Annotated in this window: 49 protein-coding genes, 1 tRNA gene, 1 pseudogene and 1 riboswitch; of the genes and pseudogenes, 37 read left to right on the top strand and 14 right to left on the bottom strand. The window is 61.0% G+C overall.

All coding sequences use genetic code 11. The features are described 5' to 3' along the window. Positions 1-220: 220 nt before the first annotated feature. Positions 221-1024, bottom strand: a complete 804-nt coding sequence (locus JMA46_RS11855; protein ID WP_207345547.1) for an IclR family transcriptional regulator C-terminal domain-containing protein — start codon at positions 1022-1024, stop codon at positions 221-223. A gap of 122 nt (positions 1025-1146) precedes the next feature. On the opposite strand from JMA46_RS11855, the gene JMA46_RS11860 reads away from it, so the two are divergent. The 4 genes and pseudogenes from JMA46_RS11860 (at position 1147) to JMA46_RS11875 (ending at position 4571) form a co-directional block, all read left to right on the top strand. Beyond that, positions 1147-2058 (top strand): ABC transporter substrate-binding protein, encoded by a 912-nt coding sequence (locus JMA46_RS11860; protein ID WP_207345548.1) that lies wholly within the window; start codon positions 1147-1149, stop codon positions 2056-2058. Beyond that, positions 2055-2939, top strand: coding sequence for an amino acid ABC transporter permease (locus tag JMA46_RS11865; protein WP_207345549.1), 885 nt, complete (start codon positions 2055-2057; stop codon positions 2937-2939). The genes JMA46_RS11860 and JMA46_RS11865 overlap by 4 nt, the downstream gene beginning before the upstream one ends. Positions 2940-2941: 2 nt before the next feature. Next, a pseudogene (locus JMA46_RS11870) lies at positions 2942-3709 on the top strand (amino acid ABC transporter ATP-binding protein). Between the two features lie 25 nt (positions 3710-3734). Continuing rightward, a complete protein-coding gene (locus JMA46_RS11875; protein ID WP_207345550.1) occupies positions 3735-4571 on the top strand; it encodes an MBL fold metallo-hydrolase in 837 nt (278 codons plus the stop codon). Positions 4572-5104: 533 nt separating this feature from the next. Here the strand turns inward: JMA46_RS11875 and JMA46_RS11880 are convergent. After that, the gene (locus JMA46_RS11880) at positions 5105-5923 is read right to left on the bottom strand and encodes a DUF1684 domain-containing protein (protein ID WP_207345551.1); all 819 of its coding nucleotides are present in this window, start codon (positions 5921-5923) and stop codon (positions 5105-5107) included. A 101-nt stretch (positions 5924-6024) separates the two neighbouring features. Between JMA46_RS11880 and JMA46_RS11885 the strand changes: the two genes are divergently transcribed. From JMA46_RS11885 to JMA46_RS11985, 21 genes are all read left to right on the top strand, one after another. Beyond that, positions 6025-6576 (top strand): SRPBCC domain-containing protein, encoded by a 552-nt coding sequence (locus tag JMA46_RS11885; RefSeq protein WP_207345552.1) that lies wholly within the window; start codon positions 6025-6027, stop codon positions 6574-6576. A 149-nt stretch (positions 6577-6725) separates the two neighbouring features. Next, positions 6726-9533, top strand: a complete 2808-nt coding sequence (gene ppc / locus JMA46_RS11890; RefSeq protein ID WP_207345596.1) for a phosphoenolpyruvate carboxylase — start codon at positions 6726-6728, stop codon at positions 9531-9533. Positions 9534-9590: 57 nt separating this feature from the next. Then, positions 9591-9896 carry a hypothetical protein gene (locus JMA46_RS11895; RefSeq protein ID WP_207345554.1) on the top strand — a complete coding sequence of 102 codons (306 nt, stop codon included), beginning with the start codon at positions 9591-9593 and terminating at the stop codon, positions 9894-9896. Between the two features lie 264 nt (positions 9897-10160). Then, positions 10161-11159, top strand: a complete 999-nt coding sequence (locus tag JMA46_RS11900) for a ribokinase (protein ID WP_207345555.1) — start codon at positions 10161-10163, stop codon at positions 11157-11159. Beyond that, complete coding sequence (locus JMA46_RS11905; RefSeq protein WP_207345557.1) at positions 11159-12199, top strand: LacI family DNA-binding transcriptional regulator; 1041 nt, start codon at positions 11159-11161, stop codon at positions 12197-12199. The genes JMA46_RS11900 and JMA46_RS11905 overlap by 1 nt, the downstream gene beginning before the upstream one ends. A 219-nt stretch (positions 12200-12418) precedes the next feature. Next, the gene (locus JMA46_RS11910) at positions 12419-13363 is read left to right on the top strand and encodes a nucleoside hydrolase (RefSeq protein WP_207345559.1); all 945 of its coding nucleotides are present in this window, start codon (positions 12419-12421) and stop codon (positions 13361-13363) included. A gap of 146 nt (positions 13364-13509) precedes the next feature. Continuing rightward, positions 13510-14742: an amidohydrolase family protein gene (locus JMA46_RS11915; protein WP_207345561.1), complete on the top strand. Its 1233-nt coding sequence runs from the start codon at positions 13510-13512 to the stop codon at positions 14740-14742. Positions 14743-14786: 44 nt separating this feature from the next. Further along, entirely contained in the window at positions 14787-16373 is a 1587-nt protein-coding gene (locus JMA46_RS11920) for an ABC transporter substrate-binding protein (RefSeq protein ID WP_207345562.1), read from the top strand. Positions 16374-16403: 30 nt separating this feature from the next. Beyond that, positions 16404-17462 carry an ABC transporter permease gene (locus JMA46_RS11925; protein ID WP_207345563.1) on the top strand — a complete coding sequence of 353 codons (1059 nt, stop codon included), beginning with the start codon at positions 16404-16406 and terminating at the stop codon, positions 17460-17462. After that, entirely contained in the window at positions 17459-18256 is a 798-nt protein-coding gene (locus JMA46_RS11930) for an ABC transporter permease (protein WP_207345565.1), read from the top strand. The genes JMA46_RS11925 and JMA46_RS11930 overlap by 4 nt, the downstream gene beginning before the upstream one ends. After that, on the top strand, positions 18253-20004 hold the full coding sequence (locus tag JMA46_RS11935) for an ABC transporter ATP-binding protein (protein WP_207345567.1): 1752 nt from the start codon (positions 18253-18255) through the stop codon (positions 20002-20004). Before JMA46_RS11930 ends, JMA46_RS11935 begins: the two co-directional genes overlap by 4 nt. Continuing rightward, positions 20001-20408, top strand: coding sequence for a RidA family protein (locus JMA46_RS11940; RefSeq protein WP_207345568.1), 408 nt, complete (start codon positions 20001-20003; stop codon positions 20406-20408). The genes JMA46_RS11935 and JMA46_RS11940 overlap by 4 nt, the downstream gene beginning before the upstream one ends. Positions 20409-20598: 190 nt before the next feature. Continuing rightward, positions 20599-21093 carry an Asp23/Gls24 family envelope stress response protein gene (locus tag JMA46_RS11945; RefSeq protein WP_210768726.1) on the top strand — a complete coding sequence of 165 codons (495 nt, stop codon included), beginning with the start codon at positions 20599-20601 and terminating at the stop codon, positions 21091-21093. After that, on the top strand, positions 21090-21281 hold the full coding sequence (locus JMA46_RS11950; protein WP_207345571.1) for a DUF2273 domain-containing protein: 192 nt from the start codon (positions 21090-21092) through the stop codon (positions 21279-21281). The genes JMA46_RS11945 and JMA46_RS11950 overlap by 4 nt, the downstream gene beginning before the upstream one ends. After that, on the top strand, positions 21278-21679 hold the full coding sequence (locus JMA46_RS11955) for a hypothetical protein (protein ID WP_207345572.1): 402 nt from the start codon (positions 21278-21280) through the stop codon (positions 21677-21679). Before JMA46_RS11950 ends, JMA46_RS11955 begins: the two co-directional genes overlap by 4 nt. Beyond that, positions 21676-22272 carry a hypothetical protein gene (locus JMA46_RS11960; protein ID WP_207345574.1) on the top strand — a complete coding sequence of 199 codons (597 nt, stop codon included), beginning with the start codon at positions 21676-21678 and terminating at the stop codon, positions 22270-22272. The genes JMA46_RS11955 and JMA46_RS11960 overlap by 4 nt, the downstream gene beginning before the upstream one ends. Next, positions 22269-22880 carry a hypothetical protein gene (locus tag JMA46_RS11965; protein WP_207345575.1) on the top strand — a complete coding sequence of 204 codons (612 nt, stop codon included), beginning with the start codon at positions 22269-22271 and terminating at the stop codon, positions 22878-22880. The genes JMA46_RS11960 and JMA46_RS11965 overlap by 4 nt, the downstream gene beginning before the upstream one ends. Before the next feature lie 73 nt (positions 22881-22953). Continuing rightward, on the top strand, positions 22954-23211 hold the full coding sequence (locus JMA46_RS11970) for a GlsB/YeaQ/YmgE family stress response membrane protein (protein ID WP_207345576.1): 258 nt from the start codon (positions 22954-22956) through the stop codon (positions 23209-23211). Between the two features lie 106 nt (positions 23212-23317). After that, a complete protein-coding gene (locus JMA46_RS11975; RefSeq protein ID WP_348770145.1) occupies positions 23318-23887 on the top strand; it encodes a sigma-70 family RNA polymerase sigma factor in 570 nt (189 codons plus the stop codon). Continuing rightward, positions 23884-24474 carry an Asp23/Gls24 family envelope stress response protein gene (locus tag JMA46_RS11980; protein ID WP_207345577.1) on the top strand — a complete coding sequence of 197 codons (591 nt, stop codon included), beginning with the start codon at positions 23884-23886 and terminating at the stop codon, positions 24472-24474. The genes JMA46_RS11975 and JMA46_RS11980 overlap by 4 nt, the downstream gene beginning before the upstream one ends. Next, a complete protein-coding gene (locus JMA46_RS11985; protein ID WP_207345578.1) occupies positions 24471-24839 on the top strand; it encodes a hypothetical protein in 369 nt (122 codons plus the stop codon). The genes JMA46_RS11980 and JMA46_RS11985 overlap by 4 nt, the downstream gene beginning before the upstream one ends. Before the next feature lie 93 nt (positions 24840-24932). Here JMA46_RS11985 and JMA46_RS11990 read toward each other — a convergent pair whose 3' ends face one another. After that, positions 24933-25859 (bottom strand): pseudouridine synthase, encoded by a 927-nt coding sequence (locus tag JMA46_RS11990; RefSeq protein WP_207345598.1) that lies wholly within the window; start codon positions 25857-25859, stop codon positions 24933-24935. A gap of 217 nt (positions 25860-26076) precedes the next feature. On the opposite strand from JMA46_RS11990, the gene JMA46_RS11995 reads away from it, so the two are divergent. Beyond that, complete coding sequence (locus tag JMA46_RS11995; RefSeq protein ID WP_207345579.1) at positions 26077-27249, top strand: MFS transporter; 1173 nt, start codon at positions 26077-26079, stop codon at positions 27247-27249. A 19-nt stretch (positions 27250-27268) separates the two neighbouring features. Here JMA46_RS11995 and JMA46_RS12000 read toward each other — a convergent pair whose 3' ends face one another. After that, positions 27269-28081 (bottom strand): Fpg/Nei family DNA glycosylase, encoded by an 813-nt coding sequence (locus tag JMA46_RS12000; RefSeq protein ID WP_207345580.1) that lies wholly within the window; start codon positions 28079-28081, stop codon positions 27269-27271. After that, entirely contained in the window at positions 28074-32894 is a 4821-nt protein-coding gene (locus tag JMA46_RS12005) for a crosslink repair DNA glycosylase YcaQ family protein (RefSeq protein WP_207345599.1), read from the bottom strand. Before JMA46_RS12005 ends, JMA46_RS12000 begins: the two co-directional genes overlap by 8 nt. Before the next feature lie 294 nt (positions 32895-33188). Between JMA46_RS12005 and JMA46_RS12010 the strand changes: the two genes are divergently transcribed. Then, positions 33189-33737, top strand: coding sequence for a hypothetical protein (locus tag JMA46_RS12010; RefSeq protein ID WP_207345581.1), 549 nt, complete (start codon positions 33189-33191; stop codon positions 33735-33737). Here JMA46_RS12010 and JMA46_RS12015 read toward each other — a convergent pair. From JMA46_RS12015 to JMA46_RS12035, 5 genes are all read right to left on the bottom strand, one after another. Continuing rightward, entirely contained in the window at positions 33734-34471 is a 738-nt protein-coding gene (locus JMA46_RS12015; protein WP_207345582.1) for a DUF4232 domain-containing protein, read from the bottom strand. The genes JMA46_RS12010 and JMA46_RS12015 overlap by 4 nt on opposite strands. Before the next feature lie 177 nt (positions 34472-34648). Further along, a complete protein-coding gene (locus JMA46_RS12020) occupies positions 34649-35356 on the bottom strand; it encodes a YcnI family protein (RefSeq protein WP_207345583.1) in 708 nt (235 codons plus the stop codon). 64 nt (positions 35357-35420) lie between these two features. Then, a complete protein-coding gene (locus tag JMA46_RS12025; RefSeq protein WP_207345584.1) occupies positions 35421-36068 on the bottom strand; it encodes a hypothetical protein in 648 nt (215 codons plus the stop codon). A gap of 28 nt (positions 36069-36096) precedes the next feature. After that, entirely contained in the window at positions 36097-37710 is a 1614-nt protein-coding gene (locus JMA46_RS12030) for a HAMP domain-containing sensor histidine kinase (protein ID WP_348770146.1), read from the bottom strand. Beyond that, positions 37701-38432, bottom strand: coding sequence for a response regulator transcription factor (locus JMA46_RS12035; RefSeq protein WP_207345585.1), 732 nt, complete (start codon positions 38430-38432; stop codon positions 37701-37703). Before JMA46_RS12035 ends, JMA46_RS12030 begins: the two co-directional genes overlap by 10 nt. Positions 38433-39160: 728 nt before the next feature. Here JMA46_RS12035 and JMA46_RS12040 point away from each other — a divergent pair. After that, positions 39161-39469: a prevent-host-death family protein gene (locus tag JMA46_RS12040; protein WP_207345586.1), complete on the top strand. Its 309-nt coding sequence runs from the start codon at positions 39161-39163 to the stop codon at positions 39467-39469. Further along, positions 39466-40032 (top strand): type II toxin-antitoxin system RelE/ParE family toxin, encoded by a 567-nt coding sequence (locus tag JMA46_RS12045; RefSeq protein ID WP_207345587.1) that lies wholly within the window; start codon positions 39466-39468, stop codon positions 40030-40032. The genes JMA46_RS12040 and JMA46_RS12045 overlap by 4 nt, the downstream gene beginning before the upstream one ends. An 80-nt stretch (positions 40033-40112) precedes the next feature. On the opposite strand, the gene JMA46_RS12050 is transcribed toward JMA46_RS12045, so the two are convergent. Beyond that, a tRNA-Ser gene (locus JMA46_RS12050) sits at positions 40113-40202 on the bottom strand. An 83-nt stretch (positions 40203-40285) separates the two neighbouring features. Between JMA46_RS12050 and JMA46_RS12055 the strand changes: the two genes are divergently transcribed. Both JMA46_RS12055 and JMA46_RS12060 read left to right on the top strand, forming a co-directional pair. Further along, positions 40286-41530 (top strand): crosslink repair DNA glycosylase YcaQ family protein, encoded by a 1245-nt coding sequence (locus tag JMA46_RS12055; RefSeq protein WP_247647263.1) that lies wholly within the window; start codon positions 40286-40288, stop codon positions 41528-41530. After that, positions 41518-41985 (top strand): hypothetical protein, encoded by a 468-nt coding sequence (locus tag JMA46_RS12060; RefSeq protein ID WP_207345589.1) that lies wholly within the window; start codon positions 41518-41520, stop codon positions 41983-41985. Before JMA46_RS12055 ends, JMA46_RS12060 begins: the two co-directional genes overlap by 13 nt. On the opposite strand, the gene tadA is transcribed toward JMA46_RS12060, so the two are convergent. Next, positions 41982-42467 carry a tRNA adenosine(34) deaminase TadA gene (gene tadA, locus JMA46_RS12065; RefSeq protein ID WP_348770147.1) on the bottom strand — a complete coding sequence of 162 codons (486 nt, stop codon included), beginning with the start codon at positions 42465-42467 and terminating at the stop codon, positions 41982-41984. The two genes, JMA46_RS12060 and tadA, sit on opposite strands and share 4 nt — an antisense overlap. 22 nt (positions 42468-42489) lie before the next feature. Between tadA and upp the strand changes: the two genes are divergently transcribed. Next, positions 42490-43128, top strand: a complete 639-nt coding sequence (upp, locus tag JMA46_RS12070; RefSeq protein WP_207345590.1) for a uracil phosphoribosyltransferase — start codon at positions 42490-42492, stop codon at positions 43126-43128. A 109-nt stretch (positions 43129-43237) separates the two neighbouring features. Here the strand turns inward: upp and JMA46_RS12075 are convergent, their stop codons facing one another. Continuing rightward, complete coding sequence (locus JMA46_RS12075; protein ID WP_207345591.1) at positions 43238-43987, bottom strand: hypothetical protein; 750 nt, start codon at positions 43985-43987, stop codon at positions 43238-43240. Between the two features lie 4 nt (positions 43988-43991). Further along, positions 43992-44177: riboswitch (cyclic di-AMP (ydaO/yuaA leader) on the bottom strand. 203 nt (positions 44178-44380) lie between these two features. Between JMA46_RS12075 and JMA46_RS12080 the strand changes: the two genes are divergently transcribed. The 3 genes from JMA46_RS12080 (at position 44381) to JMA46_RS12090 (ending at position 47564) form a co-directional block, all read left to right on the top strand. Then, complete coding sequence (locus JMA46_RS12080) at positions 44381-44875, top strand: MarR family transcriptional regulator (RefSeq protein ID WP_207345592.1); 495 nt, start codon at positions 44381-44383, stop codon at positions 44873-44875. Between the two features lie 9 nt (positions 44876-44884). Continuing rightward, positions 44885-46150, top strand: a complete 1266-nt coding sequence (locus JMA46_RS12085) for an MFS transporter (protein ID WP_207345602.1) — start codon at positions 44885-44887, stop codon at positions 46148-46150. A 571-nt stretch (positions 46151-46721) separates the two neighbouring features. Then, positions 46722-47564: a winged helix-turn-helix domain-containing protein gene (locus JMA46_RS12090; RefSeq protein ID WP_207345593.1), complete on the top strand. Its 843-nt coding sequence runs from the start codon at positions 46722-46724 to the stop codon at positions 47562-47564. Between the two features lie 9 nt (positions 47565-47573). On the opposite strand, the gene JMA46_RS12095 is transcribed toward JMA46_RS12090, so the two are convergent. Continuing rightward, positions 47574-49052, bottom strand: a complete 1479-nt coding sequence (locus JMA46_RS12095; protein WP_207345594.1) for an IS66 family transposase — start codon at positions 49050-49052, stop codon at positions 47574-47576. Between the two features lie 145 nt (positions 49053-49197). Here JMA46_RS12095 and JMA46_RS12100 point away from each other — a divergent pair, with 145 nt between their 5' ends. After that, positions 49198-49491, top strand: coding sequence for a hypothetical protein (locus JMA46_RS12100; RefSeq protein ID WP_348770148.1), 294 nt, complete (start codon positions 49198-49200; stop codon positions 49489-49491). A gap of 191 nt (positions 49492-49682) precedes the next feature. Continuing rightward, on the top strand, positions 49683-50111 hold the full coding sequence (locus tag JMA46_RS12105; protein ID WP_207345595.1) for an OsmC family peroxiredoxin: 429 nt from the start codon (positions 49683-49685) through the stop codon (positions 50109-50111). Positions 50112-50217: the final 106 nt, after the last annotated feature.

Genomic DNA, 50217 nt, shown 5'->3' on the forward strand with positions numbered 1-50217 from the left:
GGCACTACTACTTTCCTATCATAAACTATATCGTATTTCGGGTGAGATTAAAAGGGTTTCACCAAAGAAAACACCGAGAATACGGGAAAGTTTTTTCCTCAAGCAACAGCTACGTCAGGAGGCCTGAACACCTGTCAATAAATTGAGAAAGGACTTCATTCTGACGGGTGAGAAGGCATCATGCCTGACGTCCATTTCGGGTAGACCCCAACTTGGGGGTTCAGGATACGTTCAGGGGCACCGGGCCAGCATCAGTGGTCTCCGGCTTTGCTGTTGCCCGTTTCATGGAGGCGACGGCCTCCATAAGCGGACCCTGGACCCGGGTGATGTACTCCTGGCGGGTTTCTCGGGCAGTGGGGGTCGGTGCGCTAAGAGCGGCTAGTTGTCCCTGAGGAAGCCTGAAGGCTATGGACATGGTGCGGATTCCGAGGGTGTGTTCCTCCTCGACCAGGGCATAGCCTTGGTCGGCGGCAAGCTGGATCTGTCCCAGGATGTCCTCGAGGCGTGTGAGTGTGTGGATGGTATGCCGCACAAGGTGGGTTTCTTCCAGGATTGTCCGTACTTCCTTGGCAGACAGTAATGAAAGCATGGCGCGTCCCATGGCTGTGCAGTATCCGGGCAGCTTTCGTCCGGGGACAATCTGAATGGACAGTTCGTGCTTGGATGTGATGTCTAGTACATTGACGACCTCGCTGCCTTCGAGCTGAGTTAGGGACGTGGTTTCGTTGAGCTGCTGTGTGAGTTCCATCAGGGTGGCTTGCGCCCGTAACGTTGAATCGTTTGCGCCGAAATAGGGGTTGGAGAGCTCCAGCAGTTTGGCCTGTGCAGAGAATCTGCCGTTCCGGTGAGCGAAATAGCCAAGTTGAGTCAGTGTGCTCAGGTAGCGCCGCGCCGCAGCGGGGGGCATATTCACCCGTTGGGCGACCTCCGACAGCGTCAGCGGGGATCCGTCGAATGACGAAATGACCGCCAATCCACGCTCGAAGGACTGGACATACTCATTTCGCTGATCTTCTGCACCCATTGTGCACCCCTTGGTTGTTGTCGAGTTGGTAGATCACCCCCTTGACGGGAGACCTGCGTCACGTTCATACTATTTCGAGTAGCGAATATCATTTTCGCACAACGAAAACGAAAGGTGAAGAGATGCGCCGAACTTTTTTTGCGGCCGCCACCGCACTTTCCTTGGGGCTGGCCGCGGCCGTGGCACTCAGCGGCTGCGTCGTCCTGCGCCCCGGGGTATCCGCCAACGCAACCGGTGCCGAACAAAAAGCTGCTTATACCCGGCTCGTCGAACTTCCCGCCGCGATCAAGGACAAGGGTGTCTTAGTGATCGGTTCGCAGCTGGCTTCGCCGCCGCTCATCTTTCAGGTCAACGCCTCCAACACCATAGAGGGCATCAACAAAGATATTGCCGATGAAGTGGGCAAGAGGCTTGGCGTGAAGATCGAGTGGACGCAGCTTCCCTTTGCCGGGCTGATCCCCGCAGTCCAGTCGGGAAAGGTCGACGCCGGCATGGACTTGATCGGCGACACCGAGCAGCGCCGCGCAGCAGTGGACTTCGCCAACTACATGAATCAAGCGACATCCCCACTGGTCCGCCGCGGAAACCCGCAGGGGATCCATTCCGTTGATGACCTGTGCGGGCTTTCAGTAGCCATCGTTCGCGGTGGTGCACAGCTGGAACTGGCCGAAGACACCAGCAAAAAGTGCGTTGCCGAGGACAAGAAACCGATCCAGATTGACCAGTACAGCGCCCCCGGCGATGCGCGACTTTCGGTCCAGGCCGGCCGCGATGCCGCGTTCCTGGGGAACACCCCCGTGATGCGTTACATCACGGAGCAAAAAGCCACAAAGTCCATCTTTGAAATGGGCGGTGAGACAACCTACCAACTGCAGCCCATCGGCATCATCACTGCAAAAGGCGACCCTGCGCTCCACGACTCGATCCAATCGGCACTGGACATGATGCAGACCGATGGCACCATTGCCAAGATCCTGAAGAAGTGGAACACCGAAGACCTCGCCTTGGCTGCACCAGTTAAGGAAAGCAAATGACAAACGCCGTGGATACACGACACAACACCGCGCTGGCCGGTGCACCGGATCGGGTGGCCGCAAAGCGCCACCCCTGGCGCATCGTCTTTGGCATCACCGCCACAGCCGTGGTTGTCTGGGGCGGGCTGGGCCTGTGGTTGAACCCGGCCTTGGACCACCAGACGATCTATAAGTATCTCACCGCAGACGCGATCCTCACCGGGGTAAAGAACACCATTGTCCTGGCCCTGATTTCCATGGTCATCGGCACCGCCGGCGGATTCTTGGTCGCTGTCATGCGGTTGTCCGCCAACCCAGTCCTGCGGGCCATAGGTTTCGGCTACGTGGCATTGATCCGGAGCATCCCGCTGCTGGTGTTGATCCTGTTCATGGGCAACTTGGCACTGTTCTGGTCCAAGTTGGATATTGTGAACCCGTTTAACCAGAACGAAATTTGGGTCACGTGGGACATGAACAACCTCGTCACCCCGTTCATCGCATCGATCTTGGCATTGGCCATCAACGAGGCTGCCTACATGGGCGAGGTGATCCGCTCCGGCCTGCGCTCCGTGGACCAGGGTCAACGCGAAGCAGCAACCGCATTGGGCCTGGGGCCTGCACATTCAATGTTCAAAGTGATTCTTCCCCAGGCCATGCGGGTGATTCTCCCGCCGGCCGGCAGCCAGTTCGTGACCATGATCAAGATGACCTCACTGGTTTCGGTCATCGCCGGCGGTGACTTGTTGACCGAAGCTCAGAACATTGCAGCCACCAACCTGCGAACACTCGAACTGCTGGTCATCGCCTCGGCCTGGTACCTCTTGATCACCGGAATTGCGACAGTCGGCCAATCCATCTTGGAACACCGCCTTGAGCGCGGCCAGCGAAAGGTATCGGTTTAACCATGACGCACTCAGCATTGCTGGAAATTTCTGAAGTCAACAAGTTCTACTCAAACCTTCACGTACTCAAGGGTGTCAGCCTGAAAGTGCCCGAAGGCACGGCGGCCTGCCTGCTCGGCCCCTCAGGCTCGGGCAAATCAACTTTGCTGCGCTGCATCAATCACCTCGAATCCATTGACGCCGGACGCATCACGATGTCCGGACAAACCCTCGCCTACGAAGAACGCGACGGGCAGATGCATGAGCGGCCGCGCGCCAAGATCGACAGGTAGCGCCAAGACATCGGCATGGTGTTCCAGCACTTCAACCTCTTCCCGCACTACACGGTGCTTCAAAACATCACGCTGGCCCCGACTTTGCTGAAGAAGTCGGGCAAGGCCAACGTCACCAAGCAGGCCATGGAATTGCTGGACAAGGTCGGTTTGGCCAACAAGCGCAACGCCTACCCCTCTGCGCTCTCAGGCGGGCAACAACAACGCGTTGCCATCGCCCGGGCACTAGCCATGAACCCGAAGGTCATGCTTTTCGATGAGCCGACCTCCGCGCTGGACCCCGAACTGGTGGGTGAAGTCCTGAAAGTCATGAAGGACCTGGCCCAAGGTGGCATGACGATGATCGTGGTCACCCACGAAATGGCCTTTGCGAGGGAAGTCGCCGACTCCGTGGTCGTCATGGACGCAGGAGTCATCATCGAAACCGGCTCCCCAGAGGACGTCTTTGACAACCCACAGCACGAACGTACCCGCGAATTCCTACGCCATGTGCGCTGATCCAGACAAAAGATAAGGACCAAGCATGAAAAGCCAACTCGTCTTACTGGGCACCGGCGGCGGACCCACACCGAAAGCCGAACGCAATGCAGCTTGCAACGCCATTGTGGTGGGGGATGCAACCTACATCATCGATGCCGGCAACGGAGTCGCACGGCAAATGGCCTTTGCCAAACTGCCGTTCGACTCGATCCGAGCAGTTGGAATCACCCACCACCATAGTGACCATAATGCCGATGCCGGAACGCTGCTTCATCTGGCCTGGTGCGCGAACCTACAGGGACCGGTGTCCACGTTCGGCCCGGCACCCTGGTCCAAGATCTGGGAATCCTTTCTGGCCTATTCAACCACCGATGTTCAGACCAGGATCATTGACGAAGGCAGGCCCGCGTTCGACACCATGATCACCGCGAAGGACGTGACCGAACCCGGCGTGGTATTTGAAGACGACCGTGTGCGGATCACGGCAGCTTGGGTGAACCATCCTCCGATTCCGGCCCTTGCCTACCGCGTTGACACCGAGGACCGCTCCTACGTGATCTCGGGAGACACGACACCTTGCGATTCGCTCGTTGAACTGGCCAAGGGCGCGGATGTGCTGGTCCACGAGGTCATGCACATCCCCAGTATCAATCCACTTCTACAGCGTTCCAACGGTCAACGGTTGCGCGAACACCTGATCAACTCACACACCTCCTCCACCGACGTGGGGGAGATAGCAGCACGGGCGGGAGTCGAGCAGCTGGTGCTCTCACACTTCGTGCCCGGCAGCCCTGCTGTCCCGGAGGGGACGTGGCTGGCCGATGCAAGGAAGGGCTTTGATGGGAAGATTGTGGCCGGCCAGGATCTGATGATCATCTGATGCAATAAAAGTGCAGGAGGACAGCCTTGATTCCAATGGAGAACCAAGGCCGTCTTGGCTGGTCGAGCAGATCCCTCTCGACCGGCCACCTGCCCCGCAGAACTACGGTGCTCCATCGGGCGTATCCAAGACGTGTCATGAATCTTCTCCTGTTGTTTCCCGGTGAGGACTATTTTTCCTTGATGTTGAGACTTTGCAGGGCATACAAGTCTCATGGATTCGGCAATTCACGATATGGATTGTCGGTGTGGGATTGTTGGCCCCTGGTTGTCCTAGTGGGCGATCGAACGCCAGCCTCGTGACAACGGCATCCAAAGGGACCGTGGTGGGCGAAGGCAGCACTGGCGGTGCATTCTGACAAGATTTCCCAGTAACGCAGCCAGAGCGCCAGCCTTACATCCGAGGCTACAAATCTGTCCCGGCAAGGAATCTTTCTCGCGACCATCTCACTGGAATCGTAAGCCGGACGTCGATACCAAACGATCCCAGTGCAACGCCAACCCGATATCAGCTCCACGCTTCAAGCGGGAACGCTATTTCCTCGGGTCGCGCTCGCCGGCTTCTACAACAACGGGCAGGGTGTTTCCGGCGACGGGTGCAGGGCACGTGCCAAAGTCGCTGAACGCGCTCGGGTAGTTGATGGCCCTGTTGAAATCCACCACCACCGTGCCGTCCGGGCGGGGCCTGGTCAATTCAAGCTTGCGCCAATGGGCGGTGCTGACATTGTTGCTGGCATCGGAGAAGGTAATGGTCAGCGAACCAAGGGCGCCTTCCTCGGCAGCCAGCGAATAGCTGGTTCCGTCCAGTTCAAAGGACACCTCGCCCACCAGCGTTGCAAGGCCCGGGACCTCGGGGTTGGCCGTTTTGATGATCTCGATGCGAGGCTCGGCGTACGGCACAAAATGTCCCGTCAGAACAAGCTTCGGGTTGTAGTCAAAAACCGGTACTCCCTTGAAAGAGGCAAGCATGGGAGCCTGCGAATCCCGGGTGCGGATCATGTAGCGGTTGGCGCGCATCCCCAGCTCGACGACCACCGAACCGCTGGCAACCCACATCAGGGACTGCTCATCGGCCAGCTCCACCGAGATGGCGCCCACCACCGGTTTGCCAGTCTTCACCAGCGTCAGGTGGTCCTCGGCACTCGCCGCAAGAACCGCCGTCGTGCCCTCAACACTCCACAGTCCCGGGACGCCCGCCAAGGCGGAAGACGTTGCGGGGAGCCACTGGAAGGACGTCAGGGAAAGCCAGCCGTGAGGATCGTCCAGCGAGCTGTTGCGGCCGGTGCGAAAACGTTCCCAGCGGGCGGTGAGGCGCTCGAGTTCTCCGGTGCTGATGTTCGTGCTGGTGCTCATGGTGCTCCTAGGAAACGTGGGCGGTCTGTCCACTGTAGGCACAACGGCCGCCGGCGGGCGCCTATTCCGACAGGTGCGCGCCTCGGTGAGAGAATGGGGCCATGGCAACAAACGCTCAGTTGAACAAGGACATGACCCGATTCCCGCTTGGCACGGCCACCGTGCTGGACGAAGAGCGGACGGAACTTGCGTTCACCCGCCACTACCCGGTGGCGCCGGACAAGCTGTGGGACATGCTCACCAACCCGGAAAAGACGCCGATGTGGTGGGCGAAGGTTCGCGGGCACGCCAAGACGGGCTCCTCCTTTGACTTGAAGTGGCTCAACGTCAAGGACGAAGGCCACGGCATTGAAACGGACTGGTGGTACGGGCGCGTCGTTGAAGCCGAAGAGCCGCGGCTGCTTGAATTCACCAACACCATGCACGGGCGGATCCGTATGGAGCTGGCGCTGGCGGGGGGAGGTACGGAACTGATCTTTCGCAATGTGCTCTCCGTGCCGGAGGAAGTGGTGCTGATGTCGCTGGCCGGATGGCACGTGCACTTGGATCATTTGCATGAAGCGCTGGACGGAAAAAGCGTCGACTGGCAGCACTGGTGGGATGACTTTCACCCATGCTGGCAGCAGGCGCACGCGCTGTATGAGGATGCCTGAGCACGTCATTATTTGAGACGGATTGGCACCGGCCAACCAACCCCACGTAGGATCCGAAAGGCCCTGTCCCGGGGCGCACCCGTATTCAACGTCGCATACGAGAACTCCAGAATCACAGACCGTAAGGACGATGACTCATGAGCTTGGACATGCAACCGAACCCCCAGGGCGCTGCCCATGACGCGGAACCGGACACCGATCTGCGCCGCGATGTGCGCCGCGTCAGTACCCTGTTGGGTGAATCGTTGGTGCGCCAGCACGGCCCCGAATTGCTGGCCATGGTGGAGCAGGTGCGCCTGCTGACCAAGGAATCCAAGGAAGCCGCCCGCGGGGAAACCGGCACCGGCCCGTGGAGCGCGAACGACGTCGCAGAGCAGGTCCGCGAAGTTCTCGCCTCCCTGCCGCTGGACCAGGCAACTGATTTGGTCCGCGCCTTCGCGTTCTATTTCCACCTGGCCAATGCCGCCGAGCAGGTGCACCGTGTGCGCAGCCTGCGCAGCCGCAGCGAACAGGACGGCTGGCTGGCCAAGGCCGTCGCCGAGATTGCCGAAAAGGCCGGCAAGGACGCACTGCAGGACGTTGTCAACGACCTCGACGTCCGCCCCATCTTCACCGCCCACCCCACCGAAGCCTCACGGCGCTCCGTGCTGGACAAGGTCCGCAAGCTCTCCGACATCCTTTCCACCGAGTCGGCCGAGGGCAGCACCGCCCGCGCCCGCCAGGACCGCAAGCTGGCGGAAATCATCGACCAGATGTGGCAGACCGATGAGCTCCGCAAAGTCCGCCCCACTCCCATGGACGAGGCCCGCAACGCCATCTACTACCTGCGTAACATCCTCACCGACGCCATGCCGGAGGTCCTGACCGAACTCAGCGAGCTACTTGCAGGCCACGGCGTGACCCTGCCTTCGGACGCGGCACCGCTGCGTTTTGGTTCCTGGATCGGTGGCGACCGCGACGGCAACCCCAACGTCACCTCCGACGTCACCCGTGAAGTGCTGGTGCTGCAGAATCAGCACGCCATCAAGATCGCCACGGTGCTGATCGACGAGCTGCTGAGCGTCCTCTCCAACTCCAGTTCCCTGTACGGCGCCGATGCCGCACTGACCGATTCCATCGCCGCGGACATGGCCAAGCTGCCGGGCCTTGACGCCCGCCTCCTCGAGCTGAACGCCGACGAGCCCTACCGCCTGAAGCTTGCCTGCATCAAGGCCAAGCTGGCTAACACCCAGCAGAGGGTCGCCGCCGACTCCCACCACGAGCACGGCTACGATTACGGCACCACCGCTGAGCTGCTGGATGACCTGCAGCTACTGGAAGATTCGCTGCGCAACAACTCCGCCACTTTGGTGGCCGACGGCGCCCTGGCGTCGGTGCGCCGCGCCATCGCCTCCTTCGGGCTGCACCTTGCCACCCTTGACATCCGCGAACACGCCGACTACCACCACGACGCCGTCGGCCAGCTCATTGACCGGGTGGGCGAGCTGGGCAAGCCCTACGCTGGGCTGGACCGCGCAGAGCGCATGGGCGTGCTCAGTGCCGAACTGGCCAGCCAACGTCCCCTGTCCGGCCACCCGATCAAGCTCGACGGCGCCGCCAACGGTACGTACGACGTCTTCCGTGTGGTGCGCCGCGCCTTGCGCACGTACGGCCCGGATGTCATCGAAACGTACATCATCTCCATGACGCGCGGCGCCGACGACGTGCTGGCGCCGGCCGTGCTGGCCCGCGAAGCAGGCCTGGTCCAGCTCACGGGGGAGAACCGCTACGCCAAGATCGGCTTTGCGCCGCTGCTGGAAACGGTTGATGAACTGCGCGCTTCGGCGGAAATCGTGGACCAGCTGCTCTCCGACCCGGCCTACCGCGAGCTGGTCCGCCTGCGCGGCGACGTGCAGGAAATCATGCTCGGCTACTCGGACTCCAACAAGGAATCCGGCGTGCTGACTTCGCAGTGGGAGATCCACAAAACCCAGCGCAAGCTTCGCGATGTGGCCATCAAGCACGGCGTGAACGTGCGCATGTTCCACGGCCGCGGCGGATCCGTGGGCCGCGGCGGCGGACCCACCTACGACGCCATCCTCGCCCAGCCCAACGGCGTCCTGGAAGGCGCCATCAAGTTCACCGAACAGGGCGAGGTCATCTCCGACAAATACTCCCTGCCGGAACTGGCCCGCGAAAACCTTGAACTCTCACTGGCCGCAGTCATGCAGGGCTCGGCGCTGCACCAGGCCCCGCGCCACTCCGAAGACGATCTGGGCCGCTTCGGCGACATCATGGAAATCATGTCCGACGCAGCCTTCGGCACCTACCGGACCTTGATTGACCACGAGGACCTGCCTGCCTACTTCCTGGCCTCCACCCCGGTGGAACAGCTGGGCAGCTTGAACATTGGTTCACGCCCGTCCAAGCGCCCCGATTCCGGCTCGGGGCTGGGCGGCCTGCGCGCCATCCCGTGGGTGTTCGGCTGGACGCAGTCGCGGCAGATCGTGCCCGGCTGGTTCGGCGTGGGCTCCGGCTTGAAGGCGGCTCGCGAGGCAGGCCGCGAAGCAAAGCTGAAGGAAATGCTGGAAAACTGGCACTTCTTCTCCTCCACCATTTCCAACGTGGAAATGACGATGGCCAAGACGGATATGGACATCGCCGCCCACTACGTGCGCACCCTGGTGCCGGAACCGCTGCACCACCTCTTCGCCACCATTCGTGCCGAATACGACCTCACGGTGGCCGAGCTGCAGCTGCTCACGGGCGAAACCGAGCTGCTGGACAACCAGCCGCTACTCAAGCGCTCGCTGAATGTCCGCGACCAGTACCTTGACCCGATTTCCTACCTCCAGGTTGAGTTGCTGCGCCGAGTCCGCGAAGCGGACATCACCAAGGCAGACGTGGACGAGCGGCTGCAACGGGCCATGCTGATCACCATCAACGGCGTGGCCGCCGGCCTGCGCAACACGGGATAGGCAACGCGTGAAGGTTGCCGGATCCCAGTTCCGGCAACCTTCATTTAGGCTGGGGGAATGCCTTCCTTCCGTGCCACCATCCAAATCACCGGGCTGCGTCCCGGCCACGCCCCCGAAGAAGTCATGGACATGGCCGTTTTCACCGTGGGTGCCGCCCACGTCGTGGAGGCCAACCAGCTCGATGTTGTGGCAGGCGTACCGCGAATCACGGTGCGCTTCATGGTTGAAGCCAGCGAGTACGACGCCGAGAACCAGCAGGCGCGCAACGCTGCGGCTTCCATGGCCCATGGTGTGAACACCGTGGCCGTCTCTGGCATGCTCCGCCTCTTCCGCCGGTCCGCCGGGAAGTGGCTTGTGCTCTAATGCGCACACACTCCCGCTGATCGAATCTGGTGCGGAAGTAAGGATCCCGCCAGCGACATCACAATGGCTCACCACCAATTCTGCCTGCAGGTACCGGTTCTGACAGCAACCATCCAAGGGCCTCATTGGCGCTATGACTCTTAGCAACATCCGTGTCTATGATTCCCTATCAACTAAATCTACGCGCGTAGATATGAGGCAGGACACGTCCGGACTACCGGATTTGCTGCATCGACTGGCGCAATCCGACCCAAGGAATACAGTTTGAAGTCCACTGATGACGCGATGTTGCCGACCGGCAGCGCAATCGTCTTGGGTTCGATCAACGTGGACACGTTCATTCATGTGGATTCTTTTCCGGAGCCCGGGGAAACGATTTTGGCCCGCAGCAGCGCGGCGGGTCTTGGCGGCAAAGGTGCCAACCAGGCCATGGCGGCCGCCCTATTGGGTGCGGAGGTACAGTTTCTTGCACAGATCGGTGAGGATATGGCCGGGGATTTCGCCCGGGAACAGCTGGATAGCTTTGGCGTCTCGCGGCAACTGCTGATGACATCGGACGATGATCCCACGGGTGCGGCGCACGTCACGGTAAATTCCCAAGGGGAAAATACCATCGCGGTTGTGCCCGGAGCCAACGCAAGGATCTGCATAACGGAACTCAGCCAGAAATTTTTGCAGGCCCTGGACCTGTCGCTGGCACCAATCACAGTAGGGCTTGCTCAGGGGGAGACGTCGGTCGAAGCTGTGGAGGCGTTTGCCCGGCAATGCCAAGCTCTGGGCATTCGTTTTGTCTTGAACCTCGCCCCGTTCATCGAGCTGAACAAGGAGGTGCTCGCACTAGCTGACCCTCTGATCATGAACGAAGGGGAAGCCCAGACTCTGTTGCGTAGCTTCACCGGCTGCGAGGCTCCACTCGAGGACCTGCCGTCTGCCCTCGCCGCTGCACAACTGGTGGCCGAAAAACTGGCCAAATCCGCAATCATAACTTTGGGAACGGCCGGGGCTGTTGCATCTGACGGCGCCGGCTCTTGGCATCAACCATCCCCTCTGCCTGAGCAAGTGGTTGACACCACTGGTGCAGGAGATGCCTTTGCCGGTGCTGCGGTGGCGTTGTTGTCGGGGGGTGCGTCTTTGCGTGATGCTGTGTGCGCTGGCGTAGCAGCTGGGTCCATCGCAGTCAGGCGAACCGGTACGGCGAGTTCATACCCCTGCGCAAAGCAACTTGCACTCCTGATGGCAACCGGCAAAATTTGGGCTCCTTGATGAGTAGAAGAAATTCAAGAAGTGTTACACGAGAGGATGTTGCCCGGGAAGCGGGTACTTCAGCTGCGGTTGTCAGCTATGTGGTCAACGGCGGGCCACGACCCGTGGCCGAGAGCACAAGAGCACGCGTTTTGGCAGCCATCGATCTAGTTGGCTACACACCCAACAGTATCGCCCAGGCACTCGCCTCTGGTGTCAGCGGGACCTATGGGTTGATTGTTCCGGACATCTCCAACCCGTTCTTCGCCGCTCTGGCGCACGAGTTGGCGGACGAGGTGTCCGCACACGGTAAGGTTCTTTTGCTTGGAGATTCTGCCGAAAGCAAGGAGCGTGAACAACTGTTGCTGCGCATGTTCCTTCGCCAACAGATTGATGGGGCCCTGTTCATCGGAGTGGACTCCGCGCCTGAGGTAGAAGGTGCCATCAACGCCAAAGTTCCGGTGGTTATGCTTGACCGCGCGGACCAACGCGGTGAAGTGTCGTCCGTGGCAGTTGACAACGTGGCCGGGGCCGAGGCCGCCACCAAGCACCTCATTGAACACGGTTACCAAAAAATCGGCATCATTGCCGGGCCTTCACATCTTTTCACGGCTAGAGACCGCCGTCGAGGCTGGGAAGCAGCCTTGGAAACTGCCAAACTGCAGGTCGACTTGCGCTGGTGCTTGGAGGCACCGTTTTCCCGCAGTGGGGGACTAGATGCAGGGAACCGGCTCTTTGGGGATGACGAGCTGCCTGAAGCAATTTTTGCGTCCAACGAGCAGCAAGCCCTGGGACTTCTGCTCGCCGCTGCCAGACACGGCATCCGTGTCCCACAAGAATTGGCCGTCATATCCTTTGACGGCACCGATGATTCGGAATACTCCCACCCCAGCATCTCCACGGTGGTACAGCCACTGAAAGACATTGCCCGTGCCGCCGTGGGACTTCTCAACCGCAATGTTCACGACGGCGTACTTCACACCACATGTGACTACTCGCTGAGACTGAGATCATCCTGCGGTGCACACAGCCAACAATCCACGTCAGTTCCTTATGATTAATGGCAGGCATTCCCAAGGCCCTTCTTCACGAAACTACAAGAAGAGCCCAAGGAAAATACGTGATGACTCAACGACAATTCATTGTCTTGAAGCACATTGATGTCATCTCTGGGACTAAGATGCGGGACAAGACGCTTTTCCCATGGCGAATTTCTTGCCCCGGATTACCACAACTTCAGCATGTACCAAGCCCCCAGCCTCATCAAGTAGGACACAACCATGACAACTCCGCTCATTCTTGACTGTGACACCGGCATCGACGACGCCCTTGCCATCTTGTACGGCGCTTACCACGGTGCAGACTTCAGGCTGTGCACCGTCACCCACGGCAATGTCCCGGTGGAACGCGGAACCCGCAACACCCTGACCTTGCTCGACGCCGTGGGGTTGACCGACGTCCCGGTACATCAGGGTGCCGCCCGGCCCTTCGCACAGGAACTGCACACCGCCGAGTTCGTGCACGGTGACGATGGGCTAGGCAATTCACATCTCCCTGAGTCGACCCGGCAGATTTCTGGCACACTCGCTGCTGCAGAAATAGTGGCACAAGCACGGTTGCACCCGGGTGAGCTTGTGCTGCTCGCGATTGGTCCGATGACCAATATTGGTCTGGCCCTGCTATTGGAACCGCAGCTACCCCAGCTGATTAAGCGTGTTGTGGTGATGGGTGGTGCCGTTGGCGTGGAGGGCAATATCAGCCCCACCGCTGAGGCGAACGTCTGGCACGACCCCGAGGCAGCCCAACTGGTAGTTGACGCTGAATGGGATGTTGTTTTCGTGGGCCTGGAGATCACGTTGGCCACCGTTCTTTCGTCGGAAGCGTTGGCCCGTATTGAAAACAGCACTGACAAACGAGCCAAATTCGCCTGGAAGATCATGGCGCATTACCTCGACTTCCATGAAAAGACCATGGGGGTGCGCACCTGTGTCCTGCATGATCCGCTGGCCATGGCGTTGGCATTGGATCCTGAGTTGGGCGGCTACCGGCTAGTGAATGCTTATGTGGAACTGGGCCAGGGGCCCAGCCGGGGTGCCCTTGTGGGGGACCTGCGTAAGACGCGTCCGGCGCCAACGGATGCTCGTACGAAGGGTGTCATCCGAATCGTCGAAAGCATCGATTCGGAGACGTTTCACGAAAAGTTTCTCGAGGCACTCGGCGCATAAAACAGCAAAGTCAATCCTGGTGACGTGCATGCACGACACCGCATCAGGCAAAATAAGAACATCAGAGTCATTGCACCAAGCACGTTCCACAACAGCCCACAACACTCTGTCCGGGCATCATCGCTCGGGCGCGGGACAGGAAAATCATGAGCCAGCACACACCCATGCAGCGCCTGAACGGCGTCACACTTTGGGATGGACAAACCTTCCGGGGCACCTCAACTATTAGCTGGGAAAATGACAGTATCGTTGAAATCAGCGAAGCTGACGTCGGAGTCAGCGATGGCGCTGACTCCGACGTCAGCAGTTACAGTGTCATCCCCGGACTCGTCGACACACATGTCCACTTAGGTGGATACGCCGGCGACGGCAAAGTGGACTGGATGTCGTGGCCGCTGGTCACGCCTTCGGAAGAGCGTACGCTGCACATCGCCGCCAACGCCCAAAGGGCAGCCCGCGCCGGTGTCACCACCCTGCGTGACCTGGCAGGTGACCGCCACCAGCTCGCCGTCAGCCGTGCATTCGAAGCAGGCATCATTGAGGGCCCGCGCCTGCTCGTACATGGCCAAGTCGGGATGACTGCAGGCCACGGCGACTTGTTCACACCCCCCCACTTCCCGCATCGCGACCCAGTGGCCGACAGCCCCGACGAATGTCGCAAACTGGTTCGTCAATGGGCACGCGCTGGAGCGCACGGTGTGAAGATCTATACCAGTGGTGGTGTGCTCTCCATGGGAGACAAGGTTGGCTGGCGCAACCAGACCAACGAAGAAATCAGCACCACCGTTGACGAGGCCCACGCATTGAGCATGCCGGTGGCAGCGCATACGCACTCCAGCGAAGGGGTGGACATTGCGCTGGCCCATGGAGTGGATTCCCTCGAACACGGAACAGGCATCACAAGCGAGCACTGGCCCGTGCTAGTGGAACGCAACATTCCCGTGGCGCCCACTTTGCTGATCAATGACGCAATTGCGGACGGACGCATCTTCATTTCCTCCGAAGCGCAGGAAAAAGCACAGGCTGTTGTTAAGGAACGGGACTTGAACTTTGAGGGTGCTGGTGCTGCCGGTGTCCGCTTCGTGCTGGGAACGGATGCCAATGGATCCATGGTTAAGTTCGGCGACCAGATGGAAGAGGTCCGTTTGATGGCGGAAAAATTCGAATGGACCGCTGAACGGGCTCTGGTCTCTGCCACGTCCGATGCCGCTGATGTCGTGGGCCTGAGTGACACAGTGGGCCGTCTGGAACCAGGGTTCGGCGCTGACTTCATTATCATCAATGGGCGCCCCTGGGAAGACATCTCTGACCTGCGCACTGAAAACATTGTGGCCGTCGTTTCCCGAGGCCGTGTTGTCTTTGGCAAACTGCCCCAGTAGCCTCTGCCAATTTATTAATGACTCACTCTAGACAAGGACCTTTCGTGAAAACTGCATCACTGAACGTATTGCGCACCGGGGCACTTGCCCTGACGGTGTTGCTGGCAGGCAGCGCCCTTGCCTCCTGCTCATCCGGGGGTTCCAACGCCGCCGGCGACAAAGTAATTTTCGCCCTTAAAGAGGATCCGGGATGTATGGATCCTCAGCAGGTTACGTTGACCACCGCGCTGAACGTCAGCCGCCAGCTAACTGATTCATTGCTGGATCAGGATCCCGCAACTGGTGCGCTCAAGCCTTGGCTGGCCAAGACATGGGAAGCCAACAACGACCTAACCCAGTTCACCTTCACACTGCGTGACGGTGTGACCTTCAGTGACGAAACACCGCTGAATGCGGACGTTGTCAAGGCTAACTTTGACGCTCTTTTCAAATTGGGCGCCAAAGCATCACTGGCTTCACAGTTACTGGCCGGATACACAGGAACCGATGTTGTCGACCCCACCACCATCAAAGTGAATTTCTCCGCCCCCAACGCACAGTTTCTTCAGGGAACCTCCACCACCACCCTCAGTATGCTCGGTAATGCCAGCACTAAAGCCACTCCAGAAGAACGGTGCCAGAGCATTGTCGGCTCAGGTCCGTTCACTCTTGATTCATATACGCAAAACGACTCTGTAGAGCTCAGCCGGCGCGCTGGCTACAACTGGGGTTCGGAGTTGCGCAAGCACACAGGTGAGGCGCTGGTGCAAAACATCAGCTTTCCCATCATTGCCGAAAACAGCGTCCGCACTGGAGGGCTAGCGTCGGGGGAGTTTGACGTCATACAGGATGTTCCCTATGCCGATGAGGCACGCTTCAAAACAGACGAATTTCATCTCTACGCTGCAGCCAATCCGGGAATCCCGAACTCGTTGTTTGTCAACACCACTAAAGGTGTGCTCGGGGACGCAGTGGTGCGCCAGGCTATGCAGATCGGTGTAAACCGGGACGAGATCAATACCCTGACAGGATCCACTAGCGGCAAGCCGCCGACCAGTGCTCTGACGTCCACCACCAATGGCTATGTCAGTCAAGCGGATGCGATGAAGTACAACCCGGATGCAGCCAAAGCAATGCTGGAATCCGACGGCTGGGCCATGGGTGCTGACGGGATTTATGCCAAGGGAGGTGCGAAGCTCAGTGCGACTGTGACCGCGTTCTATGCCCAGGATGTTCTGGAAGCTGCCCAGATCCAACTGAAAAAAATTGGCATTGACTTGAAGTTGAAGATGGTCACAGCCGGTGACTTCTTTGGTGCCGTGGCCAGCCACGATTATGAACTTCTCGGTGCGGGCCTGACCCGCACCGACCCCGACGTCCTGCGGGTGGCGCTGTCCAAAGAGTCCAGCTCAGCCTGGGGCGTTATGGACAACCCAGAACTGGAATCGATGCTCGAAGAGCAGTCCAGGACGGGCGACGCCGCTGCGCGTCAGGTAATAGTGGCTAAGATTCAGGCGCTGGTGATCAAGGAAGCCTACATTATTCCTACACTGGAAACGGTTCAGCTGCACGGATCCACCAACAAAGTCTCTGGCATTGTTTTTGATTCGGCTTCCCGAGTCAACTTGTATGACATGGCAATCGCCAAGTAGACCTACCAGTAAACCGCGTTAGGAAAAAACATGGATTCAGCAGGAGCGTCGTCCGCGCAACGCGCCCGTACCGCTTTGATATTTGTGGCACCGAAACTGCTCCAGTTTGTCTTCGTCATATGGGCAACTTATACGGTGACGTTCCTGCTGATCCACTTCTTGCCCGGAGACCCTGTACTTGCGGCACTCTCGCTCAAGGGCGGCGATGCCACCACCACGGACCCAGCAGCGTTGGAACGACTGCGCGTGCAGTACGGACTGGATGGCACACTTTGGGAGCAGTATTTCCGTCATCTGACCGGTGTGGTTACCGGTAATTTTGGTACTTCGATCTCCACCGGACAGCCTGTGTCCACCATGATTTCGCGGGTGATGCCACATAGTGCCGCCATTGCGGGTCTGGCGCTGGTCATTGGGATTCTGCTGGCCGTGGTTGTTACTTATCTGGCATTTTTGACTCGTTCCAATTGGCTTCGCCAGACCTTGATGCAGATTCCCCCGTTGGGTGTAGCCATCCCGGCATTCCTGACAGGACTGGTTTTTATTAGCGTTTTCTCCTTCGGACTGGGGTGGTTCCCCTCTTCAGGCACACGTCAGCCACTGAGCGTGGTGCTACCGGCGGTTACCTTGGCCCTGCCCGTCGGTGCTATCTTCTTCCAAGTATTCTCTGCTGCAGTTTTCGAAGCCGCCAATGGTGCCTACGTCTTTACGGCCGTTGCCAAGGGTCTGTCCCCACGGCGCATCTTCACCCGGCACGTGCTGCGCAACTCTTTATTGGCGTCCATCACGATCTTGGGGCTACAGATCGGATACCTGGCGGGGGGAACGGCCGTCGTGGAGACCGTCTTTTCCCGCGACGGTATTGGTCGTATGACGGTAAACGCCGTCCTTGGCCGTGATATCAACGTGATCCAAGGGGTGGTGATCGTAGTTGCGATCGTCTATTCATCGGTGAACCTGCTCGTGGATATTAGTTACGGTCTCATCGATCCTCGTATCCGTCCGTCACTTGCAACCCCTAAAACAAAGGGGTCGCCCACGGCGCCCGATGCTCCCGAGAATTCCGCACCTGTTAGGACAACAACATGAGATTGCTCAAGAAGCCAGGGCTCCTCGTGTCGGCCATTTTTCTATTGCTTGTCCTGCTGGCAGTGGCAGTACCATCACTATTCGCGACTCACAGTCCTCTGGAAGGCGTCGCTGCCGAAAAAATGCTGCCGCCCAGTGCGGAGCACTGGTTTGGCACCGACCATCTGGGACGTGACGTGTACTCGCGTGTCGTGTACGGAGCGAGATTGTCCGTTGCTGCAGCTGCACTTGCCGTTCTGATCGGGGTAAGCGTCGGTGCTGTCGTGGGCTTGGTGGCGGGAGCGGTTGGTGGAAAGATTGACTTTGCCATCATGCGAGTAGTGGACGTTTTTATTGCAGTTCCTGGTATTCTGCTGGCATTGATCGTCGTGGCCTCCCTAGGGTTTGGCCCATGGTCTGTCGCCGTAGGTGTGGCCCTTGGCGCGGCCGGATCATTTGCCCGCGTCATGCGATCTCAAGTGTTGCGAGTGCGCAATGAAGAGTACGTGGAGGCAGCTGGTGCACTTGGAGTCCGCCGCGGCACAATTCTTCTCTCCCACGTGCTGCCCAATGCCTCAAGACCTGTAATCTCCATGGCGGCCTTGGAACTGGGCACAGCGATACTCTCCGTTTCCGCATTGAGCTTCTTGGGCTTCGGCCCGCAGCCCCCCACCCCCGAGTGGGGCTCGCTCGTTGCCTCGGGCCGTGAATTTGTGGCTACCGCCCCGTGGCTCAGTATTTTGCCCGGCGTGGTGATAGTCGCCGTCGTCCTTGCCGTGAACCGTGTGGCCCAGCAATTAGGAGCAAGCAAATGACGCAGCGACCCCTAGACGCGCCCGCCGCTGGTGAATCCGTCGATGACATTCTCCAAGTCAGCGGACTGCAGGTTGAATATCACAGCGCAGGAGAGACGTTCCCCGCTGTGCGCGGAGTAAGCTTCAGCATTCCACGCGGAAAAATAGTCGCGATCGTGGGTGAATCGGGCTCAGGAAAAAGCACCATCTCTCAATCGCTCATCCGCAGGCTGTCCACGGGCGGGAGCATTACCTCCGGTTCCATCGTGTTCGATGGGATCAACCTAACTCAACTAAGCGAAAAGAAGCTTCGACGGATTCGCGGTGCCCGCATCGGCTTCGTGCCCCAAGACCCCAGCAACTCTCTCAACCCGCTCATGAAGATCGGCGAGCAGATTGCCGAATCCCTTCGGTTGCACGAGAAAAGCAGCGCGTCCGCAGCTGCAGTGAGAGCCGTGGAGATCCTGCGCGAAGTAGGCATTCCTGATGCGTCTGCTCGTGCTGGCCAGTACCCGCATCAACTCTCCGGCGGTATGCGACAACGCGTCCTGATCGGCATGGCCTGGGCCTGCAATCCCGATCTAGTCATCGCGGATGAACCCACGAGCGCCTTGGATGTAACAGTCCAACGGCAGGTTTTGGACCGCATGGAAAGACTTGCATCCGAGCGGGGCACCGCGGTGTTGCTTGTCACACACGACCTCGCCGTTGCGGCAGATCGTGCTGATGAAATCCTCGTGATGCAACAAGGTCTCATTGTGGAGCAGGGCCATGCAAAGGAGGTGCTCGAGAACCCCACCCACTCCTACACGCAGCGACTCGTCGCCGCTGCGCCAGGCTTAAACAGCGCCCGACTTCAGGCGCAGCTTTTACCTTTCGGCAGCAGCGGTCCCTTGGGGAGTTCCCTGTTTGCAGGACGTCCAATCTCAGTCGAAACCAGCTTTGAGGGCATTGAGAAAATACCGGTTCCAGGTCTGGCTCCGGTTTTGGAAGTGCGGAAGCTGGTCAAGACCTTCGCGCTGCGCACTCCCGGTGCGCCCGCCAGTGTTCTGACCGCCGTTAACAATGTCTCCTTTGCGGTGCAGCGAGGCCAGACACTCTCGATCGTTGGGGAGTCAGGTTCGGGCAAGACCACCACGGCTCGTATTGCCGCCCGCATTGCCAGCGCAGATTCCGGCACTGTTCTTTTCGACGGCGAAGATGTCACGACACTACAAGGGGAAAAACTTCGCCAGCTCAGACGACGTATACAGGTGGTGTATCAAAATCCGTTTGGGTCTCTTGATCCGCGCATGACGTTGGAACGCATCATTACCGAGCCGCTGCGCGCGTTTAAACTGGGGGACCGGAAACGACAGGCGGAGGCGGCCAAAGAATTGTTGGAATGCGTCCAACTTTCACCGGACTTGATCAACCGCCGCCCCGGGCAGCTCTCAGGTGGCCAGCGCCAGCGCGTCGCCATTGCGCGGGCACTCGCGCTGGGCCCGGAAATGATGGTGTTGGATGAGCCCGTCTCCGCCCTGGATGTTTCAGTCCAGGAACAGATCCTCCAGTTGCTAGTTAACCTCCAAGCGCAGTTCAACCTCAGCTACTTGTTCATCTCCCATGACCTCGGCGTGATCCGCCAAGTGTCGGATGAGATTGTGGTCATGCGTTTTGGCGATGTTATTGAAGCGGGGCCCGCAGCCCAGATCTTGAAGTCTCCGACCCAGGCGTACACGAGAGAACTGCTGGAATCCATTCCCGGACAACTTCAGGGCCAGTCGTGAACAAAGCAGCGGAGTTCCACAATGTCACGGCGTTGGGCACTCCCTATGGCGCCTACAGCCATCTGGCGGAAGTGAACGGAGTAGTTTATTCATCTGGGATAGGTCCCTTCGATGCCGCCACCGGCAGTATTCCTGACGGGATCGAGGCGCAAGCCGAAGCGGTGGTTGACAATCTGGAGCGAGGTTTGGCAGATGTGGGCCTGACCCTACGGGAGGTAGTCAAGGTGACGGTAATCATCGAGAACTTCGCCATGAATTTTCCGGCGGTCAATGAGGTTTACGCACGCCGGTTCCCACAGCCTTATCCTGTTCGCACCGTGCTGGGTGGAGCCCTGCCCGGCCCACTGGTGGCCATGGATATCACTGCCGTGCGCACACGGCCGATTCTGGGCCGGAGCACGTAGTCACTAGCGGCTAGCTCTGTAGTAGTTTCCGCCAAGAGCCGGTTATTTGCCTTCCCGCATTCAAATGTGATGTAGATCACATGAAAATCATCGTGACGAAGTTGCTTCCCACTGCGCCTTACCTTTGTAGGCGCCAACCGGCACCGAGCGTGAAGAAATAGCTACACGAAGACTTTCGGGAGTGATTACTTTGACAACTCAGCCTCAGAATAAGAATCAAACGGCCGCTAGCAACGCAGCCGTCAAGTCGGGTTCCACGGGCCGCGGCACCACCACAGTGGCCGACGGTGTGGTTGCCAAGGTGGCCGGTATTGCCGCCCAGGACATCCCTGGCGTCTTTGCCCTTGGAGGCGGAGCCGCCCGTGCCTTGGGGAGCATCCGCGAAGCCGTGGGCCAGAAGGACCTCACCCAGGGTGTCAGTGTTGAAGTGGGCCAGACCCAGGTGGCCGTTGACGTGACACTTGTGGTGGAATACCCGCACCCGCTGCAGAAGGTTGCCGATGCGGTTCGCGACGCCATCTACGCAGCTGTGGAAGACGTGGTGGGCATGGAGGTCACAGAGGTCAACGTATCCATCACCGACATTCACATTGCCTCGGACGACGCCGATGAGAAGCCCGCGCAGCAGCACAAGCGGATCGACCAGGAACCACTGCCCGGCCAGCGTGAAGCCCGTGTCTCATGAACGCCACTCTCACCGGAACGGCTGTAGGGGCCGTCTTGGCGATCTCGGCCTTGGCTTTCGGTTTCTGGGCGATGCTGTTGGTGGCCTTGTTCATGGCTGTGGGGGCCGTGGTGGGCAGGAGTATTGACGGCAGGCTCGATGTGCGCGGCGTGTTGGCAGCTTTCAGCGGCAAGCGCACCTCGTCATGAGTGCCAGCACGCTGGGGTTTGTCGGGGGAGTCGGCACCGCCAACCGCCACCACCTGCGTGCCGGGTACACCAGGATTTCCTCCGGAGCCATGCACCAGCTGGTGGCGGCAATCGCTGCCGAGGCCTTCAACGTGCCTTTGCGGGAGGTAAATGCCAAGTTGCATGACGAGAAGGGTCAAGTCAGCGTCTCGCTCGCCGTTCCACTGGTCCTGCCGCTGGACAACGTCGGGGAACGGTTTGGGAAAGGCGGTGGCACGGTGTTTGAGCTGGCCGACGCCGCCAAGGACGTGATGGCTGCTCGGATTCAGACGCTGGCGGGAACCAACGTTGGCCGCGTGAACGTCCGGTTGACCGGCATTCACGACGGAAAAAATGTATCTTCCAGGAGGGTCCAATGAGCAGTTTGCAGGCTACTGAACCGCGGTTGATCATGAGGATGAACCGCCGGGAAATACGGTCCAGCCGCGCAGGCTGGTCCATCCTTGCCGCCGCCGTGCTGCTATTGGCAGTACTGTGGCTGGCCGTAGAACTTGTTCTCTCGTTAACCGGTAACAGCGCACTGCTGCTCTCCCCGACGGAGTTGGCCCTAGGCACCGCTTCGCTGGGAACGGCAACCATTCCGGCTGCTCTCATGGCTGCTGGCGGGATTCTGGTCCTGGCTGGAATAGCAGTCCTGACACTTGCCATTCTGCCTGGACGCAAACCCCGGCACATCGTGGACAACGACCGGTTCGCCGTCGTGGTTGACGGTGAGGTGTTGGCGGCAGCTGTGTCAAGGACTGCCCGCACGGCTGCACAGTTGGCGCCTGAACAAGTTACCAGCAGTGTTGGACGGAAACGCATTGACGTGGTGGTCCGTCCGAGCTCCGGGCGCACAGTGGACAAGGAGTCCGTGAAGGACGCCGTGGAACGCGAAGTGTCCAGCTACGGTCTTCGCCAGCCCATGCCCGTGAATGTTTCCACCACCATGCACCAGGCGGTGGGATCATGAACGGCACCCACCGCGGACTGAACCGCACCCTTCTGGCCCTGATGGGACTTGTGCTCATCGGCGCCGGAGCCACCGCCGTGCTGGCCGGCTCCAACACGGCATTTGCCCGGAACTGGACCGCCACCGGAACCCAAGCTTGGGCCCGCATCCAAGAAAATCTTGCTGCGGCCCGGATTCCGGGAATGGACACCAGCTGGTGGACGTTGGCAGCCCTGGTGCTGCTGCTGCTCATTGCCATAATGCTGGTGACGTGGATTGCCTCCCAAGGCACAGGCCGCACTAACCAGCTGGCAGAGCAGACGGATGCAAAGGGAAGCACCTCTGTGGACGCTGCTGTGGCGGCCCAGATCATCGAAGCGTCGCTGGCAAGGAACACGCAGGTCCTATCAACTTCGGTTCAATCCTGGAAAACCCGCGGATCTGCTGGCGGTACGGGGCTCAAGATCATTGTTCAGGCCCGCAAGGGCGCCTCACCCGCCGAGGTGGGAACCGCCGTCGGCCATGCGGTGGACGGAATGGATGAACTGCTGGGCACCCAGCTGCCCGTGCTGGTCCGCATCAAGGCAGGCACGCGCACCAGATTTGCCCGTTCCGAACGCGTGGCCTGAGAAATCAAGCACGCTGTGTCTGACGTGGACTGCACCACCAAGTAATTAATCACTCGCGTAAAAGGAGAACACCATGGGTTTCTCAGCTTTCATTATTCTTGGCCTCATTGTTGGGGCAATCGTCAAGGCCGTCATGCCGGGCAAGGTTGGCGGAGGTTGGGTTACCAGCATCATCCTGGGCGTGGTGGGTGCCATTGTGGGCGGGTGGCTGGGAACGCTGATCTTCAACGTTGACTTGGGCTCGTTCTTCAACATCAAAACCTGGCTGCTGTCCATTGGCGGCGGTCTGGTTGTCGCAGCCGTCTACGGTGCCATTCGAGGCCGGAAATAAAAGCAAACCGCCACCCGGTAAGCGCCTGCCGCCTGCCGGGTGGCGGTGCCTGTAGGATCGCGCCCAAGCATGTGGAGCCAAGAAATTGACGAAAGGACGCCAGCGGGTGAAACGATTGCAGGACCTGCCCCACAAATTGGCCGACGCCCCTGACACGGTTTTGGCTGAGCGGGCCGGTGACGGGGACGTCGCAGCGTTTGAAACACTGGCTAGGAGGCATGCGCCTCTGATGCGTGCCTACGCAAGGCGTCTGGTCAGGTCCCCTGAGGAGGCCGACGACGTGGTGCAGGATGCGCTGATCACGGCATGGAAGGACATCGGCAGCCTGAGAGACGTGGCTGCGGTGAAGGCCTGGCTCATGCGGATTGTGGGCAACCGGGCCATTGACACGGGCCGGCGCAGAAAATCGCATGAGAACTTTGCGGATCAGCCGGATCAAGCAGATCACCAGGCGAGCCCCGAGGATGTGGCTGTTGCTGGATCCACGCGCACGGCATTGAACAGTGCCTTGGCCCGGCTGCCGGAGCAACAGCGAAGATGCTGGGTCCTGAAAGAATTTGGTGGCCAATCCTACGAGGAGATCGCCGAGGCGCTGGGCATCAGCGTGACCAGTGTGCGCGGCCGACTGGCACGGGCACGGACCAGACTTGTGACGGAAATGGAGGAATGGCGATGAACCCCACGCATGACTGCGGCCGGAGCATCGAGGACCTCAGCGACTATTTGGACACCGGCGCCAGCCCTGACGCGGAGCATATTGACTACTGCCCTCAGTGCCAGGCACGTCTTGCCGGGCTGCGGAGCCTCAGCGCGGCAGCAAGGGACTTGCTTGACGAGGACGTGGCAGCAACAGCCGACGACTCCGGCTGGCTTGATGGCATTTTGGCCAACCTCCGCTTGGAAACTAGTGCTGGGCGCTTGATTCCCCTGCGCGGACAAGGAATGGATGAGCTGACCGAAACGGAAGGAGCCGTCATTGCGCTGGTTCGTTCGGTAGGGGATGCGTTGGGCGGGGTGCTGATTGGACGCTGCCGACTGGAAGGTGAAATCGGCACCGCCAGTGCGCCGGTCGAAGTGAGAATCAATGTTTCCGCTCGTTATGGCTACCCGTTGCCCACGCTGGCGGAGGAATTGCGGACGGCAGTCTTCTCCGAGCTCTTGGTGCAGACCGAACTCAATGTGACTGCCGTCCATGTGGCATTCACCGACATGCGCCCACCATTTGATGATGAGCCTGATTCGCTCGGGGAGGGACGGCAATGAGCCTCGAAGACGAACTCCACCAGCTGGTACTGACGATGGAAGGCGTGTCCACCGTATATTCGGCGGATCCGTTGTGGATGAATGTACTCAAACAAGTCGGTGCGCTTCTAGGCCCGGAGGACGACGACGTGCCTACGACGTTTGTGGTGTGCTCAGAAGAGGGACGCCCCGCAAGCGGTGGCCCCGCAAGCGTTGACACCGGGCGCACCCTCACAACGGTGCGATTGCGGATCGGCACGAGCGGGGCCCAACCGGCGCCGGTGGTAGCGAAGCTGGTTGCAGAGGGGATCCGTGCCCATGTTTGTGCCCAGCGCCCCGACGCTGAGGTCAAGGCCGTCGTGGAGATCGCCGCGATAGGCCTGTGAACTTCCCCACGCCCTCCCTCACCTCGTTCCTCGGCCAGGGAACCCTCGGGCGCGGGGGCCCAAGGCCTCCCTCACCTCGTTCCTCGGCCAGTTCTAATGGTGGTTGGGGAACGCTGCGAGCTCCAGCTCGGAGAAGTAGCTGCGTTGCTCACCCGTGAGGGGGTCCTTGAAGGATATGCTGTGGGCCAGCAACTGCAGCGGCTTCGTGTAGTCATCCGGGGCCTGCTCATGCAAAACAGGGTAAAACGGGTCATTGAGAATCCCCATACCCTGTGAGGCCAGATGTACACGCAGCTGGTGGGTCTTGCCGGTGTGCGGCTGCAAGTTGTAGAGGCCAAGGGTTTCCCCGGATGCCTCGTCGACGCGGGTGTCCATGAGCTCAATGCGGGTCTCGGCATTCGGCTCACCTTCGATCTCCTCGGCCAGCAAGTAGGTGCGCGACTTGGTCATGCGGCTGCGCACCACGAGGGGGAAGTCCAGATCTTCGCGGACAGGTGCCACGGCGCGGTAGGTCTTCTCGATGCGCCGCTTTTCAAAGAGCAGCTGGTATTTTCCGCGGGTCTCCGGGTTGGCTGAGAACAGCAGCACACCCGCCGTCATGCGGTCCAGCCTGTGGATGGGAATCAGATCCGGTAAGTCAAGAAGCACCCGCAAACGGACCAGCGCGGATTCCTGCACATACATGCCGCCAGGGGTGGTCGGCAGGAAGTGCGGCTTGTCCACCACCACGAGGTCGTTGTCCTGGTGCAGGATGGAAAGTTCCACCGGCAACCGCTTTTCCACCGGAAGTTCGCGGTAGTACCAAATGAACAGGTGCTCACACAAAGGAGTTGTAGGGGTGACGATTTCCCCGCCGAGGGCCTTCACCTCGCCGCGTTCAAACCTGTCCACAATACCTGCAGGGTCAACGTGGCCGAACTTGTCCAGCACGTACTCCATGGCTGTTGCCCACGGGCCTTCTCCAGGTATGCGCATGCGGGTGGCATTGACGCCATTGCGCACGGGAAGGGGAGATTTCATCACCTTTCAAGGGTACCGAGGCTTGAGTGCAGTGCCGAACACAGCTGGTACTGGCTTAGCCAATGCCCCCAGACGTGGTGGCTCCGAAATGCTCCAAGTCGCAGACCTGACGTCACACCGACTGACAGGGGTAACCTCGGAAGTAGGCGGCCAGCCCCTGTGAAACACGTTTGCAGGTCTGCCGTGGCGGCCATATTCCCGTGGAACGGGGTGAGGCGTGAATAAGCGCGGTGTTGCCATGATGTCCTCCGCCCACATGGTCGATGACCTGTACCAGGGTGTGCTGCCAGCCATGCTGCCGTTCTTCGTCTCCGAACGCCACTACAGCTATGCCGCTGTGGCCGGGCTGACCTTGGCTGCGACCATGCTCTCATCTATTGTGCAACCAGCTTTTGGCGTCTGGACAGACCACAAACCACGGCGTTGGCTGGTGCCTTCCGGCATGCTGGTAGCTGCGCTTGGCGTGGCCGCGGCCGGCCTGTTTTCCAGTTACGCCGCAACGTGGCTGATGGTGGCCGTCTCCGGGCTGGGCATTGCCGCGTTCCACCCCTCTGCAGCCAGTGCTGCCCGCCGTGCGGCGGGTGACAGCAACCGCGGCATGAGTATCTTCGCACTGGGCGGTAATGTGGGTTTTGCCCTCGGCTCCCTGCTGGCGACGCCGGTGCTTCTGGCCTTTGGACTTCGTGGTACTGCCCTGCTGGTACTACCTGCAGTGGTCATGGTGGTGATCCTCATCAAGAAGATGGGTCCGGTGCTGGATGGTCCGGCGGGTGCGCCCAGATTTTCCTCCATGCCCCAGGGCAAGGACAATTGGCCGGAGTTTTTGAAACTGACATCCGTGGTGCTGGTCCGCTCCATCGTGTTCTTTGGTTTGAGCTCCTTCCTGGCTCTCTACTTCATCCACAATTTGGGTGCCACGGAGGTGATAGGCGGTGCCGCGCTGACCATTTTCCTTGCCTCAGGAGCCTGTGGAACACTCCTTGGCGGCTGGCTGGCCGACCGCTTCGGCCCCTTGATTTCCATCCGCTACGGCTTTGCAGTCTGCATCCCTGCCATGGTTGGGCTGGTCCTGGCGCCGGAGTGGCACATTGCACTGGTTCTTGTGGCGGTGACGGGCATCAGCATCTTCGTACCGTTCAGCGTTTTTGTCATTCTCGGCCAAAATTACCTGCCCAATAGGATTGGCACGGCGAGCGGGGTGACCGTGGGCCTGGCCGTCACCGTGGGTGGGCTTTTCAACCCCGTGCTTGGTGCCATTGCAGACGCCACGAGCCTGCACACCATGTTGGTGATGCTGATTGCGCTGCCTGTACTGGCGTTGTTCTTGTCCTTGTTCCTGCGCGCGCCTGCTGCTTCTCCGCCGTCGATCGCCGTGCCGACGGCCCACTAATACGCCGCTGGCGCAGCGCCTAAGATGCGGCTTGGCAGCGAGGACAAAAGTAGATATCACGAGCGGCCCGAACGGGGAACGCAGGGTCGGCCATGGTGGAGTGCCGGACCAGCGAACCGCAGCGCTTGCACGGTTTCCCGGCAAGACCGTAAACCCACATGGCCGCATCCCGCCGTGCCGGACCTCCGGTAGTGGAACGAGCGGACCTGTCCTTGTTGGCCTCCAGCAGCCGCTTTGCCAATTCGAGAATCCGAGGCAGATTCGGCACCTCGCCCACTGGGACAGCAGGATGAACGCCGCCTAGAAAGCACAGTTCGTTGCGGTAGATGTTGCCGATTCCAGCAAGGTTCCGCTGGTCCAGAAGCGCCAATCCGATCGCGCGCCCAGGATCTGCGAGTAGCCGGCGCTCTGCTTCAGCAGCGTCCCAGTCCGCACCCAGCAAGTCCGGCCCCAGATGTCCGACGGCGTTGCCCACCAACGCGGAGGGCAGGACTTCCAGCGTTCCCAGGGAGAAGCCAACGGCCGAAACCAGCTGGGTTTGCAGAATGACGCGTGCAGTGAATGCCGGCCGGCGCCAGCGGGCCTGCTGCCCGGTTCCGGACGCAGGGTAAATGTCCCAGTGGCCTTCCATGGACAGGTGCGAATGAATGATGCCCTCACCCACGTGCATGAGCAGGTGCTTGCCGCGAGACTGGACGGCTGTGACGGTTTCTCCACTGAAATCCAGCGTTGCAAATGCAGGCACCCGGAAGTCGGAAGCAGTCAGTACCTGCCCTTCAAGAACAGCCCGCAAATCCCGGGCCTGCCGCCAGACGGTGTCTCCCTCAGGCACGGATCCGCACTCCCCGCGGGGAACTGTACGCGCCGGATTCCATTAGCGCCCGGGCCAGCGGTGTCCCCAGCACGTCGGTGCCGTTCACTTTTTCAATGGCCATCTTGTCAATGGCCCCGCGCTTCACCACACGCACCAGTGCGGCGGCGGCCAAGGCAATCGCTGATTCGTCGTCGCTGAAGCACAGCAGTGTGCGGCCGCCGCGCTCCACATACAGGACCAGTGCGCCGTCGACCATCACCACCAGCGCACCGGCCTTCCGCCCCGGCCGGTGCCCGGAATCCAACGGCGGCCACGACAGAGCCGCCCCATAGGGGTTGGCGGGGTCGGTCGCGGCCAGCGCCAGGGCCTGCGGGGAGCGTGGGTTCAACGTGGCGTCCTCGCTGAACGTGCGCAGCCTGTCCACGGTGGCAGACACGGCAAATTGAGCCGCACCCAAGTGCTCAATGAAGTAGCCGCGCCGGCACTTGCCGCCTTCTTCGAGCCGGGCCAGGACCTTGTACATGAGCCCAAAGCCGCCGGGGACCCCAGCATTCATGACGGACCCGCGCGTCACCACCCCGTACCTGTCCAGGAACAGTTCAGCGAGGGCGTGGCTGCGCAACGTGGCAGTGGCTACGGCGGCAGCCCCCGCCCTGGCGTCCGCAACAGGCAGCAGACTCCACCGGCCCGCTCCCATCGGCGGAGCCCCGCGCTGCACCCCGGCGACCCGGCCCGGCAGCCTGCCATACCGCCCGGCACGCGCAGGACGCAGCCGCGACGGGGCAGCTTTTTGCTTGTGCGCCGTGTGCCCACCCGCCAGCAGTGCGCGGACGGGAGAAAAAGTGTCATTGCTGATCCGCCCGGCCCACAACAAATCCCACAACGCAGCAGTCAGCTCACTGTCGGATGACGCCAGATCGGGGCCCTCGGCCGTCATCTCGCGCAGCTGATGAAAGAAGTACGCGCCACCATGTGACAAGGCATTCAAAATGCTCTGTTGGAGCTCCCCGGCGGTGAAATCCGCCGCCGGGTTCAGCGTCAGCTCCGCGGAGTCGGCCACATGCAGGCTCAGCCAGCCGTCGTTCGAACCCAGCGACCCGGCTCCTGAAAGCAGCACCTCACCGCTGGCCGTGAGCTCGTCAAGCATGGCCGGGGAATAGTCGGCCACGCGCGCGGCCAGCACCAGTTGCTCCCACGCCGACGCCGGAATGGGCACACCCGCCAACTGGTCCACCACGCTGAGCACACCGTCCAAACCACGCAGGGGAGAAGCATTCGACGCCGCCGTGACACGCTGCCACGCGGGCAAGAACCGCCCAAAAGTTCGTGCGTCGACAGGTTCAACCTCGGCCCGCAACGCCGCCAGTGACCTGCTGCGCAATTGGCGCAGGACCTGAACGTCGCACCATTCGGAACCGCCCGCGGCTGCAGAACTGTTGGGTAGAAACTCCCCTTCCGCCACACGCCTGTCAGCGGCCAGCCGTGCCAATGCTGAATGCACGACGGCGACCCCCAGCCCCAGCCGTACAGCAGCTTCCGCGGCGGTGAAAGGGCCGTGGGTGCGGGCATAGCGGCCCACCAGGTCGCCCAGCGGATCCGCCACGGGCTCAATGAAGGCCAGTGGCACGCCCATGGGCAGCGGGATGCCGAGGGCGTCGCGCAGGCGTGCGGCGTCTTCAACAGCTGCATACCGTGGTTCGCCCGCCATGTTGACGTGCAGCACGCGGCCTGTTGCCAGAAGCTCGGCCAGGTGTGCGGCCGTCTGCTCCAAGTGCCCGGCGTCGTTCGTGTCCACCACATCACTTGTTTCCAGCGCGGGAACCAACCTGGCAGCAACCTCGACCTCGGTGAGCGGACCCAAGAGGCGCAGCAGGTCCGCCACCCCCTCCACGCCGCGGGCGCGGCGGTCGGGAGCCAACCGCTGCAACTGGGCCTCGGTGGTGGCAATGACTTTCGGGTCGAGGAGTTCTCGCAGCTCGGCGCGGCCCAGCAGCTCGTCAAGCAGGGCTGGGTCCAAGGACAAGGCTGCGGCGCGGCGCTCTGCCAGCGGGGAGTCGCCCTCGTACATGAAACTGGCCACGTAGCCAAAGAGCAGCGAGCGGGCGAAAGGGGAAGGTTCGTTGGTGGTGGTTTCGACAATGCGCAGTTCGCGGCGGTCAATGCTCGCGGCAATGGACTTCAGAGCTGGGAGGTCATAGACGTCCTGCAGGCATTCACGCACCGTTTCGAGCACGATGGGAAACTTCGGGTACTTCCGTGCCACGTCCAGCAACTGGGCGGAGCGTTGGCGCTGCTGCCACAAGGGGGAACGCTTGCCCGGATTCTGCCGGGGCAGCAGCAAGGCCCGGGCCGCGCATTCGCGGAAGCGGCTGGCAAACAACGCCGAGCCGCCCACTTCACTGGTGACAATACCGTCAAGTTCATCAGCGTCGAAGAGGAACAGTTCGGCACCAGGAGGTTCGTCGTCCATAAGGGGCACCCGCAGCACAATGCCGTCGTCGGAGGCCATGGCAGAGCCGTCCAGCCCGTAGCGTTCGTGCAGACGGGCGGCGACGGCGAGCGCCCACGGTGCATGGACGGGCATGCCGAACGGGCTGTGCAGCACCACCCGCCAGTCACCGAGCTCGTCGTGGAAACGTTCCACCATGAGGGTTTTGTCATCCGGGACTTGGGTGGTGGCGGCTTTCTGCTCGTCCAGGTAGCTGAGGAGGTTGTTGGCGGCCCATTCGTCCAGGCCGGTGGCGGTGCAGCGGGCCAGGGCTTTCTTACGTGGTGCTGCACTGATTTCACGGATGAATGCACCCAATGCCTTGCCCAACTCCACCGGGCGGCCCAAGGAATCTCCCTTCCAGAATGGGAGTTTCCCGGGCTGGCCGAAGGCGGGGGAGACCAGCACCCTGTCAAAGGTGATGTCTTCAATTTTCCAGCTCGTGGCACCGAGTGCGAAGACGTCACCAACTCGGGATTCGTAGACCATCTCCTCGTCGAGTTCGCCCACGCGCCGCCCACCCTTGGCGGCCTTTCCGGCTCCTGACTCTTCGGAGCCAACGATGAAAACGCCAAAGAGCCCGCGGTCCGGAATGGTCCCGCCGGACGTGACGGCGAGCCGTTGCGCTCCGGGGCGTCCTGTGATGGTGCCGGCGGTTCTGTCCCAAATGATGCGGGGGCGCAGTTCGGCGAACTCGTCAGAGGGGTAGCGGCCGGCCAGCAAATCCAAGGTGGCCTCGAACGCGGAGCGTGGCAGCGCCAGAAACGGTGCGCTGCGCCGCACTGTTTCAAACCACACATCAACATCCAATGGCTCCAATGCCGTGGCAGCCACTGTCTGCTGGGCCAGGATGTCCAGCGGGTTGGCCGGGATGGACAGTGGTTCAATCTGACCTGCGAGCATCCGTTCCACCGTGACGGCCGAATGAAGCAAATCTGCACGGTGCTTGGGGAACAGGATTCCCTCTGAAATTTCCCCGACTTGGTGCCCGGCGCGACCCACCCGCTGCAGCCCGCTGGCCACCGACGGCGGGGACTCCACCTGGATCACCAAATCGACGGCCCCCATGTCGATGCCCAACTCCAAGCTGGACGTGGCCACCACAGCACGCAGCCGCCCGGACTTCAGATCGTCCTCAATCAGCGCGCGCTGTTCCTTGGACACGGAGCCGTGGTGCGCCTTCGCCAGCACATTTGCGGCCCCGGACACCGAACCAGCCTGCGCCATCATCTCCGCAGGCAGCCTGGCGGGGGTCGTGGGACGAGGGGGCGTCGTGGGAGTCGGGACGTTGAGGGACAGCTTGCTGGGGGACCGGGTATTGGTGCGCCACCCAGTGTCGGAGGTGGCGCCGTCGTGCGTGTCATCACGTTCCTGCGTGGCGGAAGCATCCTCGAGTGCAGCCAGCTCCAGGCGCTCCGCATAGATTTCATTGAGTCGTCCGGTGAGCCGCTCGGCCAGGCGGCGGGAGTTGGCGAAGATGATGGTGGATTTTTTGGCCAGCACCGCGTCAACGATCTTCTCTTCCACATGCGGCCAGATGGACGTGTTCGGCTGGAGCGCCGATGACGGGGCGGCGTTTGGGTCGGCATTGTGGGCGGAGGCCAGGGCGGGTAGCTCTGTCATGTCGGCAACGGGAACGGTGACGCTCAGGTTCCAGTTTTTGGCGCTGGGCGGGGCCACGATGGTCACTGGCGCATTGCCGCCAAGGAAGCGTGCCACCGTGGAATGCGGCTCCACCGTAGCTGAGAGACCGATCCGCTGGGCAGGGGTTTCCAACAGGACGTCCAGACGCTCAAGGGAAAGCGCCAAATGGGCACCGCGCTTGGACCCTGCAACCGCGTGCACCTCATCGATGATGATCGTGTGGACGTCCGTGAGGGTTTCGCGGGCTTTGGAAGTCAGCATCAAATACAGCGACTCCGGAGTGGTGATGAGAATATCCGGAGGGTGGCTGAGCATGCGCCGGCGTTCAGCGGCGGGGGTGTCGCCGGAGCGCACACCGACGCTGACCTGCGGGGCTTCCAGACCAAGCCGGCTGGCGGTCTGCGTGATCCCTATCAGCGGTGCGCGCAGATTGCGTTCCACGTCGACGCCGAGCGCCTTCAACGGCGAAATGTACAAGACACGGGTGCCTTGTTTCGTGGGGGAGGGTGGGTCGGCCCTGGCGATCAGCCCGTCCAAGGCCCAGAGAAACGCTGCGAGCGTCTTACCGGAACCTGTGGGTGCCACGACCAGCGAGTGTGCACCTCCGGCAATGGCGGCCCACGCGCCTGACTGGGCTGGGGTGGGGGAGCCAAAGGCGCCAAGAAACCATTCGCGCGTTGGAGCTGCGAACTCGTTCATGGCGGTGGTGGACGTGGTTTCCTGCACGGCTCCATCATGCCGTATGGCACCGACATTGTGGCACTGCCCACGGAAGAAATGTGGTGGACGGAGTCATAGACCGAAAGAATATGCAGGTGCGGTCCGCGAGTGTCGGTGACTGGCGGTAATCTTGCTGTAGGAGTGGCAATGGATGCCGTTGCTGGTCCGTTGCAATAGTCTTGCCCGGCGATGCCTCCAACACCTGGAATGGCAAGGACGGCAAGCGCAGTGCGGACTCGACATGTGGGAAACAATTGGTTTCCCTTGCTTTGCTTGTCGCTACTTTTTTTGTTCTCCGGAGCCATCAGCATGATGGCCGAACGCGGCAACGGCGTGGATGCGCCCTTCTTCGTGGCGGGCTCCCTGCTGGCCGGTGCGTTGAGCGCCCTCTGGCTGTGGCGGAACCCTTCATGGTTCTTGGCCCCGCGAAACCACTACTTGTACTTGGCTGGCGGGACCGTTGCCGGCATTATTCTCAGTGCGCTGATACCTTTCCTGCACGGGGCTGGGCCATGGCTTGTGCTGGGTGCTGGACTAGTTGTGTACGGCTGCTTTGAACGGCTGCGGCTGCTAATCACCGCGGGTGGCGCCGTGGCCTTCATGGGACTGCTGGCCATGCTCATCCATGCAGATGTGTGGGGTGGGGCGCTGCACCTGCTGACCACCGGAGTACTGGCCTTTGCCGCCAACAAGCTTCACGTGTTGCGCCACGGCAGGCGCCGGGAATCTTTGGATAGCGCGCCCGACTTCATCGGCTCCTTTGAAGAGTTCGACGAGGAAGAGCCAGTTCAGTTCCTCACCTTGCCCAGAGTCAGACGCTAGGGCTGGAACGCGCCAATGGTCAGTAACTTGACGTCTGGATTGCTGCACGCGATCAGCGGGTGGGGGATTTCCAAGCTGTCGTAGGCGCTGGGCGGATACACCAGAACTGAATTTGCCTGAACTCGCAGGCAGCCCGCCTGATAGTTGTCCGCTTGCGTGTAGCGCAGAACCGCGGTTGCACTCTGCCCAGGGGCCAAAGTGATGGGCCCGGAGGACGGTGCCAAGGGGTCGCGTTCCGCCGGAGCGCCGATGGGCGTGTTGGTGCCCGCCAGTACCATGGAGACTCCTGGGTAACCGTCCAAGATGCAGTTGGTGCTGGAGCTGTTGGAAAGAATCAGCTTCATGTAAATGTGGCCAGCCGTGCCGCCGCCCGTATCATCCAGGATGCCCGTCAACGACGCTGCCGTGCACAGTGCTACTGCTGGGTTTGCCGGGGCGCTGCTGGCAGAGGCGGGGGCGGTGCTTGCCGGGGACGACGCCGGTGCCTCAGCTGACGCCGATGCCGCCGTTGCGCTCGCAGTTGCACTCGCCATTGCGCTAGCAGCTGCACTCGCCGGTGCGCTCGCAGTTGCATCAGCGGTATCGCTTGCGCTGGTCTGTGGTGTGGTGGCCCCGTTGGAGGAGTTTCCCGGGCCGCAGGAAGCCAAGGAGGCACCAAGCCCAAGCACGGCTACCAGGGCAAACAGCCTCTTAGAAGAGCTTCGCTTGGCAAGGTCCAGCGGCGATGTAGTCATGGCACCACTTTTCCGCTCCTCGTTTCCAGAGTCAACTGGTCCTGCAGCCAAAAGTGAAACAGAAACCGGACGTGCACAACCGCACCTTCCCTGTACATGCGTGGATTCCCGGCTTGAACGCGGTTACTAAACCACGAACAAGCCGGAAAGCCACGTTTGTGCAACGATTCAGCGTTGTTACGCCTTGCGGCCGGTGCGCAGGAACGCCAAGCCACCCAAGATCAGCCCTGCCAGCCCGGCGCCCAGACCCACCCAGGCAGCCCAGGCAGTGCCGCCGTCGCCCGTGGTATGTGCGGCAGCCTCGGTGGAGGTAGTGGCATCATGACCGCCGTGCCCGTCGCCGGCCACCGCCGCGGTGACAACGAATGAAGGCGCGGGCGCGTCCACGGAGTCGTGGTCGGCGCCGGCTGCGGGGATTTCCTTCCAGTCGGTCTGCCCCACTTCACACTTCTGCAGCGTGGGGAAGTTCAGGGTGGTCCCGGCGGCCTCAGGCAGTTGCACCGACAAGGTGAAGGTGTCGCGCTCGTGGTCGATCAGCGGGGTTTTGGCCGTATACGTGATGGAGGAGACGCGTTCGCTGATCTTGCTGCCGTTGGCCAGGGTGCGTGGGGTGTCCAGCTTCTGCGTGGCCTTGCTGATGGTCCAGTTCGGGTTGACGGTGGGCGTGGCGTCGTTCAGCTCGTCGGGCAACGTGATGGTCACGGCCGTGGTGGGTGAGCCGTCGCAGCCGTGGCCTACGGAAAAGGTGACAAGCGAGTAGGCGCCGGCTCCGGTTTCAGTGGGGGTGGCGCTGACATGGGCGGATGCGGCACCGAGGCCAAGCATCATCAATCCGGCGGTGGCGCCGATGGCGGCGGTGGACTTGAGGGTACGGGAAAAACGCATGGGTGGAACCTTTCGAAAGGGCAAGAATGCAGGGAGGGGCACCCTGCGATGATTTCGAAGGGCGCTAAGCGGGGACGACTGCCGAGAGGGGAGGCCCGCGGCGGGTGTCGGGGCGTTGATTGCGCCACGGTATGCAGGGCAGGGGGTGCGAAATAATACCGGGCCGCGGACTGTGTGTTGCTGGGAGGAGAACCGCGGCGGCACGTTCGTATAGGGGCCGCAGCCAGCCGGCGAGAGACCAGAGGGCATTTTCACCATAGGCCAACAGACCGGCGGCAACCAGGGTGGCGGCAATGTGTGCAACCAGCATCCATCCGGACATGTGCGCTGCATGGCCGAGAACTGCCATGCCGGGAGCGCCCGCCATGCTGGCAGCGGACATCACGGCAGAGGCGTGGGCTTCAGCGGACATTACATGCTGGTCGAGGACCTCGGTGCCCGGAGCTGCAATGGGTGCGATGCCGTGTGAGAGCGTTTCAAATCCTTGGTGCAGAACAAGCTGGCTGCTGGCCAACAAGGCGACCATGACAGCCGGTGTCAGCCGAAACTTGGTGGCAATACTGGAGCACAGGATGTGCAGGGCAAGGATGGCCGCCATGATGGCCGGAGCAGGGAGGGCACCACCACCCAACAAGTGTGCGCCGGAAGCCAGGCCCAGAATCGTGGCGCCAACCAAAATAGTTCGGAGCAGCCTGAAAGGAGAGAACGGCACTCTGCTCCCTTCGACGTAGCCAACCTCGCTAGTTTATCCGGGAAGCTCCATGCTTTGCATCTTCTGCTGCGCTGGGTTGCGTGCCTGCGGCTAGCCCGGGTAGCCGCACAGAAAACATGGTGTTGCCCGGCGTGCTGGTGACGCCCACGGTTCCGCCGTGTGAGCGCACGATCGCCTGCACAATGCTCAACCCCAGCCCGGTGCTGCCCGTGGTTCCGGTGCGCGCCTGATCTGCCCGCGAGAACCTGTCAAAGATGATCTCCTGGAAGGAAGGGTCAATGCCGGGGCCGTTGTCGCTGACCTCCAGAACACAGCTGCCATCAGGATCGTGTGAAAGCCCGGCATGGACGGCAGTGCCAGCCGGAGTGTGCTTGGCAGCGTTCCCCAACAGGTTCAAAATGACCTGGTGTAGAGCCGTCTCTTCGCAGAAAGCTTCGACTGGTTCGTCCGGCACCGTGAAGCTCCAGCGGCGATCAGGGGTGGCCACCTGAATGTCACGCACGGCTTCCATAACCAGGGGGCTCATGTTGACGGGGTTGGGCAAAACCTTCATGATCGCGCTCGTGGAAGCAGCACCATTGGCGGCGCCACGGTCAGCTTGTTGGGCCTCATCCAACCGGGCCAGGGTCAGCAAATCCTCCACCAACCGGCTCATCCGCACCGACTGGTCCTGCACGCGCCGCAGCGCCACTTGGCCGTCGGCACTCAACGGCTCCGTCATGGACAGCAGTTCGGCGTAGCCGCGAATGGCCGTCAACGGGGTGCGGAGCTCGTGGCTGGCGTCGGCGACAAAGCGCCGCAGCTTCGTTTCGCTGTGCTGACGGGCTTCCAAGGCGTGCGAGACGTTCTCCAACATGGCGTTGAACGCGTTGCCCACATTCCCTACTTCGGTGCCTGGGTGCGACACCGCGTCCGGGACATGCGCGCTCAAGGCGACCTCTCCGGCGTCGAGCCTCAACGCGGCAACCTTCGTGGCGGTCTCTGAAAGCTGCTCCAACGGCCGCATGTTCCGGCGGATGATGATGGTCCCCAGCCACCCCAGCGCTGCGAGTCCGGCCAGTGAGACAAGGATGATCGAGAGCACTAGGGCGGAGAGGGTTTGATGCGTGGTGGCCAGCGGCAGGCCGGTGATGAGGGTGTCGCCGTCGGGCGTGGGGCGGGCCTGGAGCCGGTACTCGCCAATGGAGAGGTCCTTGCTACGAAGTTGGCCGTTGATGGGCAGCGAGGCGAGGGTTTCGGCATCGGCCGTGGTGAGCTGCTGGCGTGTGCCAGTGCTGGACAGCATCCCCGCATAATGCACGACGCCGTTGCTCAAGACCGCGCTGAGCTGGCCGGCGCTCGTGGCCCGGGCATTGAGGGGGTCGGGCTGGGTGCCGTTGGAGTTGGCGTTGGTATAGAACGCGATGGTACGCCCGGTGGCTTGTTGCACGGACGTGTCCAACTGGTTGTTCAACGTGACGCTCAAAGTGGTGTAGCTGACGAGGCCCACGAGCGCGCAAATCACCGTCAGCAGGGCCACCATGACGGCAACGAGGCGGGTGCTCAGGAGCCAGGTGCCCGGGTGCAGCGCTTTTCGCAGTCCGGTGCTGGTGGTGGGGGACGTGAGCATGGCGGGTTTTAGCGTGGCGGGCTTTAGAGGCATGGCTTGATCACGTAGCCGGAGCCCCTGACGGTGTGGATCATGGGTTCGTCAGTAGCGTCGATCTTCTTGCGGAGGTAGGAAATGTACAGTTCGACGATGTTGCTTTGGCCGCCGAAATCGTAGTTCCACACCCGTTCAAGGATGCGCGCCTTGCTCAGGACGTGGCGGGGGTTTTCCATCAGGAATTTCAACAACTCAAACTCCGTCGAGGTGAGGGGGATATCAACGCCGCCGCGTTGGACGTTCTTGGTGTCTTTGTTCAGCGTCAGATCTCCAACGGTGAGCAGGGCGAACTGCGGTGCGGTGACGCCTGAGCGTTGCACTATTCGGTGTAGGCGCAGCAGCACTTCCTTCATGCTGAAGGGCTTCGCGACGTAGTCGTCGCCCCCGGCTTGCAGACCCGCAACCTTGTCTGCAACGGCGTCCTTGGCTGTCAGGAACAGAGCCGGCACTTCGGGGTGGATGGCGCGGATGCGGCCCAGCAGTTCCACGCCGTCCATGCCTGGCATCATGACGTCCAGGACCAGCACGTCGGGGGTGAATTCCCGGGCAATCTTTAATGCAGCCAAGCCGTCATGGGCTACGGCCACGTCCCAGCCGCTGATCTCCAAGCCCCGGCGCATGAGGTCTGCCAGCTCCGGTTCGTCGTCCACCACAAGGGCACGGATGGGTTCGCCGTCGGCCCGGGTGAGCTTGGGGAGTGCTGCAGCGCGTGGTTCCATGACCTGATTATCTGACACTTGTCATGTGGGGCGCTGTGCAGTTCCTGAACGTTGTCTGTGACCTAGAATAAATTTGAAACAAACCAGCAAATTTTCGTGCAATATCCGTGTGTTGAGGAAAAAGCCTGCGTAAGTGTTTCGCGGCAGATGTTCTTCATGCGCGGGCGCGCGAGGACTGGCAGGGAACCCATCCCGGTGCAGCCAATTGACGACCTTGCAATGATGCCGATTGTGGACTCACCACCCCTCCCCGTCATTCGTACTGCAGCTAGTGCGGGTGACCATCATTGATACTGCAGCTGATGTGAGTGGTAGGTGGCGTCCTCAGTTCATATCGCAGCTGATGCGGGTGCCATCGCGGCTCACCGACATCTGCTGCAGTATGAACGGCCAAGGCCCTGGCCCCACTCACATGTGCTGCAGAATGACTCGAGACGACGCTTCGGCGCCCACCAGACCACTACGTGGTGTTCTCGGGCATAACGCCATTGACGACGCGAACTGAGCCTCCCAGCATCGATGAAATATTGGTCAGTGCCACAGCCTTCGCGGACTCACTGCTGTTTGCCGAAGCAAAGCCAACCCGGAAAGCCCAGTTTCGAAGCCTGGATCAAATAGAGCGCCGGAAGGCTGCCTTGAGCTGATCGAAGCAGAAGTCCTCAATTGGATCCCTACGCACCGTAAAACTCAAACTTGATGATCTACATAGAAATCTATATAGTTTTTGTATGAGCATCTTGACTATTACAGAAGCGTCGCGGGCAGGTATTTCTGCCTTGGTCGCGTCTGCAGAAGCAGGAAACGACATTCCTCTCTCTCGCCACGGCAAAGTCGTTGCCGAGGTTGTTTCTGCTGAGGAAATTTCCAGTCTGAGGCGAGACCGCGATACTCTTCGTGACGCTGCGCTCGTCATGGCCCGTTTCGCAACCGACACCTGCATTCGCACCGATTTGAATCAAGCCATGGAAAGTTTCGGCTTCACCCGTGCTGAGCTGGAAGCCGAGATTGTCGCCGACATCGCTGCAGGGCGAGCGTGACGACGCTTCCACAGCGCGTCTGCATAGTTCGGCTCACTGAGGATGCCATTGCCGACCTTCACCGGCTTGCCAAGAAGGATCCACACATCGTCCGCACGGTATTCAAGAAAATGTTGCTCCTTGAGCGTTCGACCAATGCCGGTGAACCCCTTATGGGAGCCTTGATTGGCTTTCGCAAACTCGTTGTCGGTGACCGCGACTGGCGAATCGTATGGCGAGTCACCGGAGACGCGGATGGCACCCCGATCTTGGATATTTTCGAAGTCTGGGCAGTGGGCGCCAGATCCGAAAGTGAGATCTACGAAGAGCTTAAAGCCCGTTTCTCCCAAATCGGCGACAACCCCAAGCTTCAACCGCTGAAGGACGTTATTACCCAGATGGGGCGCCTTTATGAATCCGTTGTGGCTGCGCCGGAACCCTTGAGGGAGTCCTCGATGCCAGAATGGCTCGAGACGGCGCTTCGAGTCCAGCTAAACCTTGGACTGGCGGAGATATCCACGCTTTCGGAGCAGCAGGGACAAGAGCTGTTGATGAAGCACTGGTCCAGCCGCGGCAAGCCATAGGCCGCTGGAAAAACTACTTCTGGGCAAAACAAAAACCCCTGCTTCCCTTCTACAAAAAGGGAAGCAGGGGCCTTGCCAAGTGGCGGTGACGGTGGGATTTGAACCCACGTTAGGCTCTCACCTAAACAACATTTCGAGTGTTGCACCTTCGGCCGCTCGGACACGTCACCAACGCGTCAACCTTACCGGCTCAAAGCCCCACAACAAAAATGAGTCCTGGGGGTGAGAAGCGATCATGGTGGAAGATGGGCCCATGGACAATGCAAGGGGGCGTGCCTGGAGCTGGCACAAACAGGGCTTGGACGGCTCGTTGGCGGGCAGCGATGCCGCGACCGTGCTGGGCGCGGCCGGATGGGCACGCTCCGTTGGTGGCGCCAACCCCTACCTGACCTTGTTTGCCCGGGCGGGGATTCGCCGGGCGGCAGCCGACGCAGCAGTGGCCACATTGAAAATTCATGAACTTCCGACGGCGCGCGGCTGCACCTATGTGCTAGGTGCGCAAGACTTCGCGTGGGCGCTCACGCTGGGCCAGGGAGCGGCGGAAGCAACGCTCAAGGTGCTTGACAAGCTCGGGGTGGCCCGCGCAGAAATTCAGAGCCTTGAAACGGAAATACTCCGTTTGCTGCATGACTCCGCAGCGAACGGCCTGGGAGCTCTGGATCCCCACCAGCTCAAGCACCAGTTGGGCGATGCCGTCCGCAGCTTGGGGGAGGAAGGCAAGAAGAAGGGCGCCTCAACGACGCTGCCCACAGTGCTGGGATTGTTGCAGGCTGACGGCCGCATCCGGCGCGTGCCCATCAATGGCCGGCTCGACCAGCAGCGCTACGCCTATACTGCTTGGGAATTGCCAGCTGCGGACGAGTCGCCGGAGCAGGCCAGGGCCAAGCTGATGGAAAATTACTTGGGCTGGACTGGCGGGGCGACGCTCAAGCAATCCCAATGGTTCACGGGATTTACGGTCGCCCAGACCAAGGCCGCGCTCGCAGCCATCAATGCCGTGGAAGCCCAGCCCAAGATAATCGAGCCTATGGAAACCCCAGCCGCAGATGCCCCGGACTTGTGGATGCTCCCTGCTGACATTGAGACGGTGGCGGATTTCGAGGCCCCGCAGGAGGAACAAATTCAGCTGCTTGCCGGCTCGGATTCGTTGTTTCTGTTGCGGCGCAATGCGGCCGATCATTTTGCCGAAGCAGACAGGGGCCGCCAATTGCTCAGTTCCACGCTGTCGCTGCAAGCCGACCTGCCAGACCATCCCATCGTGGACCGGGGGAGTATCATTGGCCTGTGGCAGTACGACCCCGGCCGGGAACGCATCGCCCACTGGCTTTTCAACGCCCCCACCGACGCCGTGAAGCAGCGCATCCTGGAGGTAGAAGCGTTCATTCGCGAAGACTTGGGTGACTTCCGCTCCTTCAGCCTCGATTCGCCGTCGAGCAGGCAAAAGCGGATTGACGCCCTCAATAACGCGGCGGACGGTGCCCAGCCATGCGAAAACTGACAGCATTCCTCGTGGCATCCGCCGTGGCCACGGTCGCGTTGCCGGTCGCAGCATGTTCACCGCAACCCGGCTCGCAGCCCTGCTTTCCGCCGCCGCTGTCGCTGAGCACCGCCACTGCCGCACCCGGCGATTCCGTCATGGTCTCCGCGAAGGACGCCACGTGCAACCCGCGGTACGGCCCCCACGCCCAGATCAAGGTTGAAGTATTCGACAGCGCAGGAACCATGGTTGTGGAGCGCACGGGCCCCATGAACGACGCCGGTGGGTTCAGTTTCAACTTTGAGCTGCCGGTCGCTGCCGTCCCCGGCACCTGGATGGTCTCCGCATTCCCGCATGATGTGGACTGGTGCGATGACACCGGACGGAACAACCGTGTGGGGCGCGGGCCGGGCGGTGAAGACATGCAGCGGGTTTCGTGCGTGCTGCCCTCACTGGAACTGCTCGTGGCTCCTTAGCGGTGGCCGCCAAAAAAATCCCTCAGCAGGGCCGCGCACTCGTTCTCCCGGACGCCGGGAAACACCTCAACCCAGTGATTTAGCCGACGTTCGCGCAGCACGTCAAAGACTGATCCCGCGGCCCCAGCCTTCTCATCCCACGCCCCGAAAACAACGCGCGGCACCCTCGCCAGCACAATCGCACCGGCGCACATGGCGCACGGTTCCAGTGTGACCACCAAGGTGCAATCCGCTAGGCGCCACGAGCCCAAGTTTGCCGCGGCTTCGCGGATAGCCACTATTTCCGCGTGCGCCGTGGGGTCCCCGTGCGCCTCACGTTCGTTGCGTCCTAAACCGAGGATCCCGCCGTCGGGCCCGAGGACAACTGCCCCAATGGGAACGTCGGCAGTCTGCAGCGCCAGTTGTGCCTGAGCCAGGGCAAGGCCCATCCACTCATGGTGGCGGGCTGATATTTCTGCGGCGGAACTTGCAGTGATGGGCACGGCTCAATGGTAGCTTTTATTCATGCGCGTACTGGTTGCGGATCATCCGCTGATTGCCCACAAATTGACTGTCCTACGGGACAAAAACACCCCGTCGCCGGTGTTTCGCCAACTCACCGAGGAATTGGTGACACTGCTGGCGTACGAGGCAACCCGGGAAGTGCGGGTGGAGCCGGTGAATATTGAAACGCCGGTGACCTCCACCATTGGCACCGGACTGGTCAAACCCACACCCCTGGTGGTGCCGATCCTGCGCGCCGGCCTGGGCATGCTCGAGGGCATGACCCGCTTGCTGCCCACGGCCGAAGTGGGCTTCCTGGGCATGGCCCGCAATGAGGAGACGCTCGAGGCGATTACGTACGCCGAAAGGCTTCCCGAGGATCTGACCGGACGCCAGGTGTATGTCCTGGACCCCATGCTGGCCACCGGTGGGACGCTGATCGAGGCGTTCAAGTTCCTCTTTGACCGTGGGGCCGCAGACATCACCTGCATCTGCCTGCTGGCAGCTCCGGAGGGACTGGCCAGGCTGGAAGCAGCCCACGGTGGGCGCGACAACGTGCACGTGGTACTGGCCTCCATTGATGAGGGCCTCAATGAGCAGGCGTACATTGTGCCGGGCCTCGGCGATGCAGGAGACCGCCTGTACGGCGTGGCCGGCTAAGTCGCTGCGACTGTGTTGGCGCCGATAACGGTGATAACTGGCGACGACGGCGTATCGTCTCGGCCAGCACGCAAGCTGACCCCGTCATGGCCGAGAACGGTGTGGAGATTTAGTACCAGTTGACGGCGTTTGAGTGGCCCCAAGCGGCGCACGGTGAGCCGTAGCGTTCTTGGATGTAGCCCAAACCCCAGGTGATCTGGGTCTTGTAGTTGGTCTTCCAATCGCTGCCGACGCTTGCCATTTTCTCGGCGGGCAGGGACTGGGCAATGCCGTAGGCGCCGCCGTCGGGGTTCTCGGCGGACGTGAGCCATTCGGATTCACGGTTCCACAGCTGCGTCAGGCAGCTCATCTGGTCAGCTCCCCAGCCTCGGGCAGCCAGTTCGCCGGCGGCATAGGCCTGGGCGCCAGCGGGGTCATCCACAACGACTGGTGCCGGTGCCGGTGCCGGAGCTGCTGCCGGTGTGGAAAGGGGAGTCACATCCGAGGACTGGGCCTTGGCGGCTGCAGCCTTTGCCGCTGCGGACGTGGAGGCAGCGGACGGCATGGAACCGATGTCCGCCCCCGCGAACGTGATGGGCGCATTCAGTGGTGCTGATACAGCCGGAGCCGATGCGTGCCCCGCTGCTGCCAGCAAGTTGGCGCCGCTCTGTGCGGTGGCTGTGTGTTCCACTGATTGAGTCACGGCACCGGCGGCAACGAGTGCTCCGACAACGGCAACGGCGGCCAAGTACTTGGCGGTGGTTGTGACCGTGGACTTGCCAGCCGCGCGGGTCCCTTTGCCTGCTGCTGCGAAGGCAAAAAGTGACGGGCGACTGGCGTTTTCGGCACGGCGACGGCCGCGCTGGGGTGATGCAGACATGGATGTAACCTCTCTACGCCTGCGAGGTGAGCTGTCGGGAATGGATTAGAGAATCCTGCTACGCGGCACAGGCAACCATGGCCTCATGCTCTGCGTTGGCTTAACCCCAAGGGCGTCCAAATGGAGGCCCACGAAGATTGGGTCCCCCGTCTCTGCCACGGGAATGGAGGGAAATGGGCGGCGGCAGAGCTCGGCGAACCGTCCATCTGTGCCATGAACCGTTGGTGGTTCAGCAGGCACTTTTGCCAGCGTAACGGAAATGAAACCATATGTCACATTATGGTAACGAGGTTTGTAGCAGCGTGAGCGAATCAACATTTACTTAGCAATGCTAAGGATATAAAGTGGAAAGCTGATGATACGAAACTTTTTTTCTTAGGCAGCAGAGCATTGATGACAGACACTTCCCTTGCATGTACGACGCCGGAACCCGGGTCCCGCGCAGCCGCTGCGGTTGTCGCTGCGGGCAGGCCCCTTGGTGCCGGGCCGCTGGCTGCTGAATTGCGGATTGCCGTTATGCGCACCTCGCGGCGGCTTAGGGCCGAGGCGGCATCGAGGGAAATCAGTCCCGGACAATATTCAGTGTTGGCCGCCATCCTTGACGGTCCACGGACAGTGGGGCAGCTCGCTGCCAGGGAGCAGATCCAGGCGCCGTCCATGACGCGAATCGTCAACGCACTGGCAGCGGCGGAACTGGTCAGCCGGGGTGAAAATCCACACGACAAGCGCCAAGTGTTGGTGAGCATTACAGAGACCGGCTCCACCACCTTATTGCGTGCACGGTCCAAACGGACGGCGTGGCTGGCCCGGCAGGTCGCTGCCCTCACCCCGCAAGAACGTGCCACCCTCCACGAGGCTGCCTTGATCCTGCAGGAGATGAGTGCCTAAGTGAATTCGATGTTCCGTGCACTGAAAGTGTTCAACTACAGACTCCGGGTGACCGGTGCACTGGTGTCCAACATTGGCACGTGGATGCAGCGTGTGGCCCAGGACTGGCTGGTGCTCACAGTCTTGACCCACAACTCAGGTACCGCAGCAGGCATCACCACCGGTCTGCAATTTTTGCCGATTGTCTTCCTTGGACCCTTCGCGGGGTTGTTGGGCGACAGGGTCAACAAGCGCAAGCTGCTGCTTGTCACCCAAACGTCCATGGGGTTTTGTGCGCTTTTGTTGGGCATTCTGGTCGTCACGGGGACTGTACAACTCTGGCATGTGTATGCATTGGCGTTCCTGCTGGGTGTGGCCAGCGCCTTCGACGCGCCCTCCCGGCAGGCGTTTGTCTCTGAAGTTGTTTCCAAGGAGGACGTGCCCAACGCCGTCGCCCTCAACAGCGCCTCCTTCAACCTGGCCCGGCTGGCCGGCCCCGGCGTGGCCGGCCTTGTCATTGCCGTGGTGGGAACCGGCCCGGCGTTTCTCATCAACGCCGCCAGCTTTGCCGCAGTGATTTTCTCGCTGTGGCGGATGCGCACCAACGAACTGTTCCCTGCTGTCAAAGTGCCGCGGTCCAAGGGCCAGATCCGCGAAGGGCTGGTGTATATCCGCCAGCGCCCGGACCTCATGATGATCATGGTCCTGGTCTTCCTCGTGGGCACCTTTGGGATGAACTTCCAGATCACGAACGCCCTCATGGCCACGACGGTGTTCCATCTCGGGCCGGGGGAGTACGGGCTGCTGGGCTCGGTCATGGCCATCGGCACGCTGGCCGCAGCGCTCATGGCGGCACGGCGGAAGAACATGCGCATGATGTACATCGTCGGTGGAGCGCTCGCGTTCGGCGTGACAGTATCAATCGCCGCCTTCATGCCCACCTATACGCTGTACGCGCTGGCGCTGGTGCCCGTGGGAGTCGCCTCACTGACCTTTATGAACGCGTGCAACACGACGGTGCAGCTGAACACCGACGCGGCCATGCGCGGGCGGGTGCTCGCTGTCTACATGGTGGTCCTGCAGGGCGGTACTCCCATCGGAGCACCCCTGGTGGGCTGGATCGCCACCGAATTTGGCGCTCGCTGGTCTTTGGGCATGGGGGCTGTGGTGGCCATACTGGCTGGCCTGGCTGCACTGATCCTTATGAATCGCCGCAACAACGTCAGGCTGCGCGACCAGTTCCGGGGCTTGCGCCCCTCCTGGAAGGTGCTGCCAACGCACCGCTCCGGGGCATAGCGCGGACTCTGCTCCATCCGCCAGGTCACGCTAGGTAAACGCCTGTTTACCTAGCGTGAAAAACTGGGATTTCCCTGAGTGCTGTCAAACAGTTGCGAGGTCATCATAGACGCGCCCAAATTAACTTTGAACTTATTTCTCGCATCTGCCTGATCCGAGAAATATCCAACAGGCTTATACGTCTTTTGATTCATTACGTTCGACACAAACCGTCATTTATACTAAAAATGAGAGCAATTCAACAATGTCGGATTGATCACAAAATAGAGCAGAATCTCACATAGTGGACACTTCGCCCCTTTGTTACTTGCAAGTTCGCTTTGTTACGTAGCAAACTGACTTACGTGAACAACCACTCAGTGAACTCTGCAGCCGCAGCAACGCTCTGTCTCGAATCGACCAGACCGTCTCTGAGTGGTTTTCGAATGCAGGCCTAACTCACAACCCTGGTAGCAACACTCCAGTCTTGGCCTCTGGGCCGGCCCATAAAAAAGGGCAGCAAAAGTTCTGTCAAGCAGGACTAATGGAAGCATTCGCGCCGTTGAGTACGGCCATACACTTAGGTAGTTCAATGTCAGTAGCATCTGGATACGTCCACATTTCAGTAAGAAACGCCGCCAAGGCCGTTGCCCGCAACACTGGGAGCGGACCCTTGGGTAGCTCCGTCCACGCCGAACATACTGGCTATTCAAGCCTTCGCCCGGATACCTCAAGCGCCGCCGAACGCCTGCGCTCCTACCCCGGCAGTGACAGCAACCCGATGACCGCACCCACGCCTGTCATCGCTGGTGGGGTGGACAAACTGCGCGGTGTCAGCCCGGATAACGTTGCCCGTGGCTTTGTGCTCTACGTCGGTGTCGATGAGGACACCGCAGCAGCAGCCGGCACCTCACTGGCCAAACTGGCCCAGGACATCCGCGCCTACGCACAAACCCTTGTACCTCAAGCCCAGAGCTACGCTGCCGTGGCCATTGCGCCGTCGGACGCCATTGGCACACCCCTTGACGTGGTCCGCTCAACGTTCGGCGATCCCACGGTGGCCTCCCGCCAGCGTCAGGAAACAGTCCGGATTCCGGCAGCAGAGCAGCGCCCTTCCGGCGTGTTGATCGATCTGGCCCGACGCGAAGTGCACCTGGACGGGGACACGCTGAACCTGACGTTCAAGGAGTTTGAACTGCTCAACTACCTGGTGGAAAACGGCACCCGCACCGTAGGCCGCGACGAACTCCTCGAGGGTCTGTGGTCCAACGCCGACGAGGTCCCCAACGAGCGCACCATCGACGTCCACATTCGCCGTCTGCGCTCCAAGCTGGGCCGCCTGGCCAACACCGTCCGCACCGTCCGCGGCGAAGGCTACCGCTTCTACGAGCACCCCGAAGTGGTTGTCTGGGCAGCTCCCGAATACTCGATTTAGCGTAACTGTTCAGGGGGTGGCGGGGAGCCATGGGTCCCCGGCAAAGAGGTCGTCGAAGGCGTCCAGGGCATTCTTGCCCTGCTTCCGTGCTGTTCCGATGTAGGAGCGCATGGCCAGGAACGCTTGTGCGCCTTGTGGTGAGCGCCAGCAGCCGGAGACTTTCTGTTGCAGCTTGACCATCCGCACCCCGCGTTCGGCTTCATTGTTGTCCCACGGAACTCGGAAGTCGGTCGCGAATCGCAGGACGTCGTCTTGGTTGGTCTCGAGCCGTTTGAGCAGGGACCGGACTGGTCCCATGGCCGGGCGCCCTCGTTTCCCGGTCGGTGGCGGCAATGGGTTGCCTTCGATCCCGTCGTGGATGATGCGCCGGTATCGTCGCCGGTAACCGCGCAGGGTTCGTTTGTTCAGGGACATTTTTCCGGCGGCCTTTGCCTCGTTGACGGCCACCAGCATTTCCACCAGGAGCCCGGCCATCCTCTCCGCCCATTCCTGCCCGCCGGCCTCGGCGATTCCGGTAAGTTCCCTAACATGGTGGGCATTGCATAATCCATGTTGCACCGGGAAGCGGCGGTAAGCGGGAAGTCCGTCATGGACCGCGACACCGTTGAATCCGTGACCCAGAATTCCCCCGGCCTCGATAGATTCCCTGCCCCGTCCAGGTGCCAGATGCAGCACCGTCAGCTCGGGCGTGCAGGCCACGTGCACCCACGCCAGATGCCCGTCAATCCGGGCACCGGTCTCATCAAAATGCGCCACCGGGGCCCGGTGCACCCGTTCCCGGACAGCATCCAGGAACGGGCCCAGCAGCTTCGCCGCCCGTAGTTGCAGGGACGCCAACCAGCCGGTGGACACCGGTGCCCCGAACGCATCGGCCAGCAGCTCGGCGGTCCGCGCGACCGGCAGGTGATGGCGATCCATCAAATAAGCGCCCAGCCCCTGGATGCGCGGTCCGTAGCAGGTGCTCGCGGTCGCCTCGGGCGGGAAGGAGGCATCAGTGAGATGCCCGCAGGAACACCGGCGGGTGCGCACCCGATGCTCGATGACTTCCACAGTGATCGGGGGCACATCGAAGACCTGACGGGAACGTTCCCCGGCCAGTGGTGCATCGGAGAGAGCCAACCCGCAGTTCCCGCACCGTCCCGGCTCGTGGACCAACACCACATCAGCAGTCTTGACCGGTTCCAAGCGCATGCCCGGCTCCCCGGCCTGTTTGCCCGGGGATTTACCCGAAGGGCGACGCAGGGACTTCGGCGCCGGCTTCACGAACGCGTCGGTGCTTGGCGGCTTCGAGGAATTCTGTGAGTTCTTCTTCAGGCGACCCTCCAACGTGGCCACCTTCGCCTTGAGGGCATCGATCTCAGCCTTCAAGTCCCTGATCAACCCGTCGCGTTCGGCCAGCCCGGCCAGCAACAACTCGATCCGCACATCCCGTTCCTCCAGCCCGGCCAGCAACGACTGGACCGTGGGAACCTCGGATGCGTCGGACATCTGAATCAACCAACCTGAAGATGGCGCCTAACTACCTGTGAACACCTTCAGGATCCACCCGACAAAGACGAAAACCCGGCAACACGCCGCACCGCACCCCTGAACAGTTACCATATTTCTACATATTCTTGGCGCAGCCGCGATCGTGGGCGGCTGGCTCGCCGCCTTCAAAACGCCCACCGTCACCCAGTGGCAGTGGATTGGCGCGCTGGTGCAGCTGATCACCGGCTTGTTACTGGTCGGTTTGGCTGAAATGGGCGATGGCGGCATCAACAACTTCAAGATCGGCGTCAAGCTTCTCATCGCCTTGGTTGTTCTCGTGGCAGCTTTCATTGGCCGTCGCAAGGTCAAGAATGGCCAGGATGTACCGAAGGGATTGGCTCACGCTGTTGGCGGCATGGCGTTCATCAACATTGCTGTGGCTGTCTTCTGGGTCTAACGGCTCTCCGGCTGCCTCAGTGAGGTTGAGCCACCAAAAAGGCACTTTCATTTTCCAGCAGGTGGATTATTTCCCTGGCCTCCGGACGTGAAAGTGTCTTTTTGCGTTTAAGGCATAGGCTTGAAGAGATGGTGCTGAGCTAACGCACAGCAGATCAACATTGCCCCTCATCACGATTCATAGGAGTGAACATGGCTACAACTCGTAACGCCCACGCAGGCTGGGTAGGCGACCTTCCCACAGGTGCCGGACAGGTCACCCTGGACAGCTCGGAAATTGGCAGCTTTGACATCACCTGGAAGGCACGCGCCGAAGCAGCCGAAGGCAAGACCAGCCCGGAAGAGCTCATCGCCGCCGCCCATGCATCATGCTTCGCCATGGCATTCAGCCTCTTCCTTGGCGAAGAAGGCAAGGCCGCAGACTACGTGAACACCTCCGCAGCAGTGACCTTCGTCCCGGGTACCGGTATCACCACAAGCCACCTGACGCTCGCCACCAAGATTCCCGGCATCAGCCAGGAAGACTTTGACCGCATCGCAGATGCGGCAAAGGCCGGTTGCCCCGTCTCTGCAGCGCTGGCCGGTGTGGAGATCACCCTCGAGGCAACCTTGGAGGCATAGTCCTGCAAAGTTGAGACCAGCAAAGTCGTTGGTCTGGGTGGTGGCTGCTCATGCAGCCACCACCCACATCTTTAATCCGCAGACTTCTTTGCCCCGAGATGTTCGT

Origin of the sequence: Arthrobacter sp. E3 (assembly GCF_017353415.1) — a bacterium.
Taxonomy (GTDB): domain Bacteria; phylum Actinomycetota; class Actinomycetes; order Actinomycetales; family Micrococcaceae; genus Specibacter.

Coding starts and splice junctions, on each gene's coding strand:
- JMA46_RS11965 (WP_207345575.1), top strand. CDS start 22,269: ATGAACGGCACCCACCGCGGACTGAACCGCACCCTTCTGGCCCTGATG.
- JMA46_RS11980 (WP_207345577.1), top strand. CDS start 23,884: ATGAACCCCACGCATGACTGCGGCCGGAGCATCGAGGACCTCAGCGAC.
- JMA46_RS11925 (WP_207345563.1), top strand. CDS start 16,404: ATGGATTCAGCAGGAGCGTCGTCCGCGCAACGCGCCCGTACCGCTTTG.
- JMA46_RS11955 (WP_207345572.1), top strand. CDS start 21,278: ATGAGTGCCAGCACGCTGGGGTTTGTCGGGGGAGTCGGCACCGCCAAC.
- JMA46_RS12060 (WP_207345589.1), top strand. CDS start 41,518: ATGCGAAAACTGACAGCATTCCTCGTGGCATCCGCCGTGGCCACGGTC.
- JMA46_RS11950 (WP_207345571.1), top strand. CDS start 21,090: ATGAACGCCACTCTCACCGGAACGGCTGTAGGGGCCGTCTTGGCGATC.
- JMA46_RS12090 (WP_207345593.1), top strand. CDS start 46,722: ATGTCAGTAGCATCTGGATACGTCCACATTTCAGTAAGAAACGCCGCC.
- JMA46_RS12080 (WP_207345592.1), top strand. CDS start 44,381: ATGACAGACACTTCCCTTGCATGTACGACGCCGGAACCCGGGTCCCGC.
- JMA46_RS12085 (WP_207345602.1), top strand. CDS start 44,885: ATGTTCCGTGCACTGAAAGTGTTCAACTACAGACTCCGGGTGACCGGT.
- JMA46_RS12040 (WP_207345586.1), top strand. CDS start 39,161: ATGAGCATCTTGACTATTACAGAAGCGTCGCGGGCAGGTATTTCTGCC.
- JMA46_RS11895 (WP_207345554.1), top strand. CDS start 9,591: ATGCCTTCCTTCCGTGCCACCATCCAAATCACCGGGCTGCGTCCCGGC.
- JMA46_RS11935 (WP_207345567.1), top strand. CDS start 18,253: ATGACGCAGCGACCCCTAGACGCGCCCGCCGCTGGTGAATCCGTCGAT.
- JMA46_RS11990 (WP_207345598.1), bottom strand. CDS start 25,859: ATGAAATCTCCCCTTCCCGTGCGCAATGGCGTCAATGCCACCCGCATG.
- JMA46_RS11860 (WP_207345548.1), top strand. CDS start 1,147: ATGCGCCGAACTTTTTTTGCGGCCGCCACCGCACTTTCCTTGGGGCTG.
- JMA46_RS12095 (WP_207345594.1), bottom strand. CDS start 49,052: ATGTCCGACGCATCCGAGGTTCCCACGGTCCAGTCGTTGCTGGCCGGG.
- JMA46_RS12105 (WP_207345595.1), top strand. CDS start 49,683: ATGGCTACAACTCGTAACGCCCACGCAGGCTGGGTAGGCGACCTTCCC.
- JMA46_RS11960 (WP_207345574.1), top strand. CDS start 21,676: ATGAGCAGTTTGCAGGCTACTGAACCGCGGTTGATCATGAGGATGAAC.
- JMA46_RS12035 (WP_207345585.1), bottom strand. CDS start 38,432: ATGGAACCACGCGCTGCAGCACTCCCCAAGCTCACCCGGGCCGACGGC.
- JMA46_RS11930 (WP_207345565.1), top strand. CDS start 17,459: ATGAGATTGCTCAAGAAGCCAGGGCTCCTCGTGTCGGCCATTTTTCTA.
- ppc (WP_207345596.1), top strand. CDS start 6,726: ATGCAACCGAACCCCCAGGGCGCTGCCCATGACGCGGAACCGGACACC.
- JMA46_RS11910 (WP_207345559.1), top strand. CDS start 12,419: ATGACAACTCCGCTCATTCTTGACTGTGACACCGGCATCGACGACGCC.
- JMA46_RS11875 (WP_207345550.1), top strand. CDS start 3,735: ATGAAAAGCCAACTCGTCTTACTGGGCACCGGCGGCGGACCCACACCG.
- JMA46_RS12015 (WP_207345582.1), bottom strand. CDS start 34,471: ATGACTACATCGCCGCTGGACCTTGCCAAGCGAAGCTCTTCTAAGAGG.
- JMA46_RS12005 (WP_207345599.1), bottom strand. CDS start 32,894: ATGAACGAGTTCGCAGCTCCAACGCGCGAATGGTTTCTTGGCGCCTTT.
- JMA46_RS12075 (WP_207345591.1), bottom strand. CDS start 43,987: ATGTCTGCATCACCCCAGCGCGGCCGTCGCCGTGCCGAAAACGCCAGT.
- JMA46_RS12030 (WP_348770146.1), bottom strand. CDS start 37,710: ATGCCTCTAAAGCCCGCCACGCTAAAACCCGCCATGCTCACGTCCCCC.
- JMA46_RS12020 (WP_207345583.1), bottom strand. CDS start 35,356: ATGCGTTTTTCCCGTACCCTCAAGTCCACCGCCGCCATCGGCGCCACC.
- JMA46_RS11970 (WP_207345576.1), top strand. CDS start 22,954: ATGGGTTTCTCAGCTTTCATTATTCTTGGCCTCATTGTTGGGGCAATC.
- JMA46_RS11865 (WP_207345549.1), top strand. CDS start 2,055: ATGACAAACGCCGTGGATACACGACACAACACCGCGCTGGCCGGTGCA.
- JMA46_RS12055 (WP_247647263.1), top strand. CDS start 40,286: ATGGACAATGCAAGGGGGCGTGCCTGGAGCTGGCACAAACAGGGCTTG.
- JMA46_RS11985 (WP_207345578.1), top strand. CDS start 24,471: ATGAGCCTCGAAGACGAACTCCACCAGCTGGTACTGACGATGGAAGGC.
- JMA46_RS11855 (WP_207345547.1), bottom strand. CDS start 1,024: ATGGGTGCAGAAGATCAGCGAAATGAGTATGTCCAGTCCTTCGAGCGT.
- JMA46_RS11905 (WP_207345557.1), top strand. CDS start 11,159: ATGAGTAGAAGAAATTCAAGAAGTGTTACACGAGAGGATGTTGCCCGG.
- JMA46_RS11915 (WP_207345561.1), top strand. CDS start 13,510: ATGAGCCAGCACACACCCATGCAGCGCCTGAACGGCGTCACACTTTGG.
- JMA46_RS11885 (WP_207345552.1), top strand. CDS start 6,025: ATGGCAACAAACGCTCAGTTGAACAAGGACATGACCCGATTCCCGCTT.
- JMA46_RS11880 (WP_207345551.1), bottom strand. CDS start 5,923: ATGAGCACCAGCACGAACATCAGCACCGGAGAACTCGAGCGCCTCACC.
- upp (WP_207345590.1), top strand. CDS start 42,490: ATGCGCGTACTGGTTGCGGATCATCCGCTGATTGCCCACAAATTGACT.